This is a genomic window from Planktothrix tepida PCC 9214, assembly GCF_900009145.1.
Classification (GTDB): Bacteria; Cyanobacteriota; Cyanobacteriia; order Cyanobacteriales; family Microcoleaceae; genus Planktothrix; species Planktothrix tepida.
This window is the reverse complement of the sequence record NZ_LN889815.1, coordinates 230,685-288,355: the sequence shown is the minus strand read 5'-3', so window position 1 is coordinate 288,355 and position 57,671 is coordinate 230,685. Positions and strand designations below refer to the sequence as shown.

Here is a 57,671-nt window from a genome sequence, read left to right as displayed (position 1 = left end):
CGACTAATTTGATTGTAAAACAAATCAATAAAAATCGGTTTTCCGCCTCGTTCAGTTAATAATTCAACTCCTTTTTGATCAATATCACGAGGAACCGTTAACGGTAGAATTCCGGCTATCGTTTCAGTATCTAACGTCAAACGTCTTTCGCTTAACCATGAGCCACTGTGAAGCAACCATTTAAACGTAATGGGAAGACATTGCAACCAAATTTCCCAAGCAATATTACGTTCACGAATCACTTTAGCAGTTCCAAAACTATTAGAAAGAGCGTTGCAAGCTTGGTTTAATTCTTCAGCCGTATTTCTATATACTAAAAAGGCAACGGCTGTATTTAAAGGAATCGCCCCTTTATAAAGTCGATGTTGGGCATCAAAAGACTCTTCTTGCTTAATTTCAGCACCAATATCGCGTCCCTGTCCTTTCGTTACGGCTCTAATACTCGCAGTTTTTGCACCTTTTGCTTGTCGAGCTAAGTTGTCTTGAATTAACAAAGGATTTCCGACACTAATTTCAACCCAAGCTTCTGTATCATGGACAGAGGTTGAAGACATGATTTGCCACATCCATTTTAATTGTTGCCTTGTGTTTGTCCAACCCATCGGGGAATCATACATCGTCAATACACCACATTCTTTACCCTTCCCTGTTAAATAAACACGGTTGTTACTGCGACGATGCTCAGGACAAGAAGAACGACCTTGTATTCCTTCAATTAAAACGGTACAAATGTGTTTTTCTGTAGTTTTAATTTCGTTGAGATGATATCCAGTTGCCGTTTCTTCTAAACGAATCACTTGGGGAATAGAAGGAGCTTGACCTGGGTTTAATCGGTTCCAAAGCCACTGCCAAACTTCAACTGTATTCAAAGGATTAATGTCTAATCCAATCTTAGTATTTAAGAGAATTTCCCACCGCAGAAATCCTTCTTCAAAGGCACTGAGCAACAGCTTAGTATAAAACTGTTCTTTGTAGATTCTGGTGTTACCTGTTAAGGTTCCTAACAGTTGATCAACTAAAGATTTAACACCATTAATTGCTTTACCCAGGAAGTCTGTAGAAGTTGGTGTATTTCCATTAATTGTCCAAGTACAAAATGCAATTTGTTCCCAATTTTGTCGAGTTCCTTGATAAGTTAATTGTTGGATTCGGCGTTGCTCATTTCGGGTGAGTACAGACACTGCTTTAAGGTCAGTGGTATTGGCTAATTGTTCTAATTCTTGGCATCTGGACGTCTCATCGCTATAACAACCTGTACAAAAGGTGATTTTTTCGCCCCGAGGCAGTTCTCTCATGCCTTCTTCCAGGGATGTTGCAAATCCTGAGACTTCACTATTTAAAAGTAAGTCATGGAATCCTTGAGTCCGAAATGCAAAAACAAGTTGATAGTTAGACCCTTGATTAAGCAGTATTGCTGATGCTTGTCTACCATCTTTATTGATTTCAACTAAACAACAGATATCAGTTTCATTTTGAAAGGGCATAAATCTGTTATTTCCTCCAAATTGATTAGGGACAATTTTGGGTTTTAGTTTGATTTTGAGAGGGGAATGATTGCCTTTTTTGCCAATTCTGGAAGAACGCCTTGATGGTAAGGGAGAGATATAAAAGCTATCACCGTTGCACCATTCATCCCCAGGCGGTTTTCGGAATTGATCGGTAAACAAATGGGGTTGATTTCCAGTGAGGAGCCACCAGCTAACAATGAACCAAAATGAGACGGTGAAAAACCAACCAAGACCCAAGCTGAAAAATCCCATTGTTAGCAGATAAGAAATAATGGTTAGAAAGAACCAAGGGATAATTTGATTGGCGGGAATAAACCCAATACTCGGTTGTTTTCCCAGAATTTTGTTCACTCGGATAAAGTCTTTTTCTGGATCTCGTATTGTCATAGATGGCTCCTGATAATTACTGTAAAATCGTGAAGATTGTGCCAAGTTCTAAACTAGGATTGAATGCCGCAGGTGTGCCTGTTCCATTGCCCACGAATAGAAAAGTGACAACATCAATGGCAATGACAATGCCGAAGGCTAAAGCAATTTGAGTAACAATCGGACGCCAATCATTACCTTGTTGGGCTTGGTTATAAGCAAACAATGCAGCGGCGGCAACGAGTAGAAGAAACACACCTCGAATAGCATTAAAAATTAATGCGATGGTGGTTGCATCAACGGCAGTTCCTCCTCCAGCGGCTCCTGCTTCTGTTGCTAAATTCGTCATAAATTGTTCAAGACCGCTTAAGAAAATAGCTTGGGCTGGAGTTTGGAAGTTATTCAGTAAAGTTGTTACTGTAATAACAGCAACCGCTAAATGCCAAAATCGAATTTTACTGCCCAACCCTTTTTCAAGAATGGGGATAGTCTGCATGATTTTTTGCACCCCAAAGAAAATTAAGGCAGCACAACTAAAAACACTGATGAACAATGGCTGAATTAAACTTAAATAAACCGTGACAATCAGACAAATTGCAATGCAAAGTAAGTCAGCTTTATTCAGGTTGAATTTCCGCATGAATTTGTTGAAAGGATTTGCAGAGCGATGAAAAATGGGTTGAGTGGTTGAAGCAGAGGATTTGGAGTAAAAAGAGTTCTTGTACATAGTTTTGTTTTTCTCCTGTGTTCGGTTATTTAAACTTCTAATTCGTCGTTATTCAAAGACACATTTTTGGGTTTTGGAGCATGGAATGAGCGGTTGCGTTCGGGAGGAGTTTGTGAGGAAGATTGCGTTTTGCTAGGCTGTTCTGAGGAGTCGAGTAATTGCTCCATTTCAGCAATAGGAATACGACACTCTCGAATTTCCGGCGGTTTTCCTGAGACTAAAATTGCGTCAAATACAGCAGCATCATTTTGGCGTGGGTCAGTTCCAATTAATTGTTTTGACCCATTGGGCAGATCAAGGATTTCAAATTCGTATTTGATAGCCCCAGGTGTATTCTGACTTTCACGGGGTTCTCTCCAAGAAAATACGGGTTCAGTTTCTCCTTTAAATCGCTTGGGAAAGGCAGATTGGAAGGTTTCAACGAGGGCTTGGGCGGTTGCCAGTTTGTCGTATTCCGCTTCTGTTTGAGGCAATTTAAAGATGGCTTCCCGTTCCTCTGGGGTTAATTTGTCTTGATTTGCCCCAAATTTCCAGCGATCGCCTTCTTTTGTGCCTGAGAAGATATCCTGTCCATCACTGCCTATGACAGCAACTTGAATTTTGTGATGATCAGGAGTAACATACAGTGTGCCACCTTCATCAAAAGGAATTCCAGATTCAGGAGATTGTCCCGTCGCCAAGGCATAATTAACTAAGCAATCGGCGACGGCTTCACGTTGCTGTTGTACTTTTTTTTGAGTCACAATTTTGCTTAGAAGATCTTCAGGTTCGTCATCAATCGATGATTCGGAAGGAAAAGGAACAGAAGAATTTAGAGGGTTAGAAACAGGTTGAGTTGAGTTAAGTTCGCTATGGGATTGAGTGGAAACTTGAGGTTTTATGGTTTGCTCTAGTTCCTCTACAATTTCTTCTAACCGATCTAACCTTTTTGACAACTTTCCTAAATAATCTTGAATTTGGTCAAGTTGTTGGTCAAGGCTGACACTTTTATTAATTTCGAGTGGAGGAGACCTTTTATAATTCGGATCAATTTGGTTTCCGAGTTTATCAATTTTCTCTCCAATATCAACAGCTTTAATTTCAGTATCATCAATTAAGATGGGATCTTTTTGCTCGGAGGTGACTTGCTGTTTCTCTTCTTTAGAGCTAATTGGCTGGTTTTGGAAAGTTTTATTGGGTTTAACCTTTTGAGTTCGTTCAGACAGATTTTCAGTTCGTTCTGCTAAGGTTTCTAAATCAGCTATTACGTCAGTTTGTCGAGCGCGAATGCTAATTTCCTCCGTTCGTTCATTTAAAGTTTTAATTTGCTCCAGAATTTCCTCAAGTTTTTTAGCTTGATTGTTTTCCTTCGCTTGGGTAATTCCATCAATAAGTTCTTGAATGCTGTTAACTGCTAATAATCCCATTAAAGAAGTCGCTTGAAGGGTTAAACCTGTGACGGTTAGCCCATCAATTTCGCTGGATTTAGCATTAATGATTGAACCTTGATGTTGGCTTTCTTTAAGAAACGCTTCCAAAGACTCAAGCAGTGGATAGGGTTCTTCTGACTTTTCAGGTGTTTTTTGCTGAGTTTCAGGAGTTTTAATCAACTTTTGGGAAGTGCGATTTTTAGCGATTTCACCTAAAGCTCCCGTTTTCAAAGGAATATCATTATCCTCTGAGAGAAGTTCATCAATATCATCTTCCTCTAGGTTTTGTGGTTCTTGACGATTTCGATGAGAAGAACCTAATTTTGATGTAGCTTTCTGGGGTTTAGAGAGTTCTTCGCCTTCTTCTAAATCTGTTAAATCCTCATCAAAATCTTCTGAAAGGTCATCATCACCTAATTGATCATGAGCTTCTAAATCGATTAAATCGCTGACATGAGAAGGTGTGTAGAAATTGTTATTTTCTTTCGTATCAACTCCAGCCTGTTTGAGGTTCTTAACTAAATAGACACCACTGGTTCTTTGACTGGGATCTTTAGTTAAGTAGAAAACAAAGCCAGAAACTTCATCATGTTTTCCTTCAGTAACTAAATCTACACTAATACTGGCTTTTTGATTTCCCGATTCATTGAGTCGGTCAGGACGTTTATTGAAGGACTCAACAAAGTTTTTGAAATCTTCCCAATCTTCAACACCGCCTTCTTCTTGAATAGCATCAAGAGCAGTATCTAAAGTTTCTTGAATATGCTCTAGCCTTTTAACGTGCTTGGGATCTGTAGCAGTTAGAACAGACCAATCCCGTTTAGGTGGGGAAAACTTTTTAGGCTTAGTTGCTGATTTTGTAACCATTCATTAATCTCCATTTCAGTTAATTATTTTTGTTGGCTCTAATAGTTATTAATTGTCAGTAATAGTGCTTGAAATAAGGTTGTTTCTTTCGGTTTATATTTGATTCAGTCACAAGTTAGATCAATTGGCAGTTATTACTAGGAAAGCTATCATCCATTGGGTTGAGACACTAAGAGGATTAATTGACGCTACTGCTTCCCCCTGACGGCTGAAGACTAATATTTAATGCTTCTGTGGATAACTACTCTAATCACAGGTTGGCTAGGTGCGATGCCGATAGGTGATATTTGTCTGTCTATGCGATCGCATAGCCGCCACCTGTCAGTATCCTAATGCTAATCAACAACGACTCCGCGATCGCATAGCCGCCGCCTGTCGGCATCGCGTAGCCACCGCCTGCGTCTTGGCATCGCAATGCTAATCAACAACGACTACACTATCGCAAGCAACAAGGACAAAAACAATCAAAGGGTCAAAGCACTTTAGAAATTAATATTAGGGGTCGAGGGGGGCTTTACAACCCCCAACTCCCATTCAGAACCGTGCTTGCGACTTTCATCGCACACGGCTCCTAGTCTAATTGTCTGTTATCATCAGAACATCCGGTTTCTTTTGGGTTGTACGACCCATCGGTTGCCGTTTTAGTATCGTGACAATGGCGATGTAATAATTGCAGATTTTTATATTCATCTTTACCGCCTAGTGACGTGGGGATGATATGGTCGATCTCTGCAATATCTTCTGGGGTAAAATATTGTCCACAGAAATTGCATTTGCCTTTTTGCTTTTTGAGCAAAATTGCTACTCGTTTTGGGACATCATAAGATGTTCCTTTTCTTGTACTCCAATACATCCAGTTTCCGTCATACGGTGATGCTTCAGGTCTTACAGTTACATGACGAGTAATAGGTGTTTCTGCATGGGTAAGTAATCTGTAACCTTTTTGGGTTTCAAAATTCCATGTTCTATTACCGTTCTTTTTGAAATAATGTTTCAGATTTTTGTAACCTGCTTTACCACATCGGCTAACTGTCCATGCTCTTAATCTCAGCCATGTATTATGGTCTAAAAAGGAAAATGTTTCTTTGGAAACAGCTTTGGAATGGTAGTTACACCATCCTCTTATGACTGGATTTAGGCGTTTGATTAATGCGTATTGAGGTGCAGTTTTGTGGGTTTTAATCACTTCTTTCACTTTATCCGCGTGAGCTTTAATTGCCTTTTTACTAGGTTTAATTAGGGTTTTAAATCCTAATTGTTTGGTGTTTCCTCCTGTTGTACCACAATGGTGTTTACCAACTGGATATTGTCGGAAATTCCAACCTAGAAAATCGAATCCTGGTTGTACCTTTTCGTCTTTTACTTCGATTTCTCTCAGTGTGTGACAGATTCGGGTTTTAGTTGGTTTCAGTTCTAACCCGATGGGTTTTAACCATTCTTCGATAGCAATTTGGCACTGTTGTATGATTTCTAATTGTGGACTTATCACCACGAAATCATCGGCATATCTGATGACTTGAGCTTGAACGCGGTTATTCTTTTTAGGGAATTTGTGTTTAATTAACTCAATCATTCCATCCAGTGCGATGTTAGCAAGTAAAGGACTGATGACCCCCCCTTGCGGAGTGCCCGCCTCTGTTGCTTCAAATATGCCGTTATCCATCACTCCAGCTTTCAACCATTGTCTGATTTGGGCTTTTATTGTTGATGGACAATCAATTTTGGACAGTAGGTAATCATGATTAATCTGGTCAAAACACTTTGAGATGTCAGCATCTAGGATGTAATATTCACCTTTGCTGATGCTTTGGAAGATTCGTGACATCGCGTCATGGGCAGAGCGTCCGGGTCTAAACCCGTAACTTTCACCCTCGAATCTGGCTTCCCATTGAGGTTCTAATGCCAATTTAACCAAGGCTTGCCTGACTCTATCTTGTAGAGTTGGGATTCCTAAAGGACGTTTTTCTCCGTTAGGTTTGGGTATCCATTTTCTTCGGAGTGGTTTCGCCTTTTGGTATTTACTCAGGTTTTGAGCAAGTTCTAGTCGTTGCTTGGGTGTGATGGATTTAATGCCATCAACCCCGGCTGTTTTCTTGCCCTGATTATCTTGAGTAACCCTTCTGATTGCTAAGAGTTTGGCGTAATATGACTTAACTAGAAGTTTTTGGAGCTTTCGAGCTTTCGCATTTTGTCCCGATAATGATGCTTGGTAAATTCTCTTTTGCAGCTTAAATACTACCCGTTGGACTTTCGCCCAATTGATAGAATTCCATGCTTCCGTAGTCTTGGTTATACTCGTTTTCACCGTTTTTACTGCTAATTGAAACCTTACCTAACAACTAAACCGGAATCTATCAGCGTATCCTAAATATTACATCTAGGCTTTAGCTTCTGACTCCATCTCTGGCCCTCATAACATACGCTTTAGATTTGTAGCTACCTAACAGTATTCGACCACTGTAGGAGTATATGAGGGGTTTTAACGTTCCTTGAAAATGGGTTTATTGCCTTTAGAATCATCCTATCTGCCGGGGTACTTTTGGGAGTCTAAGTAAGTGTTATACGGAATTAACCTTACCTTTTATAGAGGGTTTGTTGAGCCCCCTACCTTTTCCCCTTGTTCTTTTGAACGCAGCGTAATCAAGTCAATTTCGCTACTTAATTTTTACGACAGTTCAAGCCGGATGTTTACTTTCGTTATTCTTGGGCAATTGGCTAGAGAAATTCTTAGATTTTGACTTAAATCCGTTTTCCCGTTACTCCCAGCTTCAGTGTTTTGATAATCAGTCTGACACTGTGGGAATTGCCGAATCTCTTTGGAATAGGCTACCGTACTTTATTATTCGGAAAGCCGCACCATTGACTCCGAGATTGACCTTCCTTTAAGGTCACATTTTCAAAGTTAAGATAGATTTAATTGGATTTACTATTGATTTAGCATCAATTACCAATTGTCTGAACCTATCTCCCTGCTTACGTTTCGGTGTTTAAACCTAAACTTTGGCAGGAACGTCTCGCACCAACAATCAAAATCATAACCTACTGGAATGAGTAGTTTTACTTACCGAATTAAGGTACGGAATTTTGACATGGCTTGCTGTTCCACAGGAGAGGAAACAGAAGGAAAAAGAAGGGAAAACAGTGCATTTTCTCCCTCTTCGTGATTTTGATTAAACGGCAAAATGTTACATAAGATACCAAATTTGTCGTAATACAACAGGCTACATCAGGAAATAACAGGGAAAATAGTGCATTTTTTCCCTACTTTTCCCTATTTTTTCCTCCCTGTTTTTAGGGGTTTTTTGGGCTTGTGTGGAAAGAAAGAGTCAATCTGTAGTTTTAATACTACAAATGTAACAAGAGCCAATGGAAAATTTTCCATTGACTCCTGTGCGATGATATGGAGAGTTACAATTATAAATCCCCAGACCTGCAATCATCGACTGGGAGTTGGCAGTATTCACAACAAAAATTAGCCCGTTCTTTCACAAGGTGGCGCAGTTAAGCTGGAATATAAGTCATGAATAAGATTGACCCGTTAGAAAGGGTAAATTGCCTGTTTTTAACAAAATCATCAAATGTTCAATGCGTTCATATTCATCGAGTTCCTGCTGTTCGACGGGAGTTAAATCTCCTCCTTGACGACGACTTAATAGGGTCAGTAACCGAGACTGCATTTCGGGTGTGGGACTAAATTGGGTAATTTGGGTGGGGGTAGGTTGACTACTGAGAAAATTCAAAATGTAGCGATAAACTTGAGCCGTTCGAGGAGGTTGAACTTTTTGACTACTTTTTCAGCAAACCCTATCTAAACTTTGTCACATACCCCGAAAGGTAGGATTATCCAGAACACCCTAATTTGTGATAAATGCTAAAATTCCTGCTCCTGTCCGTTCAATGCACCATTGTGCAAACCACATAAACTTGACATAATCATCTTGGAATTCATTCCAGGTTCCGTTCTTTTAAAGGGACACCATTTATAGAATAATAGTCTTTAAATAATTCACTGAAAAAGATAGAAAAAATTATATATAAAATTAATTTCAATCATCAGATATTAGATATTCAAAAAGGCTACGAGTATCTTGATAGTTTAAATAATCTTCATAACTTCCAACATCATTAAGAGAGTATCCATCATAAAAAAGTTGGCTTCTGTAAAACCAATGATTGCTCTCATAATGACGTCTTGATCGGGTAAATCTATAATCAACAGTATTTAACTGACGAGAATGACGAGAATAAAGAAAATTATTGTTTGAATCATCTAAATCAACCTGATAAATAGAATGTTCTTTATAGGAGTCTTGATTAAAATCGGAATCATTGTCAGCCAATGAGTTTTTTCCTAGATTTCTATCTATGAACTTAGATGAAATATCAACATCTTCTTGTTCAACAGGAACAACTTTAACCTCAACTAAATCACTAATATTTTCTGGGATAGCTTCAGCATAAATTTCATAACTTCCTCCAGAATCCGGGGAGGGGACGAAATAACCCTTGTGATCAATTGTTCCCCCTGTTGCATCCCATTCAATATAATTGGGTATTATGAAATCTCCCTGTTGATCAAATCCAGTAACTTTAAATTGAAACCCCTGGTTGGGTTTTAGTTCAACTTGTTCGGGCTGAATTTTTAACTTTCTTAAAACCGGAATAACGTTGACATTAACAGAATCACTAATTTGAGCAAAATTGATACAAGATTCGCCCACCCAATCTAATATGCGAACGCTCATTTTAATTGTCTGCTTGATCACCCATGCTTGGAAATCTACTTCAACATTAGAAATTTCTTCGGAATAATCTGAATCTGAATCAGAACCAAAGTTATCAAAAATATTATCAGTTTTAGCAGGTTTATTTTGAAGCTCAGTATCTAAATTACTAGAATTTAAAAGTTTTTGAATTGTATCACTCAGAGAAAATAACCGTTCGGCTAATTTAATACTACGAGCTAATAATTTTGTATAAATTCCAAAGGTTAATATTTTTGAGCGGATATCATAGGGAGATAAAGAAGAAACTTTAGCCGTTACTTTATAAAAGCCTTTATCATTATCATAGGCTGTAAATATACCCTTTTGATCAATTCTTTTTCCAGGAGCTTCCCAAAAAATATTTCCTGTTTCAATTTCATTTCCATATTGATCATACCCAATGGCTTTAAAAGTTATACTTTCATTAGGTTTTATAAAACTATCCTGATTGGGATAAATATTAATCTGTCTTAAAACAGGTAATAGATTAACCGTTGCGCTAGCTTCAATCGAGTTAACTTTAGCTGTTACTATGACTTGAGATTCTTCATAACCCCCCCTAAAAACTCCTTCTGAGTTAATTCGACCACCTGGGGTACATTTCCATTGAACATTTTCTACCCAAATCCAGTTCCCTACCTGATTTAACCCCATCACTTCAAAAGTTATCGGTTCATTCGGTTCTACAGAAATAGTGTTAGGCAAAATGATTAGATCAGTTAAGATGGAGGGAACAATAACTTTAGCCGTTGCACTAATTGTTTGACCCGGAATTGAAGCGGTAACGGTGTATTCCCCTTGACTATAAAACGAAACTGTATAATGTCCATCGTTGTTAATTTCACCCCCAGTTTGAGTCCAATTTACTTTTCCAACTGAAATAGGATTCCCTCTTTGATCTAAACCCTGAACTGTAAATTCATGGCGTTGGTTAGGAGACATTACTATAGATTTAGGCTCTATGCTCAAAGAGGTTAATTTTGGGCGTTCAATGACTTTTACTTGGACAGATTGACTAATTTTTTCGATTGTTGCACGAATAGTAACTGTTTCTTCAAAGTCACCTACAATGAACATCCCATTATTAGGAAGTTTTATATTGTTAGCAGTCCAAGTGACTTGTCCAATTTCAATGGGTTTGTTGTATTGATCAAAACCCTCAACGCTAAATTTTTGAGAGTCACCACAATATAGAATGGCTTCTGAAGGACTAATTTCTAAAGATGCAAGTTTAGGTTTTTCAAGGATTATAATTGATATTTTACAACTAACCTGGTCAACTTGCCCTTGAACAGTAAAGCTAGAACCCGGTATATTTCCGGCTTGAAATAGTCCGTCTTCAATTTCTCCACCTGTGGCAGTCCAAATGACTTTTTCAATTTCAATGGGTTTGTTGTATTGATCAAAACCTTGAACAGTAAATTGTTGATATTCTTCACAATATAGAGCTTGATAATCTGGACTAATTTTTAAATATTTTAGTTGAGGCTTTTCAAGGATTGTAATTGATATTTTGCAACTAACCTGGTCAGCTTGCGCTTGAACAGTAAAGCTAGAACCCGATATATTTCCGGCTTGAAATAGTCCGTTTTTAATTTCTCCACCTGTTGCAGTCCAAGTGGCTTGTCCAATTTCAATAGGTTTATTGTATTGATCAAAACCTTGAACAGTAAATTGTTGATGTTCTCCACAATATATAGATTTACAATCGGGACTAATTTTTAAATATTTTAGTTGAGGTTTTTCAAGGATTGTAATTGATGCCTTGCAACTAATAAGATTAACAGTTGCTTGAATATTAAAGTTAGAGCCTGAGCTATACCCCGCTTGAAATAGTCCGTCTTCAATCTCTCCACCTGTTGCAGTCCAAGTTATTTTTTCAATTTCAATGGGTTTATTATATTGGTCAAAACCTTGAACCTTAAATTCTTGATATTCACCACAATATAGAGTTTTATAAGCGGGACTAATTTTTAAAGATTTTAGTTTAGGAGAATCGCCTGTTAAGGGATATAAATATTTTCCTGTTTGTAAATCCCAGATTTTGATCCAATCTCGACCACCACTAACAAATCGCTTACTATTGGAGCTAACAGCAATAGAACTAATAAATCCAGAATGATCTATGATAGCGTTAGTTTGATTAGAGTTTTTGATATAAATACTTCCGGTTTGGCTTCCTATGACTTGAATATTCCCATTAGGGCTAATATCAAAACCAGTGAGGGTTTTAAATCTTTTTGAAATTGTTTTAACACAATTCAAAGTGTTGACATTGGATTTAAAGTTAGATTTATTTTTACTTTCTCCAAAGAAGAAACCTTGGGTTAAGAAAGGAATTGTTAAAGTTGTTCCTCCTGTAAATTTAGCTAAAATAGCTGATATGATCCATACAAGTATGTAGCCCAAAGGGATATTAAATTTTTCTGCTGAAGTATTTGGATCTTTTTCCCATATTTTAATGACGCCATCTCGACTGCCTGTAATTAAAGATTGATGCTCAGAACTGATAGCTACAGCTTTAACCCAATCTGAATGTCCTTCAAGAGTTCGTAATAATGATTGATTTGTCAAATCCCATAACTTTATTGTTTTATCTGTACTTCCACTCACTAAAACTTGGCTATCAGAACTAACTGCTAAAGAAGATACCCATCCCGTATGACCATTAAATGTGTGGATCAGTTTCTTGCTGTCTAAATCCCAGACTTTAATAGTTTTATCTGCACTTCCACTAATTAATTTTTTATTATCTGGGGTAATTTTTACCACATTAACCCAACTTTCATGCTCTGTAAAAGTATGTAAAATATTTTTGGTCTTTAAACTCCATATTTTAACGGTTTTGTCAATGCTACTACTAAACAAATATTGACCATCGGAACTAATAGCAACAGACAAAACCCAATGGGAATGAGCGTCAAGTGTATGAGCTAATTCTCCTGTGTTTAAATTCCAAATTCTAATTTTCTTCCAACTTCCACCAACGATAATTTTATGTTCTGAACTAATCGCTACGCAAGAAATTGTATCGTGAGCTAAAACATTAGGTGATTTCGGGTTAACACTTTCAGTCAAATAGGGATTATCACCATACAGTACCCAATAAGCTGATTGTTGAACTTGCTCCGATGAATCAGTTAATGCCTGTTGTGCAAGTAAATCTAAGCCTTGATCAAATTTCAGACATTCTGAAAGTGCTGTAAGTCGTTGTTTAAGATCAGAACTAGCGAATTTAGTCTGAATATCGTTGAAGTGTTGCTGCTGAAAATGTTCAGCCATTGTTCTCCTTTAATTTTGCACTAATTGATAGTTTTATTTAAGTGTTTTTGAGGTAAAATTATAATTTTTTACCCTCATAAGAAGTTACAACTCAATTTTGTAGTTGTTACCATTGTTTGCATTACTTGTATGATTTAATTTCTTGCTATAAAAGACATTAAAGCAATTTAATACATACAATTGCAAACAAGAAATATGTAATATGTAGCGGGAACTTATCTATTACTGTAAATCTTTAGGAATAATTAACCAAGAGTATTTTTACGGAAATTTAGAGAAAGTCAGATTTTAAAATATCAGTAAAACTACGCTATTGACTGATTATTCTACTTCCACACAGAATCCCGCCTTGTTTAGCCCTTTTCTCCAGTTCAGAGTGAAACCATAGAGGGAAACAAGGTTGAATATTGGAGGCGATCGCCCGAAGGTCGGATGGAGCATCTGTAACAAGAGCCAATGGAAAATTTTCCATTGACTCCTGTGCGCTCGCCTTAAGATCTCCAACCCTCTCGATTCAACTAAACCAGTTCTAATTCTTTCGGTTTTGATTCTGACGTAGACATGACAGTTGTTTGAGGTTGGGATAACGCTTTCTCTCGCGCCATAATCATGTCTTGGAAACGAGTTGCCGCTTTTTCTGTCAAGGGAATTTGAACCTCTCCGGTATGAACGTTGGCTTTAAACACGGTGCGCTTAGACTCGTTTCTGACAAAGCAATCCCCGTTGGGTTGCACATAAGCTGTCCATTGGTTGTCCCCAAACTTGAAGTGCTGGGTGCCATCGGGAGGAAGTTGCGCTTGTCGTTGTTGGTATGTGTCTGACACAACGCTAAACAGCAGATCTTGGAGAGAAAGCCGCCAGTGGTCAGTGTTAGCAGGCGTGGGACTGTACTTTCCGTTATTCCCTGTTATTTCTGGTTTTAAAGCGGGTTTTTGACTCCCATTGTTAACGATGGAAACAAAACGGTGAGAAGGTTCAGGGGAATCAATGGGTGGCAATTGGGTTTGAGGCAATTGAATTGATTCTGAATCAACCTTCAACATCAGCGATCTGCCAGTTTGATTCAGCGTTATCGTTGCTTCAAACGTGGTTCCAGGGGGCAACTTTGGACTATCGGGGGAGAAGGTTCCCAATTTTTTCCCGTCAAGTTGAATAATAGGAGTGCCTTGAAATCGGTAATATTTCTCGTGAGTAGGAGGTAAGTCTAGGGTTCCGACTTGCAGAGCCACAGTCCGGTCTTTCCATTTAGACTTGCAGAAATCTTCCTGGGAGTAGTCGTTATCAGGATGTTTGACATTAACAACTTCAATTTGGTTAACCTGATAATTAGACAACGCATGGCAAATTTCATCCATAAATAGTTTATAGACCAGCGCGCCTCGACCCGCTTTATCTTGAGATTCAATCCAGCGACAATCAACCGGAGGTACAATGAGCAATCGGGTTTCATTACCAGAGTAATTTGTAACTTTCAAAGCGTCAGGATCGATATGGTGATTAGAGTTATCTCCGTATTTAGCATCAAGTTTCGCCACCATGTTCTGGGGTAAATCTTTAAAGGCAAATTCAACTAAGGGTAATTCGTGATGAGCAGTGGCTTCGTATTCAATGCCTTTTCTATCCAGTGAATCTTTCCATTGGTTAGGAAGGTCAATACTACGGCCGTCTTGAGTTTTCACTTTCTTGAAAGGAACTTGCAGGACATAAACATCTTGTGGCAACGCTTCGTGGAGTAACTCATAGTCTTGTTGTAAGGAAAAAGTAATTTCTAGTTCCTCGGCTACCTTTTGACCGACTGTCCGGTGTTTGCTGAGGTTATCACAAGTGTGGGTGGCTTGGAACAGGGCATGAGCGGCTCTGGTTTTCCGTTCAGGGGTATCCCAAATTTCATCAATTTCAACCCGATAACTGTCATAAAGTTTGCCGATTTCCTCCTTTCGCATTTTAATATCATTGCCTGTGCGTTCGTAGATAATCGTTTTGTCTTCTTGAAAGCGTTGCACTAAATCTTTTGCCCACTGCAATTCGTTTTCTTCCCAATTAAGGTCATTTTCTGGGCTAGGACGATACTCAATTTCGTTGCCGATTAAAGTATCTTTGTAGGCGTAAGGAACGTGCAATTGACTGCCTTCTTTTTCGTATTCAATCCCTGCTGCATCTAGCTGTTTACGATGTTCTTTTGAGACAATAAGATAAGCGGGAATTGGGGGAAGAATATGTTGAAATTCATCTCGGTTTCGGCAAACAAGCCGCGTTTGTTCCCAATACGGGTTCACCGCTTCCTTAGCTAAAATATAAACAGCATTAGGAAAATCGGCGGGCAGGGGAAATTGTTTATAAAGTCGGTCATCTCCTTTATACTGGAAAAAGTAAGTACAGCTTTTGTGTTTTTCGCACCATTCATCAACTTTTTCTAGTAAAGTATCGGGGTTTAAACCTGTTTTCGCTTTGACTTCTTTGGCATCTTTACCCCGTAAGGAATTTTTCTGGTAATCAACTTCGTATTGTTCCATAATACTCAAAGCTGAGATGAACCGCTTTTGCTGTTTAAGAAATAGCTTTTCATCTTCTCCAGAGTTCGGAAGTGCAGCCGCAACTTTACCAATGGCTAAAGCCACAAGTCCGACTTCATTTTGAGAACTGGCTACACCAATTTGTTCGAGGGTGGTGAATTTGCGATCGCCTGCTTTCACTTTACCTTCTAAAACTTCAAGGTCATCTTCTCGATATCGAGCTTGGGTATAAGGAACTTTCTCAGCTTGAATCACTTCCCCAAAGTCAAATAATCCCTCTTGTGCAGGTAAGATTTGTTGAGCAATATGGGGAATTTTTCTCGATTCAATTCCAAAGGGTTCATCTCCATCAAAATCCCCTTGGTGGAATTTTTCTAAATCTTTAGGATTAAACCAAATTACCCCTTTAATTTTTGCCATAATCGTGCGAATTTCTTCAGGAACAGTTTCAAGGTTTTTGGCATGGATATTTTGGTATTTTCTCAAACCATCTTTATTGAGAATGGGAAATCGTCCTTGAATACAGTCTCCTTCTTCGAGATGATTAGCACAAACAATGCCTCTGGGTAAATCTTCACAAGGTAAAGCCATTGCTGAAGTCATCGCTAAAGCGCCTCTAGTGGCTAGATTTCGCCATTTAGAGGCTAACCAGCGTTGAGCCATATTCGTAAATTCAGGACTTCCAATCATTAATCCCAATTTATCGGCTTTTAGCATCTGAATATCTTGTCTTTCCCGCTTTTGCTCTTCAGAATTATCTTCATGATCAACGGTGATTTCATCATCACAATTTCTAGGAAGTTTATCCTGTTGTTCTTGAAGTTTTCTTTCGTTCAAACGAGCTAGAAAAGCTTCACGTCGGTCATGATCTTCAATCATCGCTTGGCGCAATTTCATTGGATCACGTTGCAAGGTTGCGAGTCGTTGAGCTTCAGCTTTAGCGGCGGGTACTAAGTCTTGTCTTTGAGCTTCTTCATCGAACCAAACTCCGGTAGATTGCCAACTGGTTTGAGTGATGCCAATTTGACTGTTTTTTCGATTCCCCAGGATGGCTTTCGGTAACTCATAATCGCCACAAGGAATCAGGTCTTTGAGTTGTTTTTTGTTGATGCCTTTAATGCTAGAACGATCTAAAATAAGTTGGGGTTGATTGCCTTCGGAATCAGTTAATGAGTGAAGTAAATGATCATCAGGACGGAGGGTTCCTTTTGCTAAAAAGCTCACTTCAGGTGTGGATTCCGAATTTTCTGCATTCCAACTCCGTAGCCAAGCAAAACGAAATTGACTGGCTCGATTTTTCTCCCCTCCGATGCTTTTCAGTAATTCAGAACTGATAACACCGTGACAATCTCCAGTTCGATATTGTGCATATTGGGGGTCGGTGAAATCAACAATTTTTACTCGTAAATTTGTATCACAGTTTGACACACCGGACATACAAGTGCTAACGAGAAGAGAACCGTAGCGACAGGCCGTATCTTTTTCGGTTATGAATAAGTCTCCTATCTTTTTAGCTAGGGTTTCATCACCGAAGTAATAACTGTTTCCAGATTGAAAGATCATGCGTCGTTTGATGCTATCTTCTGGATCATGAATACTGGGGCGGAGTTGGCGAGGATCTGGATTGGATTTATCAAGTTTGACAATCATTAATGATGTTAGTTCCTCTGGTTCAAACATTGCTTGCAGAATTGAGTGTCGCAGGATTTCTGGGTTATTATAAAATTGTCCTACATTGCGTCCTTTGGCATCTGTATAAGCAGCATCAAAGACAGGAATTTTGAGTCCTTCTTCGGTAACAGTTGTAGTGACCATAAGTTGATTTCTCCTAATCGTTGAAGGGTTAGAGTTGGAATTGTTGGAAAGGTATGATGGGGCTATCTAAGCGTTAACAGGTTTAAACTGGGTCAGGTGTTAACCGTTGGTAGTGTTTTTGAGGGGGTTGAAATGGGACTTAAGGTTGATGCGATGCCTTGGCAGGCGGCTACGCCATCGCTAGTTGGGTTCTGTTTGAAGAGGAAGATCAATACCCGTTCGTGCGTCCCAGTAGCACTGCGACGGATTTGATAGACAGGCTGGGTAGAGCGATTGCACAATGGGAGAATATGGACTTCGATGAGCGAATTTAGGCTGACCATACATATATAGATATGGTTTAAGTTGAGGATTTTTTCTATGAGCGGTGGTAGCCGCTCTTTAAGTCCGAAAGTATATACAAAAAATATTTATAGGAAAAGTTAGGATTAGGCATGGTTAATAATGAAACAACAAGCGCGAATGTAACAGCCTCCGAACTCAGCCTGCTCTCTCAGTTAGATGAGTTAAGGAGTGCTTGGCAGGAAACTCATCCTAAGCAAGCAAAGGGTGGTTTAGAGGCTTTGAGCGGATTCGATCACCAATTCCTGTTGACACTACTGAAAATAGTTCGTAAATGGAAAGAAGCTTCTGAAGCCGAGCGGCAAGACCGGAATACAGCCCATAAAATTCTCGCAGAAGCCATTTCAGACATTACTGAAGCAGGTAAATTCGTCACTATAACACAAGTCAAAAAAACTCTTTCAGGCAAGGCGATTCGTGAAGCGCTTGCAGAACTTTGGGAAATTTTTAATCTTGCTTCTGAACTTACACCAGAGTTGGTAGAACACTTACGGTTCAAAATCTCTGGAAAGTTTGAGGATAATAGGAATCCTAATAAAGTTATTAAAGAATGGAACCCTACATTAAGACAAGATCAAGCACAAAGGCTTGATACATTCAAAACTTGTGTCAGTTATGAGCTTGTTTCCGACCCAAGATTAGACTTAACGGCAGAGTTAGAAAATCTTTCACGGGATGAAGATACGGAGACAACTATTGGGCGATGGTTAGGCTACTATCTTCTTCAACTTGGTTCAGGCTTATCTCCTGAGCGTATAAGCGCTCTTATATGGTGGGAACTCATAAATGATAAAAGCTTGGAAGCGTTCCGAGCAACACAGGCAAGATTATTCAGCCGATCGGACTATCAACTTGGTGCTGTTCGACATACACTTGGTGGCAGTCTGTCTCTACCTAGAACAGATTTACTCTCAGAGTTACGAGCATCTGTAATCACGAAGCGGATCACCCTTCTCATCGGTTCATCTGGATCTGGAAAATCAGCACTTTGCAAGCTGGCTATGCAAACAAGCTTTCAAGATTATACGTGCTTGTTTCTCCATCCATCTGATATTATTGCCTTCACAGAAACCTCAGACTCTACATCTAGCAGAGATACAAGACGTATTGATGAACTCTTAACAGCTCAAGTAATTGAAAAGCCGATCATCATCATAGATGATCTGAGTGATGTCAATGAGCAAAGCTTTGATTGTGTACTTAACCTTCTTCAAAATGCTTTGGTTAGGGAAACATCTGATGTGCGCTTTGTTCTAGTGGCCCATTTAGATGCTGAACGCCGAGTTCGTGACAAAATTGCTGCTCGACTTGGCGCAGAACTTTCTATTGATGTTGTTAAGTTACCACAACTACCTATTAACGATCTTCAGTCATCGAATACTTTACCAGGCGACGTTGCGAGCCTTGTTCAACGCGCTGATGAGTTTGGCCCTGCTTTAAACCTTAAGCTTCTTGACTGGCTGATTAGTAGCGTTCAACGGGATAATATCAATAATATTTCATCCTTCAAAAATGACTTAGACCTACTCGCTTGGTTCTGGCGCTCTCATGTGGGGGATAGCCACGAAGCTAGTGAAGAAGGTCGTGTCTTAATTAAAACAGCCATTTCATTAGCCGATAAATTTACTCCCGATCTGTCTCTTTATGACTCTGGGATTGAATCCAAAACCCTATATATTCTGGTGCGACGAGACTGTCTTCGAGTTGTAGAAGAAAAAGTAGCTGTCACACACCGTTTTGTAGGAGATTGTGCAAGGTTTCGCTACCTTCTGGGGAAACGTCGTGAGCTAGAAGCTAGTGAGCTTGCTGCGAAGTCGGGAAATCCTCTCTGGTCGCAGCCTTTGCGCTGGTTTGCTTTGTATCTTGCGATGGAATCAGAAGAGACTGAAACATGGCAGGAATTGCTTCAAGAAGCAAAGAAAGGTAATTATTTACAGCTTATTGACTTGCTTCTCGATGGCGCGATCTTGAGCAAAAAGCCAAGCTCAGTTCTGCAAGGCTGTTCCGGCGAACACCTTCCTTTTTTCATCCAGCGTCTCATCTCTCGCCTTCTAGCGATCGCAACTGAGCCGACGCCTGATTACTTCGGAGTGTTGCGATCAATGTCGGCAAGCGAAAGACTTATGTCACACGAACGTACAATTGGAACTCCAAAAGTATATTTGTGGGAACCTGTTTGGCGTTGGCTTTTAGCGCAGAATCAAGAAGCTTTGATAGAAAACTCTAAGTTAATTTTTAAAGCAGCAAAAGCCTGCGTTAACTGGGGTATTGCAGAAATATTCCCACTGCGGGTTCAGATTGCAGAACTAATTATTGATTTGGCTCATAGGGTATTGCTACCCGATCCTGACCAAGAAAAATGGTACTCGTTACATGATTCCTCATCAGCAGAAGTTAACGATCAGTTTCGCAAGTTTATGGTCAGCCAAGGTGGCATATATCTCTGTGCCGTTATTTGTATCAATCCACAACTTGGTGCTGAATTACTTTTAGCTCTAACTATCTCACCGCCTTATTATCGCTATGAGTTTGAGAGATCCTCTAATCTGTTAGATGACAATCTTGGAACAGAAGGATATTATGAGATTGATGTCTGTACATTCAAGTTTTTACCACTTCTTTATCTCCTTGAAATCAATGAGCCTTTTGCGGTTGATGTTATTGCAACCCTTTGTAATGTAGCCACAGATTACTGGCATGAGCATCACTGGGCAAAAAATCAACTGGAAGGTATGCAGAAGACTGATACTGATGGCATAACTCTGCTTGTTGGTGAAAATAGAAAACACTTCAAAGGCGGTCGTCATGCTCTATATTGGCACCGCCAGTCAAATATTGTTGCTTGTTTCTTAATGACGCTAGAGGGATGGCTCTATAGTCGTCCGACTAAAGCAGCACTCGAAAATTCTATATCAATTATTTTTGAGCGTGCTGACACTGTTGCAATGATCGGGGTACTCATTTCGCTGGCAAAATGCGATTCTACCCTTTTGAAAGGTTCCTTACTACCTCTACTGTCGTCATTACAACTTTTAATATGGTTAGAGTTTGACCAGATTGGTGAAGGACAGAATTGGGCATTCGATTTCGATTCTTTTAGAGCTAAAACAAAACTATCGCAAGAAGAATATCAAGAGTTACTTGGATTTCATCTGCTATCTCACCGAAAAATTCCCCTTTTAGACATAATACTCCGAATGTGGTTAAAGGAAGACATTCCTTCTAATACAAAATCTCAAATTTGGGAAGACTGGGATAATAATCAGCTTAATTTGATTCCAGAGGTTAGCCAGCATCGTGCATTAAAAATCCGAGCTTTGTTTGAACACAATAACTGCCTGTTAGAAGAGGATGAATATGGAAATCAAAACTTTCGCTTCGTGGATGCTCTAGCTGAAGATACTGAAGTTGATGCTAAATCAGAAGAGGATGAGCATGAAACTCAAAGTTTTCCCTTCGTTGGCACTCTGCCTGAAGATACTGAAGTTGATGCTAAATCTAAATCTATGCTTTGGAATCTTCAGCATTTTCAAATTGTAATGATGTGCCGAAAAATTTTAGATGGAGAGTTGCAAAAGACACCGGAACTACATAGGGATTTTATTACTCTTCTAATAAGTGAAGAACAGCTTACTTCTTTACAAGAACGCTTGGAAAAAAAAGCTTTCCTGGATACAGCTTGGGCAATGATTGCTGTTGTCCTAGAGCCTCCTAGCAATGAGATGAACCAAGATTCGGATAACTATATTACTCATTATCCTAGTGATTTTTCTAATCTACCGATAAGTTTAGATATTTCAAACCGTTGTCAAAATTACATAGGTGCTGAAGCTTTTATTGCTCATGCAGCCCCTAAGTTACTGCGAAGATGCGAATCTGAAACCTTACTTCGAGCATCTGCTTTCCGTTGCCTTATTGGTGTGTGTAACTGCAATACATCTGCTTTTATGCGATCATGGATAAGAGAATATGGGCTAGATCATACACTCACCCAAGAAATAATAAACGTAACTTTTTGGATAGCTCGCCTAATTGCACTAACTCATATAATTTCATACAATCAAGCAATTTTGGAACAAGATACTCATCTAGTTCCACTAATTACACCTCCTGAGATCATAGATCGAATAATACGTTTAAGTAATGGAGAGCATCCTGAAATCCAGGAAGCTTGGTCTAACTTGCAATCCCAGTTTGTAACAAAAACAACCCCTGAATTATCTATCATTGATGCTTTTAAATGGACTCCAGAACTACTAATTCTGTGTCTCGAAATAGTATTTCCACGATTAAAATATGAATCGTGTAATTTCAACAATTGCTTTGATTGGAATTTTTTAACAGCCGTATTAATACCTATATTAGAAATCCAACTAGACAACACACAGATTCAGGATTTTATAACTGCCTTGTGCCATAAAGTGCTTTTTACTTTGATTTGCCAGAGAGAAGTTGTCTATTTATATTACAAAAATTATCAAAGAGAAAATGGATCTAGTCCTGTACATACACGACTATATCAGGATCAGTATCAACTCTTAAACACGGTAATAGAATCTAATCCTACAGAAGTTGCTGCACGAATAAATATACTTATTGAGGCTTTAAAATCTATAGGACTGGTAGATTGCATTGTTTTAAATGATGTTGTACATATTTTAAGTCACTGTATTGTTAAATGGAGTTCTTCCAATATAATTGACAACTCATTTAGAAGTCACATAGCTTCTACAGTTGGAGAATATCTTTTTAAACTTAAAAATCAAGAAGATTCAAATCTACGATTTCTCGGTAAAACCAGGGATATCTGGGAAAAATTGATTGATCTACTGTGGAAGTGGTCACAAAATAATATTGAGAAAGCAACTCAAGCAGACCAATGGCTTGTGAACTTTTTCAGTCGCTTCCATGATGTATTACTTCCTGATCGGGTGTTGAGAATAAAATTGTATCGTATTGGCAAATCAACAGACTATAAACAGTTCCGCCGATTACTTTTTACAACGCTCGTTCAAAACCAGGATCACTTACCTAGTAGAAGAAATGACGAAAGTAAACTTTTAGTTCAAGTTCTTGCTGAATTGTGGGATTCAGATCGCAAATGGATTATCGACAGACAAGCTCGGCTTCAAGATTTGAAAACGATACTTGAGCAATTACAGGAAATTGATGCAGTAGGTGCAAGAAGGTTAGCAGATCAAATAGCGGATTCCCTAGTTTAGCGAAGATAACCGATGATCGCCCCTGAAACGACTAAAATAGAATCATAGAATTACAGACTAAGGCTAATTGTTCTATGCCCGAAATCGTCGAAATTCCCCTGGAACTGACTCGCTTTCAACTGTCGCCCGCCGTTCAAGCCCGTTTGCAATTTGTCTTAGATCGTCAGGATGAAGGTTACACCCTATCTCAATCAGAACGACAGGAAGCTGAAGGACTGGTTGAATTGATGGAATTTTTATCATTGCTACAGTTACGTTCAACACGGGTGAGCCAGTAATCATTAATGACAAAGATTCTAACTATTCTCCATTGAGGGGTGATTCAAGGAGCCAGTTATAGTAAAGCAAAATACCCTAATAACAAACGATGGATGAAAATGTAGCTGCCACCAAAATCTAAAAATTTAAGATAAAATATCGATAAACCCTAAGCGTAACGAACAATGACTCCAGCCAGCTATCAACTTTCCCTGAACTTTGAGCAAGTTTTAACCTTGGTCAAACAACTACCATATCCAGAAAAATTGCTGTTAAGCCAAGAACTTGAAAAAGAAGTATTAAACAGCCAATTAACAGCCCTTTTAGAGTCTTTCAAAACCGATGAACTTTCTTTAGAAACTATTACCGAAGAAGTTGAAGCAGTTAGAAGCGAAATTTATGCCAGAAAACCAGCCTCTTAAAGTAATTATAGACACGAATCTTTGGATTAGCTTCTTGATTGGTAAAGAATTAGCCAATCTCCAAGAATTAATCGTCAATAAAACGCTCCAAGTTGTCTTTTGCAACCAACTCCTAGAGGAAATTAATCTAGTAACTCAAAGACCAAAACTCCAAAAATATTTTCCAGTAGCGAAAGTCCAAGAATTGCTGGAATTGTTGAATATTATTGGTTTATCTATAGAAATAACCTCAGAAGTTTCTATTTGTAGAGATGCTAAAGATAATTATTTATTAGCTTTAGCTAAAGATAGTCAAGCTGATTTTTTAATTACAGGAGATAGAGATTTATTAAGTTTGGTAAATTTTGAGGGGACAGAAATTTTAACTTACAAAGATTTTTTACAAAAAATATGACAAATCTATTCGTCATTTTCGGCTAAGATATCCTGTAAAATTTCTGGCGTTAGCCCTCGCGCTTGTGCTTTACCCGAAATTTCTGCCATAACTTCAGTTAAAGTTTTATTTTGTAAATTTCCTCTCAAAAACAATTGAACAATGTAGCTCAACTTTTTCTGAGTCTCAGAACTAGCCCCTTCAAACGCTGTCTTAATATCTTCATCAACTTGAATCGTAATGCTTGCCATAGTCCTTATAAGTCTTCAAAATTAGGTGGTTCGCGTAAAAGTTCTCTAGCGATAGTCGGAATTTCAAAATCGCCAAAATGGGCAAAACGTCGCTCGATAGCCAAGGCAAGATTTAAGGGTTCGAGAGTTTTTTTTGTCAAGACAGCGCGGAGGATTTCTTTAGCTTCTTCTTCCAGAGAACGCCCATAATATTCGGCTCGCTTTTGGAGGCGATTTTTCAGATCATCATCAAAGTTTTGAATCGTGATATTGTTCATAGTAGATTCAATTGTTAAAGCTACATTTTTTTGAAGTTTAATATTAGGTTAGCATGGTGTTGTTTCACTTACGATAGATTTCAACACAGCCCATACCGACTGCTGGGTAATATAAAGCGATCGCCCCGTCCCACTCTCCAAATCAAAATAAGTCGCAAACCGCTTGAGATTACCCGCAGCCATCCGGTACAGGTAATCCGCCGCCTCAGCCGCCACCCGGACATTTACGCTCTCGCTCTGCAAGTTTAGCATTGCCATCTCAGCACAAGATAGGTTATTTGTCAACTCTTCAGGCTTCGGTTTCAAAAGGTCAGGAGCCTGGATCATCGGAGACGGCAACCTCGCACATCCGAGTCCCCCAAAATGATAGAACTCCGGGTCAGTTTCCAAAGAACTGCCCAGCAAGATTTGTCCGGCTGTGGCATGATTTCCGCAATCCAAATACCACACACGAGGGATTTCAGAGTGGCTGTAGTATTGGTTTAACTCAAGCGCCTGGTTAATAGCCGCTCTTCCGGCAGCCGTGTCCACGCATCCGACCAAGATGGTCAGCTTGTCGTAAGCTCTTCGGATCAGCTTGGGGTCAAATTCCTGTACGAAAGCCGTCGTGTCCACTTCCCAAGCTATAGAGTATCGCAACGCTAGAGCCTGCGCCTTGGGTAGCCCGATTTCCTTGTCACAAAACGCCTGCCTGCTGATGTTGGCTTCTTCAACTATATCGGGATCTGCGATCGCCAATTGCACCTTCTTCCCCGACTTGCCCAAACTCCGTGCCAGTCGGGCAATATGGTAAGACAGCCAAGAACCCGTTCCTCCGGCTCCAATTAACCAAAAATCAATTGAATCAGTTTGTCTGATGATTAGTGGCGAAGCTTCTAAATAATCATAATTAAACATTAGCTAAATCTCCTAGTTTAATTTACAATTGCATCCGTTTATCAAACAAAAACGGTAGGGCAGAATTCGAGTAAAATTTACAAATTGATTGCTCTTTTTTTTCCTCTGTGACATCCGTAATAAAACTCGGTGATTCAATCATTAATTATTGTTGAGACTAATTTTGTAATGGTTTGGTGGGTACTGATTAAATCTTTAACCGGATAAGATGAACGGTTAACGGCTTTTTCGAGTTGCTGACGAACATCATTAGGTTTCGCCTTAGATTTACCATTACTTAAATGCTCATTGAAGGAACTTGAGATGAATAATTCCCAAGCATTTGTAATGGTATTTGGCGAAGCGATAGGCGGTTTATGATCTCCCCAACAGATGCGTCCGCAGGATTGATAAGACTGTGAATAAACGTTAGGTAACGGAACATGAAAAGCTTCTACATTGGGATTAAATTTTGAGCCTTTAATTGCCCAAATCCAGTAATCTGATTTTAAACCTAAGAACACTAATGCAGGTAAAGGAATAAATAACTTTGATTCCAATACATTAATTTCATGTTTTTGTGGGGAAATGAATTTAATTGTCCATTCTCCACGACTACCTGTTCCCCAACGTACTATTCCTAATTCTGGGTTCATCCAACCCGAATCAATTGGTGTATTTGCAAAAGCAGTTCTTAGCGTTGCTGGAGACAAACATTTGTACTTAGAACCATTTTCGGATTGATAATGGAAAATGTAAGTCTCACCCTCCAGAAAAAGAAGTTCAGCTTGAATTGCAGATAATTGCCGAGGGGTAACTGCCAGAATTTCCTGAATTATTTCAGATCCAATGTCAGATTCCATAATGCTAAAATGTGTGAAAAATTAGTGCTTGGGTCAGCTTCAATCCATTCAATTAATTCGTAAGCTTGATTGAGGAGTTGAGTCGCTTGATTCCATTGATGAGTGAGAAATTTAACTTCTTCAAGCTTCCAAGGTCTTAATTCAATATTACGACTCCAATAACTTTCAGAACAAGCAATCTGATCTAACCAAATATTATCGGTTTCTAAGTCAAGGAGTGCTAATGCAATGGGGAAAGCATTAATAGGAGATGTCGCCCGAAAAGCTAATTTTTTGAGAAGTTTAAGGTTGATTTTTTCAGGATGAGTAATGTCTTTTAAGCTATATCCAAACGTGCATTTATACCAAGATTCTCCTTGAGTACCTTCAACAGTTTCCAACCACCATCGACCTGACTTTGAGAGGGGAAGAAGGAGTTGCCATCCTGTTCGCAAAGCTTCAATTCCTTCTTCTTCATCTTGCCAATCTATTCCTTTAGGAGAGACCGGAATTTGATACAGCCGTTCTTCATAAGCAGTCTCGATAATCAAGTCATCAATGGGAAATAAATGTTCGTTTACCAGTGAAATAAACTCCAACTCTTTTGGACTATGACCGTTATTTTCAGAGTAAATTTCAGATTGGCTTTTTTCCCATTCAATAGGAAACAATTCTTGGTAAAGATTTAGAAGCTGATAGGTGTTCAGTTTAGACCATAAATAGTCAATTGCTGATTCAATATCAATGATGGGTTGGCATTGGCGTAACAGTTGCAGAGCTAATTTAGCGTTCCAAATTATAGCCATCTTAAAACCCTGTTGGAATAGCTGTAGCAACAGATTGACTATTAAACAGCCGTTCTTTCGTTTGTTCAACTGCTTTTATATCATCTGTTGCTTGGGAAATTGCTAACTCAATCGTTTTTACCATTTCTTTCATTGTGGTACTATCGAGTTCTCCTGCAAGCTCTAATCGTTGAAGCTTTCGGCACATAGAAAGGGCTGGATTGACTTCCTCTGGAGCATTAATCAGAAATTCTAGGGGACTAATTTTCATTGTTATTTTCATCCTTTAGAACCATTCCGTTTAGCAATGGTAATCAGTTCCCCTGGCTTTCTGATAATGTCTGTATTAGCACAATCTGGGTAGTAAGTTGTTAACAATTTACGAAGTTCCTGATCATCATTGGCTATTTCTTCATCAACAGGATGCTGTTGTCCTTCAAAGGAAATTAGCACTTTCTTTTTTGAAGTCATTGGGTTCTCCTAAAGTTAGGTAAGGGGTTCAATTTTAGAATAAACTTAGTTGAGTTCCAGTAGCTTTGGGTTGCGTTGAAGTTTCTGATTTAACCGTTTTACTGGTTTCATTTGTAGGTTGATTGGGATTAGAAGTTGCTTTCTTTTGGGTGCGAATATTAGCCATTTGTCGTCGTGCTTGGCGATTTGGAAAATCAGCAACAAGTTCCTTGAATAATGTTTGAACAGGAGGAGGTAATTCTCCCAATGCTGAGGCTCTAATTTTTTCACCAATAGGAAAGTCGCCGTGACTGCTGGCTGAAATAATCACAATTCGCCCATCTGAATGACCATCATCAGGTTTAAATGTTAGATGTAGTTCGATAGTACATTGTTCAAAATTGTAAGGTTCTTCCTGTTGCTGAGATTGTGCATCATTAAGTTCTTCTGGTTCAGTTACAGTATTTTCTTCATCTTCCTCTGCTAAACTTTCATCATCAATTAAATCTGAATCAGTAGCAGAATTAGAGGGTTTTATAGCCACTTCATTTTGGATATTATCTGAAGAAAGTAGAGCTAAATAAGGTTTGTTAGCTTGCCAGCGATCGCGATCAAATAACAAGCCAACTTTTTGAAATCTTTCTTCTATTGTTTCTTCCTCTTCGGATTGAAGAGTATATTCAATTAGCTCCTCACTCGTTACTGATAAATTAGCAGAAGCAACGGCACGTTGTGGGCTTAACCATTTCATTTTTGCGCTTATTGGTTAATTATCACCCTATTGATGGGCGTTAGCCCCTCTTTACAGAAAAGATAGAACATAAAAAAATAACAGATAGCTCTATTATTATAAAAGCCATCTGTTGTTAGTGAAGCACAATTATTTGTGATTTTTGGATAGTTTAAATCAAACCATTATGCTTTTATTCCTTGATTAGACTTCTCAGTATTTTTTTTAGAAAATGTCTTTCCCTTTCGCTTGGTTTTGGGTATTGATATTGAATCAGAATTTCGGGTAGTTGAGGAATTGCTACGATTAGAAATAACTTCAGTTGTACCCGTTAGATTAGAAGGGACTAGGGCGTATTCTACTCTAAGTTTCCGTTCAATACGAGTGCCATCAACGGGAATACCTTGTTTCCAATCTTCAATGATTTTACGTTTGTTGGGCGCAACAACAAGCTTTTCTGTACGATACTCGCTGGGTAAGTCAGAAGGATCGATTAAGACTTCACAACTTGGGGGATTTTCTTTTAGTTGGATGTGACGCGATCGCCCAACAATATTGGTAGAAACAACCCCCATTTGGTGAATATAGAGTAAGGTTTTATCAAGGTTACTACGCCACCGCTCTAGTCGTTCAATTGCCTGATTATGCAGTGTAACTAAATGTTTTAAACGAGCTTTAATGGCACAAATTTCAGCATCTAATTGATCGGCTAATTCAGCGTGAGTATCAACAGCCGTTTCTTGGTCTGTTTGATTGTCCCAAATTGCTTTAACAATCGCCTCCTCTTGTTCAGGAGTTTCAGCCATTTCCAATTGAGTCCACAGTTCAACCGCTTGGATTGAATATCGGGCTAACAAATTTTTAGCTAAGTACATAAATTACCACTTTCCACAACAATGAAAATACTCATCAAACGTTTCAAATTGGACAAAAATCGCTAAAGTTCCTGGTGTGAGTTCATTATTATCAGGTTCACAACTTTCTAAAAAAGGTTCCAAAGCGAATGAATCATCACAGAAATTAGTGATTACAACACCAGGATAATTTGGAACCTCATCGATTTTGGGGCTATTAGGAGTGTTTTCCATTTCGGTTAGAAGCCCTTAAGGACTCAACTTTTTTCAAAGCAGGAACTCGTTGTTTCCGAGAGGAAGTTTTTTCTCTATAAACTTCTGAGTAACTCTCTTCATCATCCTCAAGATCAGAGTTATCGAAATCCGTTTGATTATCCTCCTGTTCTTCATCTAATTCTAAGGGATTGGAGTTTCTTGTATCTTCTGATGTTAGGGAAGCAGCCAATGGTAGAGTTGGCATAGCAATGATATCATAGCCTAACTCTAAAATTAAAGATTGCAGAACGCTTTCTATTTGCTGTTGAGATAACCCAGGAGTCGTTCTCTTAAGTTCTTGCTGTTTGATTAACATCCAGATTTGAAGTGTTTCTTCTGGGCTTGTTGTTTTCAATGAGGTTTTAATTTTTCGGGCTAGTTTTTCTCGTGTAGATTTCAAAGGATCAGGAGTTGTTCTTTGGGTACTATGGGTTGGATTGGTAAACATAATTAATAACTCGGAAAATGTTATTTTCACCTCTGGGCTTGGGCGTTAGCCCATTAATCATTTATTAAAATCAACAGGAAGTTTAGTTTTATTTAACTCTCAAGGATGATTAAATTATGGGCTAATAAGTTATAGGGTAGGAATTGATTCAACTATAAAGCCTATAACTTTTATTAAATTTAGAAATTCTTAATGTCATGAATTCAGTTAGAGGTTTTTATCCGGTTATTCTGATTCCTGATTCAATTCGCTATTTCTGCATTAATCACGCAATACCAGTATTCAATAGCAGTCCTAATTCAGTGACAGAATTTTCTTCTGAAGTGCAATTACCCCCCAAAAAACAGCATATTTATTCTAATTCTTATTTATATTGGATCATTATAATTTGGGTCGTGAGTGTTGGAATAGTCCTGTTAGTTAATCAACTATTCAACATGGGCATTCTAGCTTTTTGGTTATCGCTGATATGTGCGTCAGTAAGTGCAGTAACAGCTTGTTATTATCTGCGATTTATTAATTTTAAATTGTGCCAGCAATATCAGCCTAAACTTACTAAAAATCAGCAAAAAATATCTAACTCTAAAAGTAATTTATTACACCGTTTACAGCACCAAAATCAGAAGATTGAACAATATAATAATTTGTTAGAAGACCGTTCTAAGAAGCTTTTATTTTTATTGAGTAAAATTGTTCAGCCTCCATCTAATCAAGGGAATACAGGAGTACAGCAAGGAGTCAGTGAAAAGCAATTTTTTATTTACTTATGTCGTTATTTCTCTGGCGTTTATGATTTTTGCATGGGTGTTGAGTTTCCTATACCTAATACCTCTTTCTGTTACACGGCTGATTTTATTCTAATTCATCAAGCAACAGGTTTAGCGATAGATATTGAAATTGACGAACCTTATGATGGAAAAACAGGAAAGCCTCATCATTGCATAGATCAGAATAAAGATCAGCAACGCAATCGATTTTTTTTAGAACGAAATTGGGTTGTGATTCGGTTTTCTGAGTATCAGGTTGTTAAATGTCCAGAGGGATGTTGTAAAGCGATCGCTCAAGTTATTTTTCAAATTACAGGTGATTATAGCGGTTTAATTAAACTACAAAGTATCAAAGATTTGCTCCCTCATAAACAATGGAAGAATAAAGAAGCTGTTTATATGGCTAAGACAAAGTTTCGTCAGTCTTATTTAAAAACTAATTTTCTACTGTAGATATAATTTTATTTAATTAAAACGAGGAAGAACATCATCCAGGCGAAGTTGCAAACTTTTGAACAGAGGAGAAATAATCGGTTCACCGAGACGAAATTGTTGCTGGGTGTAATCTTCGTCAATCAGTTGACAAACCGTAACAGTTGGTTGTTTGGGTTTACCAATAAAAGCAACGCCACCTAAACCCCGATAATCTACAATCCAATATTCAGGAATTCCCAAAAGAGCATATTCTTCAACTTTTCGGGCATAATCTGTTTCCCAGTTTGTACTCACAACTTCTACCACTAATTTAATAGATCGTCCTAGCGTAATAACAGGTTCTCTTTCCCATAAGGGTTCACTAGAAAGTGCTGTTTCATCTAAAACCACAATATCAGGACGACGGGCGGTTGCGACATCGGTAAAAGGACGAATTAAACAAGTTCGGGGAATAAACCAAGGGAGTTTTTCTGTTGTAATAGCAATACCGATTTGAGTGGCTAGTTTACCACTGACAGTCTCGTGAGAGCCGGTTGGTTCCATTTCAACTAATTCTCCATCAGCAAGTTCATAGCGGGGATTATCACCATATTGAGCTAGGAAGGTTTCAAATGTTAAAAGTGTTTCTAGGGTATAAGCCATTGTAAAACTCCTATAGAAAATTATCAGTTATCAGGTATCAGTTCATTAGGCTAATAATTGAAACTGATAGCTGTTAACTGATTAATTAAGGGTACAATCCCAAATTGTCAGTCCTCGTCGTTTGAGTTCTGCAACAATTAAGGGATACTGTTCTAAATTCGGGTTACTTTTGACAATTGCTATTGCCATTTCACGGGCTAAATTCAGTAAGTCTTCATCATCCAGTATATTCGCTAGCGCAAATTCTGAAATTCCTGACTGGCGATAGCCCATAACTACTCCTGGCCCCCGTAGTCGCAAATCCATCTCTGAGATGAAGAACCCATCAGTAGACTTTTCTAAGACTTGAAGCCGCGCTTTGGCTTGTGCGGTTTGGCTGGTATTCAGCAGCCAACAATAGGAACAATGGGAACCTCGACCCACACGACCTCTTAACTGATGCAGTTGAGCTAAACCAAAGCGCTCGGCATGGTCGATTAAGATAACGGTAGCATTGGGAACGTCTACCCCAACTTCCACAACCGTAGTAGAAACCAAAATTTGGGTTGTGTTGTCACTAAACGCCCTAAGAGCTTCATCTTTCTCGGCGGATGTCATGCGACCGTGCAGCAATCCAACCCTAAATTCAGGGAAAATTTGGGTTGATAGTCGCTGATATTCTGCAACAGCCGCTCTTAAATCTAGCTTGTCTGATTCTTCCACTAAAGGCAGAATGATGTAGGCTTGGCGACCTTGAAGTACCTGATGACGGATGAAATTATAAGCGGGAGTACCTTGGTTAATCACTTTGGTTTGGATTTTCTGTCGCCCAGGAGGTAATTCGTCAATCTGGCTGACATCCAAGTCGCCGTGCAACGTTAGTGCTAAAGTACGAGGAATCGGAGTGGCAGTCATTGTCAGAACGTGAGGTTTATTGCCTTTGTTTAGTAAATCTTGTCGCTGCTGTACTCCAAATCGATGTTGTTCATCAATGACGACCAAACCGAGTTTGTTAAAGTTCACTTTCTCTTGCAGCAAGGCGTGAGTTCCCACTAATAAAGAAAGTTCGCCTGTCTCCAGTTGAGCGTGGATTTCTCTGCGCTTGGCAACTTTAGCAGAACCCGTCAGCAATTGCACAGAAACACCCAAGGGTTCAAACCAGGTGACAATTTTCCTGTAATGTTGTTCAGCAAGCACTTCTGTAGGAGCCATCAATGCGGTTTGATAGCCGGACTGAATCGCAACTAGAATCGCAGCAACCGCAACAACGGTTTTCCCTGAACCCACATCCCCTTGTACCAATCGATTCATCGGGGTTTTGGAAGTCATATCGTTGAGAATCTCATTGATAACCCGACGTTGAGCTTGGGTGAGGGGAAAGGGAAGTAGGGAGTAAAACTGTTTGAGTAGTGGGCCAGTAGGAGTAATCTCAGTTACAGCCGAATTTGCCAACCATCGATGGCGGCGCAGAAGAAAGGAAAGTTGGAGATAGAAAAACTCATCAAATGTTAGGCGACGACGGGCCGCTTCGAGTTGAGGTTCATTGGGGGGTTGGTGAATGAAAGCGATCGCTTGTTGCAATTCTATTAAACCCTGTTTCTGTCGGAGATCTTGAGGTAGAGGGTCAATGAGTTGTTGGACAGTTTCTAAAGCTGAGGATACCGCCTCTTGAATAATTTCATGACTGACTCCTTTCGTTAATGGATAAATTGGGATAATTGAGTTTTTCGTATCTCTGGCTTCATCAAGGTCAATTAATCGAATTTCAGGAGAAGTTAAAACTTTGCCGTAATAACAATCCGGTTTAACAACTCCTGATACAGCAACAATGCTTTGATGAATATAGATTGAGTTTTGCTCGTTTCTCCACTGCTGAGATTGATAATAGGGGTGGTTAAAAAAACGTTTACAGGCAATGTTACAATAACCGTATTCAAAGCCCACGTCTTTCAAGCGTGGGATGTAGAATACCCGCCTTTAGGCGGAGTGAAGGCTAGTGAGAGTTTTGGTTAGCAATATACTTTTTGATAGTTTCACTAGAAACAGAACCAGCCGTCCCACAATAATAGCTTCGACTCCACAAAGAAGGTAGTTTAAGTAAATGAGGAAATTCTTTTCTTAATATTCTTGATGATGCCCCTTTGATTCTGAACATAATTTGATGTGGAGCAATCAAAGGGTGACAACTAATAAATAAATGCACATGATCAGGCATTATCTCCAGAGCTAGGACATCACATTCTAGCTCTTTTGCTTTTTGGTAGATAATTTCCTCTAATCTTCTGCTCACTCCGTTAACCAACACCCTTTTCCTCCTTTTTGGGCAAAAGACAAAATGATAGTTGATCAGACTAACTGATGTGTTTTTTCTTCTATATTGATTTTCTGTCATTGTCGATACACACGATTCATCAACCTTATGTTATCATGGATGACATGACAAAAATAACTCGGACGATTAAATTGAAATTCGTGGATCTCAACCGTTGTAAAGCTCAGGTGTTTGAGCAAATGACGGCAGAAAACACACGGGTTGCCAACAAGCTGTTGTCATTGCCGATTAAAGAACGGCGTAAAATGACAACAGCTAAAATTATGTCCGAGTTAAAATCTGCCCTTGTTAACCAAGTAATCCGACATACCACATCACCCACAGGTCGTAAAACCAAACAATATAAAGTTCTTCCTGTGGAAGTTAACAACCAAAACTGGAAGTTAACCCTAAAAGGGAATACTTATTCAATTAGTTTTCCAACCCTTAAAGGTGAAAAAAGAATTCCCATTGAAGTTGCATCTCCCCATTGGCAACCTGTTTTAGACGGATTGTTAGAGGGAACAATTCAAGGGGGTTCTTTTAAATTAATTAAACATCGAAATAAGTGGTATGCCTATCTGTCAATTACTGAGGATGTTCCAGAAGTTAAGACGGAGAAAAGATTAGGATGTGACCGAGGACAGAATAATTTAGCGGTAGTTGCACCTAAACAGGGTTTTGGTAAGTTCTTTAATGGTCAAAGCGTTAAGCATCGGAGACGTTATTTTCAACAACGAAGAAAACAACTTCAAGAAGCTAAAAAGTTTCGAGCATTAAAGAAATGGGACAAAAAAGAACGACGATGGATGGATGCAATCAATCATACAATCAGCCGTCGAATTGTTCGTTTTGCCGAATACCATAATGCTGATGTTGTTATTGAGGATTTAGAAGGATGTCGAAGCACAATGAAACAGAGCCAAAAATCTCGTTCTGATTCCGGTGAATCTCGACATAATTGGTCTTATTATTCTTTGGAACAGAAACTTAATTATAAGTTGGCTCTTAAAGGATTGAAATTAATTAAAAGACCTGCGCCATACACTTCCAAATCCTGTTCAACCTGTGGTTTTATTGGTAAAAGAAATCGACATGATTTCAATTGCCCTAATGGTCACTACCATAACTCTGATTTGAATGCTGCGAAAAACCTAGCTCAATGGGACGGTTTTTCTTGTCAGTTAGACCTACAGAGAGATGCTTCTGTAATGGATTCATCCGGTTTAACTGATGGGGTGCTTGGCACACCCCTGAACTCGGTGAATACAGTCAAACAAGAGTATATTCAACTGTCTCTGCTTGACTGGACTAGATACGAGAATCCCACCCCTTTAGCGTAGCGCAGGGGTGGGAGTGTCAACAACAGTTAATAGTCTTTAGTAACTCTTACGGTATAGCTTCACCTAGCCGCGTTTCTATAAAGGCATGACTGTAAAGATAGTTTTGAATTTCAGTTTTGATGGCATTGGGCAACAGACACATCACAGCACCTAATAACTTACAAAGGGTTGGGACAGAAGCCATCGCTAAAATACGCCTGAATGTCCTTCGGCCATAACTTTGCGCCCAAGTGACGACTTCAACAACCACATCCGATGGCGTAATTTCTCCATTTTCGAGAGATTGGACAACGAGGGGGAGATAAGTTTCAGCAATCCATCGGGCATCATCGGGCAGATCAGAAAGTTGACTTTTGCTATTAATACCTTCTAGTAACAAAAGTAAACTTTTTTTCAGGAGCCTGAACCCTATATTCAATCGGTCTTTTAGATTCTTAGTGATTCCACTTTTAGTAATTCCCAGTTTGACTGCGATTTCGTCAATCGTGGCGACGGTGCCGCTTTGAATGGAATGCCACAGTGCTTCAATAATTCCCCGTTCGGTTTGAGCACCTTTAGAAGCCGCTTGAGGGGCATAATCATCAATCTTTTCAACGGTGACGGTTGCGCCGGGGAAGGCTAACCGAATTTGGCTGATGGTATGGTTATCGAAGTCTGCAACTAAGTAACTGTGAAGTTGTTCGGACGGTCGCAGGTGGGCGCGAAGTCGGCTAACGTCTTGAATGAGTTCTGAGGCGATTTTGCGGTTGACCCATTTGCCATATTGCCCGATTAATTTTTCAGGACAGTTAACCCATCCTCCTAAAATGTGATATTCAGCCCCAATTCCCCCTAAATTAGGGACAGGTCTACCAATACTAATCAGGCTTTGAGTATTGAGGAACTGGTTTGAACCCCTGGTATCCCGATGCCAGTACCCCAATTTCAAATCATCCACTAAGTCTTGATAATGCTCAATGGCGGATTTATGATCAATTAATCCGATATTGTGACCTTGTTCTTTGTGAATTTTTGCGATCGCTTCAATACCAATTCTGATCCGTCGCTGTTGGGTTTCTCGTCGCTGCTTTCCGCAATTTCCTAAGCCTTTAATTAGATGAATATGTAAGTTGGGTGTGCAACGTTGAACCTCTCTTACTTCTAAAATTTCATTCGGATTAATTCCTAAACTGAAGGCGTAATCTTCTTTAGATTGAGTCGCATCTAAGGCAATCGAAAATCCTGCATTTTTAATAATATTACGATGGCGTTTAGCTAATTTAGTGATCATTAATTTGCCATTATTAATCCTCAAATTAATTCTTTTATTCCCTGTTATGCAATCAATTAAAATAGGTAGCCAAGCCGGAATGATATTCGCTTTAATTGCAGCTTGCTTTTGTTGAGGGGTTTCAAGAGAATTAAGATATTTTTCATAATTTTCAAACATTTTATAACATTCTTTCTTTAAATCATTGAGGGAAGGGGCAATCCAATTGGTTCCGCTAATTTTAATTGCAGTAACTTCCCCATCAATGATTTCATAATCCCAGATGGGAGTACCCCAAACATTATCTGCTTTCAACCAATCATCCGCATAAAGTTCCCAGATTGTTTGGTTTAACTCATCAATAGATGGCATTAATTCCATCACTTGATGATGATAAATACCCCACTTATATTTTTCTTGATCAACTTCTTCTAATGCTTGATAAACTGCGATTAAAAGAGGACGTAATGCCTTAAAAATGCGTTCATCCTCTCGAAGTTGCAATTTAGATGCTGTTTTGATAATCTCATCAACTTTAATAGTGATTTGATGAGCATTTTTGATGTTTTTATCCGATTCTTCAATAATTAAAATATCATTTTGTGAAGGCGTTGGAATCGAATTAATATCGGCTCGAATTAACGGTTCATAGCTTAAAGTATCCCTGCGATTGAGTAGAAAAGGACAGCCCTGACTGAGTAGTGGGCAAGATTGACAAATCGGTGAGTCTTTCCCTCCAAAAACAGGTAATCCAAGTTCAGAAACCGTTAAAAAGGTGTCATTTTCAGGACAATTAGACGGAATAGTAACGGTTCCATTTTTTTGATCTAAACTTGTAGCGCGAATGATGTAAGGCTTGCCTAATGGAGTACGCCGACTGAAATCATAAACTAAACCATTATGGCGGGATTCGAGGTCAATATAATTGCCTTCAATGGTGGCATTGGTGGGGTTTCGATGGTCAGGAGATAAGTAGAAAATGCGAGTTTTATTCTCTGTTTGATGAGGTTCAATTCCAAAGGTTTCTAAGTTAATTAATCCAGCATCATGAGATTTACCATGTCCAGCAGGAGTTGAATCTTTAAGATACTTATATCCTCTTTCATACGCTTCTTGATAAAAAGTTAATCGTTCTCCTTGTTGAATAATAAATTGAGGATGTCCTAATTGTTGCCATTCCTCAACCATTGGGAGTTGTCCTGGGATATAAGGTACAGAAGTTAGAAGCTGAGGTTTCCAAAGAACAATTGCTGTTGATGGAGGAGTTGGAGTTGGAGCAGTTTTTGGAATTGAACTAGCTGCAAATTCTGTAGTTTGATTACGTTTTTTACGCTTACGGAGATGGTGGCTATAAAACTGTTTTAGGGTTTGGGTTAATTCCTGTTGGAGTTGTGGAAACTTGAACTGTTCAAACCATTCTGTTTGAGAGAGAGTTAAAGAATTAGAATCTCCAGCTTCCGTAATTCCTGCCCAACTTTTAAAGGAAATAAGGGTAGCTTGATTAAAGGTATCAATATCAATTTCATCAATATCTAACCCTTGAGATTTAGGTTGGTTTCCTTGACCCCAATCTCTAATTTCAAGGGTATATCCTAATCGTTTGATAAACTGATTAAGTTCTCGATATTGCCTCAAAACTTGGGGATTGAGGAGAGAACCAGTATCAGGATTTAAGATAATTCTTTCTGGTTGAATTTCTGCAAGGATGGCTTTTAATTGTTCAGGGGAATGATGCCAATTGACTCCCCCCGCACCGACTACGGTTAAGTGATGTCGTCGTGAAGCAATTAAGGGTTTTAGGGTTCCTTCAATAATGTCTAAGTTTCTGGAACAACTTGGATAGAACTGTAACGGCAGTTCTCCGTTTTTTAGATGAGGCTGAATCAGGTGTTTATATTTGCCATCTTCTCGATTATCAGATGCCAGTTGAAACCCAATAATTAACCCACTAAAACTGAATAAAGGAATGAGGAATCCATCATTTTTAATTTGTAAGGTTAGTCCATCGACACTGATACCTGGAAAATTAGGATTAACAGGAATCATTAAATGTTGATAGCGAGTAACAGATTTAAAGCCAATTGCTTCAATATCCGCATCTGTTAACCCGCGATTGAGTAAAGAGTGACGGTGACGGGTACTTAATCCCAGTTGTTTGAGGAGTTTTCGAGCTTCTTTGTCTCGTTGTTTATCGGTTAAAGCGGTTGCTTGGCGCTGCCTCTGCTGTTGTTTCCGTTCTTCTCGTTGCTGTTTCCATTGTTCTCGTTGTTGTTGGCGCTCTTGTTCACTTTGCGAGGTAGAAGCGACGACCAGGGAACCCATGCCGCCTTTGAGTTCCTTTTTCCAAACCCAGCCAGAGGGGACATTATTTTTATCGGTTCGCAGACAGAGGACAGCGACATCGGACAAAATCTGACATCCGTGATCTTTTCCACAGACGGGACAGGGATTAAGGCGATTGACGTAATAACCTTTAGCCATTAGCCTTCACCTCCGGTTGTTGTATTGAGGGAGGTGAGTGCTTTATCCCGTTGATGAATTGGACAGGGATAATTTTTTGTGGAGTTTTGTTGCGGTTTTGAGGTGTTAGGGTATATAATCATAGTTAAGGTTTTTTAATGCACCCTTCTTGGGTGATGAATGTCCCACACCTTTGCCTTCGGTTAACTTGCTGGAAAAGCGTCGAAACTGATACAGCTTGTTATATATGGGTTTTAGGTTGGGTTTTTTTCTAAACAAAAATTGTTTTAACAATGACCGTGTAGCTGTTGTACCAGTTACACGGTTTTGTTTTGATCACAGAATCGACCCAGCCGATTGACCATACAACTACCGAACGGTCGTGAGTTAGACTTTCCGGTTGATGCCTTAAATAGGTCAAGAATGACATTAAGTTCAGATGAAACCCTAGTAGAACTGGCCATAAGCTTTGACAAGTAGTGAATTCTTTTTACCAATATACTATAAATCTTTGAAAGCGGACACAATTTCTGCCATCAATGAGAACTTTTGCTATTTTTAAAAATTTTCCAGCAATATTTTTAGATAAAAATATGTTTTTAATGTACTCTATCTAAAAGAAGATTTTTGATTATCTCCTCTGAGATATCCCTGTATTTTAAACTAAGTTTAAAATAAAAAAATAATCCTAAAATAGAAAAAATTTATTAAAATTCCAAATAGTTTATATTTTATTAGCTTAAGTTAATACCCTGAGTCCATTGCTCTAATTCTTGCTGTACTAGATTTTGAGTTTGATCGATTTCAGGTAATAATTTTTCTATTTCTCGGTCTAAATTGATTAAAATTTGGTTCCAGCCTCTAATACCTGGATTAATTCGTTGAGCTTGGGGTAAAGCCTCAATAATTTCTTGAGAGAGTTTTTCTCCAAATTTATCCCCTTTCAAGCCCACGACTATAGTGGGAATATCTATTAAAAAATCTGTGGGTAATGAAGATACAGTATCAAGGCTTAAGTATAACGTTGGTCTAATATTAAAATCCGGGTCTAAAGCGATCGCAGACAAGGTTTCTATCGGATTACTGGTAATAATAACTCGTTCAATATTATGTTGAGTCGCTATCCAGAAAATACCTGTTTCGTTATCCTCAGTCTTGGCCAACGGCATTTTCACATCAGAGTTAATGGAAAATTTTCCATTGGACTCTAAAGTACAAGTTCCCTTGTCCTCTCCAGCCAATGTGCGGAGGGTAAATACAGCACGGTTGTGTTCATCTGCATTAATCCATCCCTTGTGGTGTAACAAATCTATCAATTCAGAAGGTAAACTGGTATTTTCTATCAATCTTTCTCGTAAAAGTTGCCAAGGTGATGTTAAACTGTGTTGATAATTTTCTAAAGTTTCAGTAGGTTGAATTGTTTCAGTAAGTTGAATTGAAGGATCATCGATAGAGTCTGATTGTATTAAGTTAAAGTTGCTATTATCGAGATCCTCTACAGGTTGATTGACTGGATTCTCATCAGTCCAATTTGATAAAACTAAATTATCTAGGTCAGTTTTTGAATTAAATAAGTCATTAAAAGATGTATCATTTAACTCAACAAATTGAGAATCTTGGTTATTATCAGAACCACTAAAAAGTTCTTCAATTTCTTCTGAATTTAAGTTAGAATAATAACTAACTCCTCGATATTTTTGAAGTCCTTTGAAGGTGTAAGCTTTCCCTAAATGAGTGCCACTAAAAGCAACATCACCTAACTTATAACTAATCCCTAATTCTTTCGTAGGTGTCGGTTTGATTCTAACACTAATTCCTTGCTGCGTGAGTCGGTCAACCAAAACCGTCATTTCAGGTTGGTCAACAGTAGCTTGATCCAGAACGGTTTGTAGTTGTTCGCGTATGCTAGTTTCTCCAGTTCTAGCTAATTGCCTACATTCGCCTGTTGTAGGAGAACGACGTTCTTTTTCCCAACTGCGAACAGTGGGTGTTAACCCGTATTTTTCTTCTAATTGTTCAATTAATTTCTCGCTGCGTCGATAGTTCCAACTATCCGAGACGCAAGTTCCTTTACTATTTAATTTAATCCGACTTGCTGCAATATGAATATGATCATGCTCACAATCTGTATGGCGAAAGATTGCAAATTGATTTTGATCAAATCCCATTCCTTTGAGGTAATCTAAACCAATTTCCAACCATTTAGCATCCGATAAAGCTTCACTCTTTGGAATACTTAAAGCTGCATGATAAACAGGTTTTTGCACTCGATTGTTCAAATGGAGAAAAGAGCGAAACTCCACAGCTAATTCTTGTGGTGTTTTTCCCATCATATTGCTTCCAATCAAAGAAGCACCTTCTTTAGAAAAAAGGTAATTGAGCAGTTTGGTGAAATTTTTCCCGATGATTTGTTTACCAATCATTTGTTCAAATAATATATGTAATGGATAAAGTTTAGTAGCTCAAGGAAACTACTTAAGAGCTTATTTATTCCTATTGTCACTAGCTTTTCAACTGTTGATTTAGGATTTTTGGTTTCAGGTGGCTAAAGTTAGTCATGTTTAGCTTATTGGCTTTTAAGAGGGAAAACGCTCTATCTTACGGTTATCCTTTCCTAACTCGTAAATCAGCCAATGGGTTGATTTATTTTTTTCGGTTGCAACTTAATAGCTGGCTCAACAAATCTGTGAAGTCTTCAAATTCTTTAAAATTTCAGCCAATCGAAACTCTCTACTGATTTAAGGCATCTAAGCGATCCAAAACTTCTAAACCCTGTGCCACATCGCCCTGCATTGCCAAAGCTTGAAATCGTGTCTGAGCATCAAACTCAGCGATCGCTAACGTTGATAATTCTTCCATAAGCTTATTGATACTGATGCCGCGAGATTGAGCTAAAGCTTTCAGGCGGAAGTATTTGTCATCAGGTAAACGAATCGTTAAAGTTGCCATATTGTAATTACTCCTTTTCTACTTCTTGGCACTTAGTGCTTTTGTGGTTTGTATGGACGCTTAATCCCGCAGCAGTCCAACGTTTGGGAAAATTCTACGCCATAAGTTCTATTTTGCAGGTTTTGGGATTCGGACAATGGGTTGAGGGAGAGAGAGGGAGCAAAAGGGATAACAAGTAGTAAGGATGCTCGTAATGTCCTTTCAATCTACTTGTGTGGAAAATTTTTGATATGACTAAAACCTCTACAAATCTCACAGAGCCTGATATTACAGTGGCATTTGATTATGGAGGGTCGCTCACCAAGATTATCTTTGCGGGACAAGACCGACAAGTTCGGCTTCTGTACATGGAACCGGAAGTAGTATCTGTTCCACGAGAATCAATTTTGGGTTATGCCAGAGACCAGTTAGGGTCAGCCGATCCTCAAAACACCGCTTGGGTTGCGTTCAGGAATGATTACAGAGCCGTTGGCTATTTGGCTAAACAAAGGTTTCATGCGAATGCGGGGCTATCGGAACTCAAGTATGAGCGGGCTTTACATAAAACTTTGGCGGCTTTATGGGTGATTAAGGAAAAACAAAAACTACCTGGGAATTTTACAGTGGCGATCGCCGCGTTGTTACCCCCTGGAGAATATGAAGATCGAAGTCGGTTTGAGCGGGTACTGCGCGAAGCATTAGCAGATTATCAAACTCCGACGGGTCGCATGAGTGTGGAGTTATTGGTATTTAATTGCAAACCTGAAGGGGGTGGCATTTATTTAATGCACAACAAGAAAGTGGGTTCTGGAATTAAAGAACGGGTTTGTGCGATCGCCATGATTGGCTACCGCAACGCGAGTCTGCTAGTTGCTCAACGGGGAGATGTAGCCCCTGGAAAAATGAGTGATTTGGGCTTTATTCGGATGGTCGAGAAAGTCTTGGTTAAAACATCGGGACAAACTGCGGAGCGATTAACCCCAGCAATTGTTACAGCAGGAAGTGAATTTAAGGCGGCACCTTTAATGCGATTAGCCCGCAGCACGTCTCGAGAAGGACGGGCGGAGGAAGTGCAGCAAATGCTCCTGGCTATCAAGGAAGCTCGTCCTGAATATGTCCGAAGTTTAACCAGTTGGTTAGATGAAAATTTACCCCCAGATTGTGATGAGTTGGTGTTTTGTGGAGGAACGGCGACTTATTTCAAAAAAGAGTTAAACGAATACTATGATCGTCTCCCGATTATTTGGAATGCGGATATTTCTATTCCAGTTGCTTTAGATAAAAAAGGACTGGGCGATCGCCTCAGTGACGTTTATGGAATGTTTGTCTATTTTAGAACGGTTTTAAAGAAACAGTTCAATTCTAAATCTTATCAATCGCTTGAGTCTTTATCAGAAGGTTCCGAGAAGCAGGAGGTTAAGGCTCATGGCTAACCCAGAAAAAATAGATTTTGTTTGGCGATATCAACCCTTAAAAAATACGGCTGATGCCGTGTTACTTACTTACATTAAACAGAATGAAATTTTACCAGTTAGAGAAGTGATTCTCCAGTCATTGCGAGCTTACTGGCTACCATTAGCTTATCAACAAACAGGGGAATTTGATCCAGTTTTGTTGGAACAACTCTTTAGAAAAGCTGTGTATGCCTTGGAGAAACACGCTTTGTATTTGTGTGACCAAGTGGGTATTGATTATTCTTCCAATTTCCCAAATTTTTACCGAGAAGATGGAATCAAAGCGACTTGGGATTCTAGTTCGGTTCACCCTAATCTAACAACTGAGAATTTATTAGAGTTAGTAGGAGGCGATGAGTTTAATGATTCGGGCTTTTCATGATTAGAAGCTAAAAAAGTAAGGCGTTGATTAGGAGTAAAACCCATTTTTATTTCTAGAACATCAAGTAATGGAGTAGCAAAATGGCAGGTCGGAGTAGAAGAACAAAATCTCAACTAGAACAGGTAGATTCTACAACTGAACAAGCTGAAGCATTAGGAGAAGTATCAATGACAGTAACGTTAAAATCCCCAAGTCATTTAGGCGAAAATGGATTAGAAACGGTTGAGAAACACGCTACTAGAATTCATTTGATTGATGGAGAAAAAGGCGGTGTGGGTAAGAGTTTGTTTGCAAGGGTTTTAATTCAGTATTTTATGGATAAGAAATATCCGTTTTTAGCCGTAGATGCGGACAGGTCTAACCCCGATGTCTCTCGAATTTACGAAAGTGTTTGTCGCGAAGCTTTATTTAGTGAAGATGAGAAGAAATTTTATGAAGCGGACAAAATTTTTGAGTGGGCTTTTGACAATAGTATTATAGTCAATTTACCGGCTCAGGTTTATCCGGTGGTGACGAGTTGGATTGAAAAAAATAACTTAATTGAGTTAGGCAAACAGTCCAAAATTACATTTTGTAAGTGGTTTGTTTGTACAGGAGGTTATGATAGCGTGCAGTTATTTTTGAAATCAGTGCAACATTTTGACAAAAAAATAGCTCATGTTTTAGTTCGTAATTTTGGGTTAGAGGATGATTGGAGTTCTGTAGAAGAGATGGAAGAAGTCCAAAATGCGATTAAAAAGTATGATGTTAAAGTTATTGATTTCCCTAAACTTTATTCACGAGAAAGAAATGCCATTGATGCGGGGGGAATTACGTTTGAATTAGCTCGAAATAGTCAAGAATTTGGGGTATTGGGACGGCAACGAATTAAATCGTTTATGTTGTCAGCTTACGAGGCGTTTGAAACGACGGGGATGTTACCGTGAGTTATGGTGCTGTTGATACTAAATCTTTACTGGATATTGCCCTAGAAGGTCAATCCGAGGAATATCGGCGTAAGGTTTTGGAGTTGGCTTTTAAGGGGAAAATTGAGCCAACTGACCCCATATTTTTGATTTTATTAGCAACGGGGCGATTGGAAGTATTGATTCAAGAAAGCCCGAAACCAGAAGATTTTGAGTTAGCATTTGAGCGTTGGGTAGGGCGGATTAATAAGACACTAGCAACTTACGAACGAGTAGCCGTTGAGAAGCAAGAGGGGCAAATTGCTGAGGCGGTGAATTCTCTGGTACGTCAGACGGAATTAACAAAAATAGTCACTTCTGCTCGTTCATTGATGGTAGCGGCGGGTATCTTATTGACGACGTTGGGTGTCGGTGCTTTGATGGGATGGATGGGTGTGCTGTGGTCGCAAGGAGGGTTTGCGCCGGGGGAAGCGGTTCATCTGACTCAGGAACAGGCGGAGGCTTTGCGGTGGGCGACTAGCGCTGAGGGGAAGTTTGCTCGGAATTTGATGAGGTGGAATTCGGATAGTTTGACTGATTTAGAATGTAAAAAGGATGTTGAGCGTTTGGGGGTGACTTTGGAAGTTGCGGGGAGGCCAGCGACTTCAGGGTTTTGTACGATTTGGGTGGAGTCTGTGGAAAAGCGTAGGTTTAGGAATTAAGTGTTTGCGGTTTTATGCACTATAATGGCGTGTTAGGCTGAACACAACTGTGACATTTTAAACAATTAGATGAATATTATGATTATGCGTCACACGTCTTACACAGTTCTAAATCGGCTCTGTTACCCTTCTTAAGTTCTTTTCTGTAACGCACAAAAATCTCATTCTCCCATATTTCTTTTATTGGTGTTGTTTTTACATCGCCAATCTCAATTTGCCCGAAATAGTCATTACAACATAATACAACCTTACCCTCATAGGTTACGCATAACTGAGAAAATGGTCTAAAACAAAATTTTTTTAATGGAAGCTTGCTAGTCGTATTAACTAAGCCAGCTCTGTTATTGATCTTCGATGTATCAAAAATATGAACACCAAAATGTTTTTTCTCTTCATTATCCAAAGACTCTAACACTTTTTTAATATTCTGATTGATTTTTCCATCATATTGAGATATATTTACATAGTCTAATCCTTCTTTTCTTAAGAGAGTCCATAATTCAATATTTATGAAATCTCCGTTAGTATTTAAGTATATATAAGAAGAAGAAAGTTTTTGTCTTACGTATCTAATAAATTTAGGCAATCTGTTATCAAGTAAGGGTTCGTTATACTGATTAAATGTTACTCGACCAACAAACTTTATTTCTGCCATTTGATCTATAATTTTATAAAAAATTTCTTCGTCAATAAATCCGTTTTTACGTTGATTTTTAGAATTAGGACACCAATCACATTTTCTATTGCATGCTTCATTGATCTCAATTGCTAAAGTTGTTATTGGGGGTGTACCACAGTTTGTCAACAAAAACAGGTCAAACAGCTTACGGATAGCCTTTTTAAGCCATTTAATTTTTATCAGCTTAACCTTGAATTCTCTAAAGAAAGTCATGTGATAGCTTTTGATTAAATTATATATCATATCGCCTCTTTTCCGTTTTGGAGGTTTTTATCTAAATGTTAAGCTTTTTTATATACAAAAAAATCGGCTAGTGAGCCAGTTTTTGTGTCACCGATGAATGGATACTTATTTGGTATATACTTTATAAGCTTCCATTCTGGTTTTACATTAAAAACAAATTCACTAAAATTACGATGCTTAATATGATTAGCTTGTTCTTCTAAATTTATCTCAGTGTTGGACGAATAGATTATAACATACTTTTTAGATGACTCAAACAGCCTATCTATATAAGTAAAAAATACATAATCTTCAACAAGATGATATATGACATCTAGGGACAAAGTGAGATCAGACTGCTCATCAGTATATTCGCTCATCAATCTAAAAATCTTTGTAGCATCATTGGCAAACAAACTTTTACATGTAAGTATTGCTTGTAAACTTATATCAAATCCTATATAAAATGGATACTTTGCTAGCTTTAACTGATTTCCATCTCCACATCCATATTCAATTACTTGTTCTATACTGTTTTGCACAACAAACTCATTTATAATCTCTGCCTTGAATTCAGCAAGCTTACCATAAGAACCATTTCCTGAACTTCTTCCAGAATCATATCTATTTATCCAGTAATTTTCAGATCCAATAAATGTTTCTGAAGAGTTATATTTGTACAACATTGATTGCATTACCTTCCAAACAGGACTTAACATTTTTAAGTAATTCTTCACCAAGCTTCCACAAGCTTTCTTCTGTTCTAAACCCAATATGTGGAGTAACAACTACATTATCTAAGCAAGCCAACTCATTTATTGAATAATTAGTTTTATTATCTATTGGTTCCTCTGCAAAAACATCTAGTGCTGCTCCAGCTATTAAATTACTTTTTAAAGCTTCAAAAAGAAAATCTTGATCGATTATACCACCTCGTGAAGTGTTTATCAAATATGCTTTTTTTTTCATCAAGGATATGAGCTTTGCATTAAAGAAATGATGTGTTTTATAATTTAGTGGAATATGCAAACTAATAACATCAGCATTACTTACTAAACTTTCTATTTCCGAGAATGGGGTTTCTTTAGTTACATAACTTACGTTCAAGCCTAAAGATAAAGCAATTTTTCCAACTCTGGTTCCGACATTTCCTTTTCCAATTAAACATATAGTTCTTCCTTTTAATTCCATGCCTGTATAGAGGTTTTTTCGCCAATAGCCATTTCGTATATCAAGATTTGCTTCAACAATTTTGCGAATTATAGAAAACAGTAGTCCTATAGTATGCTCGGCTGTAGCATCACTACAATACGTAGGGCAGTTAATAACCTTTACTTTATAACTAGAAGCTAGCTCTAAGTTTACATTATCATACCCAACATTTGAAGTAATCAAATACTTGAGATTTACTGCATTTTCTAAAAATACTTTTGATACTTTAACTCTATTAACAATTGCAATAGTTGCACACGCCACTCTATCAACTATCTGGCTATCATTTGGTAAGTCTTCATAGAAGACTGTATTTGCACAAGACTGCAATACTAATTTGTGTTGAGGAAGTATATTAAGTCTATCTACACAGACTACACTATTTTCTTTGTTAGAAATAATCATTTAATAGAGACACTCCTAAAGTTTATCTTTTTTATATAAAATAAATTTATGCTTGGTAGGCACACTACTTAAATCATCGATTACATGAATTCTCTGTAACCATTTATCAAAATCCTGCTAGTAAGACCATAAATTATACCTCTTGTATCAAGCTTAATTTCATATGAGATATTACAAACAGAAAAACCAGCCAAATGTAACATAAAAATGTTATTTGTTTGCGATCCCGATTTGCTCTTATAAGATAAGAGTTCGCAATTGCTCTTAAATATTTTTTAGATGGCTTTTTGTGCATATTTAGTTTTTTTTCTGCTTTCATTGAAACTAAAGCAAAGTAATACGCTAAGAGAGTTTTGTTTGAAGTAATAGTCTTATTACTATGGTTTTTTCTATAAACTGAGTAGTATCCTGGTTGATATACAATAGTTGCGCCATCTATTAATATAGATAATATAAAATCTCTGTTCTGTCCAGCTTTTAGATTTTCATCCCATCCTTCTTCACAATTAATGGCACTTTTTCTAATAAGATATGCCTGACAAGGCATACAACCATAGCATAGAACAGTCTCAAGGTAATCCTCGTGAAATCCAGTAGCACCAAGAAGATCAACTGGGGATAATTTTACTTCTCCATTACTTAAGTGAATTTGGTAATAGACATCTCCATATATTACATCTGCACACGTTTCTTCCAGAACCTTGATTTGCCTCTCTATTTTTTCTAATAATAAAAAGTCATCTGCATCTAACAGTTGAATAAAGTCACCTTGAGATAATGCTAACCCTCTATTCCTTGCGTGGTTCGCCCCCTTATTAACACCTGTTTCCCATACTATTTTATCTTTGTATTTCTTAATAATATCTAAAGATTTGTCTGTTGAGCCATCATCAATAACAACTATTTCAATATTTGAATAGGTCTGATTAAGGCAGCTTTCGATAGCTTCTTCAATCCATGTTTCTGCATTGAAGCAAGGTATAATTACAGATACAAGTTTCTTGGTCATATGATTTAGATCTATTTAATATTGTTAAGCGTTTTCCAGCCCATATCAATGTAACGTCGGCATATTTCATCTCTAATACGAAAATGCTCTGAATCATTTAGAAAGGATGCATTTTCATCTGTACCATAACCATAGTCTCGCTCAGGTACATTGCTCCAAAGTTCCTTATCTTGCTCTGGATGTGGTGGCACAAATGAGCTTATACCACCATGCTTTTGTGCAAGATACGAAAACATAATGTCTTCGCCATTATTCCATGTTATGGGTTCTTCGTACCACAAATACTTAGCCCAATCTTGCCTAAAAAACCATGTGTGACCTACTAAATCTACCTTTTCATTATTTGGTGAGTGTACTCCATTCCATCCTATTTTCAGGTTGGGACGATAAGCTTTAGCTTTAAGTATGACTCCAGTCCCTCCAAGTATTCCGTTAAAACTATTAATACTATTTAAGCAATTTTCAAACCATTTATTGCCCGGTATAATGTCGTCATCAAAGACAGCAACAAATGGAGTTTTTACAATTAGTGATATCAAGAATCTTCCATGAAACTTAGTATTGTAGCTGCATATATAAGTTTTTATGTCACTTGATTTAGGCAACTCCTGATTTAATTCACTTTTGTTATACCAAATATGTATATCACTGTACTTTATTTGTACTGTTTGGTTAATTAAGGCATTAATTTGTCTCTCTAGATTTTTATTTCTTTTGTAGACATTTAAAATTACACTAATCATAAGCTTTTTTTATTTATGCTTGGGATAAGCATATTGATTGTTGGGCCGAATACATTTAGCAAATTTTGGCTAAAGCCGCTTTAGGATACAACATCAAGAAAGCATTGTTAGTTGTCTCCCTTGAATGATCGAGGATAAATCGAAACGGTCTGCCTCCACAACTATCCTGATAGCCTATATAGGTACAGAAGAACCTAAAAGAAGGGTGCTTTTCCTGATTATACTAAGCAAAGTGATGCTTATACAAGTAGTGTGAAGTGTAGCTATTCCCTAGAGAATCGCTTTCCTCATCTATTACCCATTAATAGTCTTTGCTGCGTTACCTTTACCTTATAGCATCAGGAGCGATTACCTATGGTACATTACGCTAACGCACTTATTTTTTGGGTGCAACTTCAGTCAATCAACCGGCTGTTTTGATAAAACTTCAACAATCTTCCCAGCTAAAGCATTACCCAATTCCCTCGGTTCCAGTTTATGTAATCCACCCCCATAAACGCGACCCTCACTCATTAGGGCCTCATCGGAAATACGATCAAGTACCTCCCACACCTGTTTCACCAATTCTGGCTTCTCTAAAAGCACTTTAGCAAGAACGGGTTTAGGATAGAGCATCAAATAAACATTGGTAGCTGTCGCCCTTGAATGATTGAGGATAAATCGAAAAGGTCTACCTCTACCAGTATTCTGACGACCCATATAAGTACATAGAAATGGAGAAGGAGGACGCTTTTCTTGAGAATACCAGGGAGAGCGATGCTTGCAGAGATAGCGATCGCAAATACCCTGCTCTACCCCCATCTGCAAATATTCCCAAAGTTTAGGATACTTAGCTTTCACTTCATCTGGGGACAACTCGCACGAGAGCAGAAAAAGCTGACGATCAAGAATTGGATTTCCTAAATCATCGGCTTTAACTTCATCCACTGGTAACAGTCGAGGGCTGGGCAAAACGGGCTTAAGAAATTCCATCGGCAATTGATATGCAGAAATTTGTTTTGGTTTCAACACAAAAAAATCATTTGCTCCTGTCGCCAACCCTCGTTTGATGGTGAATAAATCCTTCAGCCTCAAAGACTGCTCCTGAGAAATCACCCGCTCCGACATCAACCCGAACTTAGTCCACTTAGTTGCACCGCGTAGCGATTCTACCGACATCATTACGGACATCTTCGGTTCTGTCAAACTTCCCCCATAGGTAAATTCAACAGCATGGTTAACTGGTGGCAAAGCTTTCTTAAACCAAACAACTGCGGACGATACCAACGCATCCTCAAATTGTACGTCCACCGGATCGAAACAATGAATTCGCAGTAAACTAACGCAGTTGAGCAGATAATCTTTAATGGGCTGTCCGTAATTCACATCCATAAATCCGGTCGGAATCAGCCATCCTGCTAACCCATCAGTTGTTATCCAAGCATCTGAAAGACACAAAAAATAACAGTAAAGACTAGCCAACTGACTAAGTTTTATTCCCGCTATCTGTTCTGTTACCCGTTGCAACCGCAGCTTTTCAACTCGACTCAAATGATGATGTCGGGTGTACGGAGGATTGCAAATCAGCAAATTAGCTTTAATCTCGTCAGAATTGGGTGGTACAGCCTTGGTAAAATCTGCAATATTTAGCTGAAGTGGCTTATCACACCAAAGTTTGATCGCTTCATTTCCATAGTGAGGGTCAATTTCGTATGCGATCGCTTCTACAATTTGCGATAGGGGAAATTGCTGCAATAATGCGGAGTAAAATGCTCCCGTCCCAAAAGCTGGGTCAAGAAAACGAATTTGCGGGTCAGATGGTAATAACGTTTTAGCATATTTCAAAATATCTACTGCCAGGGCTGTAGGCGTGGAAAATTGGCCCAACTTATTTCGGTCTGTTTGGGTTTTCGCACTATCGAGTTGCAACTGTCGCAATACCCGAATTGATTCTGTTGTAGTTAAGTTCATATCCCAAACAATACCAAGTCTTCTATTCGATGTTCCCATACCCAGTCAATTCCTTCAGCAGCTTCATAACCCAAATAACCACTATCGAAATAACCGCAAAGAAACAGAATAAAGCGAACATTATTACCATAGTTATTGCGTAATTGAGCCATTTTGACTGCTTCTTCTTTCCGTCGCTTATTGGGATTAGTATAGTCTCCAGCAGATTTTGCTTCAATTAAAAGCGGTAGCTGGCTGGGGCTAGACTGAATGGGTTGAATTACGATATCAATTGGAATATTAATTTGTTTAGTACCTCCTTGCAAAAGGATGGGAATATTGAGCCGAAACGAAAAAGTTCCTGGCTGCATTCTCTCGAAACTTAATCGGGTTCCTCCCCCAATATACGAGTAGCCGCGCTGCTCTAGCCATTGTCTAATCGTAGCTAACTGTCTGCGCTCCTGAGCGTTGCGAATAATTGGGTCAGAAATAGTACCACAGAGACGATCTGCAACAATGATCGCTGCTCTATTAACTTCTGTATCCGTTGGTTGCCGTTCTGTATTCAACCATGAAAAGATGTCTTTGTCTGCAAGTCGCGCAATGATTTTACCAATTTTTCTCAGTTCATTATCCAAAGTTTCCCTGTCTATCCTAGGTGGAATTCGCTGTTTTTCTTCCATATTCTTGACTAGGTTGGATGATACTCCAGCTAAACCTATCAGGCGATCTCGTGCAATAGGCGGTGCTGTTGCCATGCGAAGGATAGGAAGGACAGACGGATACTGTTGCAATATAGCAGGCGTAATATTCGTAAGATTCTCTGTCCACATTAAAGCCGATTCGACTTGTTTAGTTGTGGCAATGCGAGTATCGCGGTAAGCTTGAGGAGCAAACTGCATAAACCAATGATTGTAGAAGTCTACTGACTGGGCTATATCCGGTTTCCACAAATGGGGTTTATCTGCATTAACTGGCACTCTATCATCTCCGACTTCAAGACCCATCTCAATTCTTAAAGATAGCTGAATCACCTCAGTTGGTTTTATCTAATAAACAGCCTCTTATCAGTAGTGATGTTTACACACATAGCGATCGCTATTTCCCCTTAAACCTGCTTAATTATCCGTCGCTTCGGCTGAGAGAATGGTGGCTTGAGGACAATAATTCCTCTTGAGTAACTGGTGTTCTTCTAAGCGTATCTAAAGGAACAAGAAACTCACCTTTTTGAATTTGGATATCCAGCGCATCAATTACAAATCTTACATCCATAAAGCTAGCATCTTCATAGTCGTTATCTTCATAACGTTTAATTTGTTCTTCTGTCAACCCAGCTAAATCTGCTAATTCTTTCTGACTTAGTTTGGCTGCCATTCTAGCTCTAATCAAGATTTGAGGTAAATAATCAATATCATCAAGTGTTAATACTATCGGCGTGTGGCTATCATGGGATGTTAGCCTGTCATATTCAGCAATTTCTGCTTGCAATTTCTCTAAATGACATTGTAATGTCTCTCGGTTCATTTTCCATCGCTCATGGTCATTCTTTTTGCTATCTTCATCCTTTTCTATTGCGGCTATAGATTTTTCAAACTTCTCTAACCATTCTTGACTAACTTGGTACTCTAATTCATTTTTAATCATCATTCCCACCTCATTAAATCTATGGCGATAATACCTTTAACATTTCCCCTTCTGTCACTCTGAAAAAATTCAAAAGANGAGTATATTCAACTGTCTCTGCTTGACTGGACTAGATACGAGAATCCCACCCCTTTAGCGTAGCGCAGGGGTGGGAGTGTCAATTCCATAATTACCTACAGGTTGCTGTGATGGGAAGATTTCTCCCCTATATTTAGCTTTCTGTCCAGCACGGTCATAATGATTCAGTAATCGAGGAGCGTTAATTCTGAGATAATAGAGCTAATTCACTAAACCAGCTCGCAAAGCTCGGACAGCAGCTTGGGTGCGATCATCACACGCTAACTTATTCAAAATATTACGGACATGAGTTTTCACAGTTCCCATTGATATAAATAATTGCTCGGCAATTTCTTCATTGCCATACCCTTCGACAATCAGTTCAATAATTTCATTTTCTCGTCGGGTTAGTGGATTAGATTGTAATAACTCGTTATCCTCTGGTTTTAACCCATGAATCGATACGGTCGGAATAGCACTAGAACCAACAACTTCTTTAAACGGATTATTAAGTCGAGCTAAAACAATTCGTGCAATAGACGGGTCAATCCAGTTCGCTCCTCGGTGAGTTTCCAGTATTGCTTCTAGCAGTTTTTCAAATTTCAGATCTTTCATACAGTAAGAATCTGCTCCGGCTGCAAACGCGGCTAAAATGGATTCTTCTTGATCTTGCGAGGTTAAAATTAAAACTTTAGGTTGGCTGATTGAGGGATTAAGCTGACGGGTTTGCACATACTCCTTAAACCGTTTAGTTAATTCAATGCCATCAACTAATCCAGGTAATCCTAAATCAATAATGGCAACATCGGGTAGCGTTTTCTCCAATAGTGTGATTCCTTGTAATCCATTACTAGCTTCCGCGATAAACTTGATTTCTTCACAATCCTCCAACGCTGCTTTAATTCCCACACGAGTTAAGTGATGATCTTCAATTAACACAATACTCACTCGATTCATAAGTTTCTCCATTAATACTAATTTGAGATTAAAAGCACATTTGGAGGGTTAATCTTTAACGTTAGTAATTTTGGTTCCGAGGGAGACACAACGTAAAAATACTTCCAACCCCCAGTTGTGAGGTCACTTCTAAACAACCCGAATGGGCTTTTGCAATACGCTGAGACAGATGTAACCCTAAACCACTTCCGGCTCCTTTCTGATTTCCAGTGCGAAAGCGTTCAAAGATTGCATTTTGCTCTGATTCTGTGATTCCGGGGCCTGTATCTTCTACGTGAATCGAAACGCTCTGAGCTTTGTACTCAACAGTGATCTTGACTTGACCGCGCTCGGTAAACTTAATCGCATTACTCACTAAATTAGTCAAAACTCGGCGCAGTTCTAAGCGATCGCCTTGAATCCGAAAAAACTGTTGTTGGGTTTCAAAAATTAAGCGTAAGTTTTTGCTGACCGCAAGTGCCTCTTGCTCTTTAACCACTTCCTTAATGAGTTTATAAAGATCAAAAGTTGTGATAGCCATTGGTTTGCAACCCGCTTCAAATCGATGCACTTCTAGGAGGGTATTGACGAGGGTAATTAGGTTGTCATTGCTAACCGCGATGGTCTGGAGAGCCTCTTTTACTGGGGGGGATAAGGTGCCAAATTTCCCTTGCCCTAGTAAAGTCAGCATTTGTTGGGCAGCAATTAGAGGGTTACGCAAATCATGGGTTAGGCGAGAAACAAAATCTTCACGGGCTAAAGCCATCTCTCGCATTGAATCGAGGCTATGTTTGAGACGGAGCAAGTTGCGGACACGGGCGAGTAATTCGTTAACTTGAATGGGTTTCCACAGAAAATCATCGGCTCCCAATTCTAATCCATTGGTAGAAGGAATGGAGGGATCTGGCGCGAGAAGGACAATGGGAATGAAGGGCAATTGAGGGGTAGAACGAATTTTGTAAGTGACTTCATAGCCGTCTGCATCTGGCATCATCACGTCCCATAGAATTAAATCGGGAGGGTGGGCGTTGATAGAGGCGATCGCTTCTTTTCCATATGAACTGGTGTTAACAGAATATCCTTCCTCGGTTAAAATGGTTTCCAAAATCAATAAGGTATCCGTTTCCTGATCGGCTGCCAAAATTTGGCTGGGTCTATCTTTCATGAATTGAATCTCCTTTCGGCTAACCCTCCCCAACTGACAAGGGAGTCTGTATTATCCATGGCCTGAATTTCTTGAATGATAGATAAAATCGGTTGGGAATTTTTTAATTGTTTGGCAGCGTTTAGTTTTTGCTCTTTTGTAACCCGGAGTAAGTAGTTTTTTAATCGCACATAGCACCATCCCAGGCGCACACCCAGTGCATAGATTTGCTCGCTTTTGCTGGAATTCACAGATTTTAGCAAGATTGGAGCTAAGGATCGAGAGTCAGGAGCCGGAATGGTTCGTCTACTTTTTTTCCCATCTTGATAACCTTGCCAAAATTCCAGAGATTGAGATGAAGGTTGGATACGAAGCCGATAGTGTTCTGCCATTGAAATTAGCCACTCTAAATCTTGTTTTCTTAAAGTAGAAAGTGCATCATTGGGCGGGTAGTTGCTCCAGAGGTCAATTAAACTTTTTAGCTTTTTCTGAAATCGAGTGAAATGCTCAATGGCAGCTTGGGAAGAAGTTGTCCCTGAAAGCAGCTTGGGTTTGAGGATCTTAATTGATGCCATAATTGGTCGCTTCCTTTATATCGAAGTTACTCAGAAGGAAAAGGTAGGTTGAAGTTGCTTTTTCTATCTAAGATCCTAAATTAGCAATGGCATAGATTAAGAAAGTTCTACCTTAAAGCTGATTTATTAAAAAAGTTGGGGGTTTAAAAAAAAGCCGTTAATCTAGGAACCGATCATCCGGTTTCGTGCCTATCTTTTGTTTCCGCTTTTTAAATAGAAACCATAAAAATAAATAATGCCCCATTGATTCTGGAGCATTTTTAAAAGAATATTAAATTTCCCTCAGTTTATATCTAACGATAGTTGTTGATTCCAATTTCTTTTCTTAGCTAGATAACAGGGATTCTAAGTCTACTAAAAGTTTTTGGAGACGCTTTTGCTTTTTCGGATCGCTCCAAGCTTTTGACTTATTGACTTGTGTGAGTGCGACTTTAATTCGAGTTTGAAGAGAATCTTCGGGGGGTGCGGATTGAGATTCTGATTTGAGCGCGGAAATTTGAGCTTTGATTTGAGTTAAAGACAAATTTTCTGCAATTGCTGTTTCCAGTAAAGTAACTCGTGCCTGTTCATCTTTGACTTTAGCGATCGCACGAGCTTTAGTATATTCAATTTTGCCTTCTCGTAAACTTGCTAAAACTTCTTCAGGAAGCTTCAACAGAGGCAGCCGATTACTAATAAAAGACTCCCAAGACATCTTGCCTAAGTCTTGAAAAAGTTGGGCGACAACTTCAGATTCAGGTTGAATGATAACGTTATCATTATCTCGAAGTGTTTGATTTTGCATTCGATATAGAAGGCGTTCAGCTTCCTGTATAGAACAATCTAGTCGATTAGCGAGTAGCCCTAAAATCCCTTCTGTTTCTTCAACGGGGTTAAGATCTTCTCGTTGCAGGTTTTCAACCAAAGCAATTTGTAAAGCTTGTTGTTCTGTCAGTTCTTTAATGATGACAGGAACTTCTTTCAACCCCACTTCTTTCGCCGCTCTTAAGCGTCTTTCTCCGGCAACTAACTCATACTTTCCATTCGATAAAGGGCGAACTAATAGCGGTTGAAGAATTCCATCAATTTTGACAGACTCAACTAAGCACTGCATCGCTTGAGGATCAAAATAGCGGCGGGGTTGAGTAGCTGGAAGCTGAATAGCATCAAAAGGAACTGAACTGTTAGGTAGACTTTCAGCTTCGTCATCGCCGAACAAGACCGTTAAGTTTGCTTTTCCTTTGTAAGGCTGATTACTTTTATTTGGCATTGAGTTTCTCCATCTTGGCAGCTAAACGATCTAATATTTTAACCACTCCATTTCTAGCGTCATAGACAGCTAGGGGAACCTGCTGTTCAGAAGCATCAACAAAAGCAGTTAAGCGAGGAATCGGCTCATAAACTGTTGCCACGGTGGAAAATTGTTCTTGAATCGCGTTTAAAGTGCGTTTATCCTGGGAGTTGGTGGCAGCATAGCGAGAGGGAACAAATCCAGCAATCTGCAAAGAGCGATTTCCTTTTTTTCGGACTCTGGCGACCGTTTGCAAAAGTAGGTTGGTTCCTTCAAACGCTTTGTAATGAGTTTCAATGGGGACTAAAACATGGGTGGCAGCGACAAGGCTAATGTAGCTTAATAATCCTAAGCTAGGCGGACAGTCAATCAAAATAAAATCATAGTTTTCTCGAATGGGTTCTAGGGCATCTTTGAGACGAACTTCTCGAAAGTCCATATTCACCAATTGGATTTCTGCCACACTGAGATTAATATTGGTAGGGGCTAGATCCATGCGATGAACTTCTTTTTGGATGAAGAGAGGTTCTTCATTCACAATGGCATCAAATACCGTTTTTTCCAAGCTCTGAGGGTCAAAGCCCATAAATAAGGTTAAAGAAGCTTGCGGATCGAGATCAATCAGCAAAATTCTATTCCCTCGTTGAGCTAGGTGGTAGCCTAAGTTGAGCG

50 protein-coding genes (2 of these 50 cut by a window edge) are annotated in these 57,671 nt (G+C 38.8%); 11 read left to right on the top strand and 39 right to left on the bottom strand.

What is annotated here, in order from left to right; genetic code table 11:
• The 3 genes in view from PL9214_RS27960 to PL9214_RS27950 are tightly spaced (at most 29 nt apart) and all read right to left on the bottom strand, a layout consistent with a single transcriptional unit that may run on beyond the window.
• On the bottom strand, nucleotides 1-1,895 hold the 5' portion of the coding sequence (locus tag PL9214_RS27960) for a putative type IV secretion/conjugal transfer ATPase (RefSeq protein WP_072722576.1). The gene continues 1,336 nt to the left of window position 1, outside the view; only the first 1,895 of its 3,231 coding nucleotides appear in the window; it begins with the start codon at nucleotides 1,893-1,895; the stop codon falls past the left edge of the window.
• Between the two features lie 16 nt (nucleotides 1,896-1,911).
• Nucleotides 1,912-2,601 carry a hypothetical protein gene (locus PL9214_RS27955; RefSeq protein WP_072722575.1) on the bottom strand — a complete coding sequence of 230 codons (690 nt, stop codon included), beginning with the start codon at nucleotides 2,599-2,601 and terminating at the stop codon, nucleotides 1,912-1,914.
• 29 nt (nucleotides 2,602-2,630) lie between these two features.
• The gene (locus tag PL9214_RS27950; RefSeq protein ID WP_072722574.1) at nucleotides 2,631-4,877 is read right to left on the bottom strand and encodes a hypothetical protein; all 2,247 of its coding nucleotides are present in this window, start codon (nucleotides 4,875-4,877) and stop codon (nucleotides 2,631-2,633) included.
• 280 nt (nucleotides 4,878-5,157) lie between these two features.
• Between PL9214_RS27950 and PL9214_RS31665 the strand changes: the two genes are divergently transcribed.
• Complete coding sequence (locus tag PL9214_RS31665) at nucleotides 5,158-5,298, top strand: hypothetical protein (RefSeq protein WP_186440483.1); 141 nt, start codon at nucleotides 5,158-5,160, stop codon at nucleotides 5,296-5,298.
• 150 nt (nucleotides 5,299-5,448) lie between these two features.
• Here PL9214_RS31665 and ltrA read toward each other — a convergent pair whose 3' ends face one another.
• The 5 genes from ltrA to PL9214_RS27930 all read right to left on the bottom strand — a co-directional run bounded on the left by ltrA (nucleotide 5,449) and on the right by PL9214_RS27930 (nucleotide 17,253).
• On the bottom strand, nucleotides 5,449-7,182 hold the full coding sequence (gene ltrA / locus PL9214_RS27945; RefSeq protein WP_072718497.1) for a group II intron reverse transcriptase/maturase: 1,734 nt from the start codon (nucleotides 7,180-7,182) through the stop codon (nucleotides 5,449-5,451).
• Between the two features lie 1,213 nt (nucleotides 7,183-8,395).
• Nucleotides 8,396-8,617, bottom strand: coding sequence for a flagellar basal body-associated FliL family protein (locus PL9214_RS27940; RefSeq protein ID WP_245824386.1), 222 nt, complete (start codon nucleotides 8,615-8,617; stop codon nucleotides 8,396-8,398).
• Between the two features lie 306 nt (nucleotides 8,618-8,923).
• Nucleotides 8,924-12,925, bottom strand: a complete 4,002-nt coding sequence (locus PL9214_RS27935; protein WP_072722573.1) for a beta-propeller domain-containing protein — start codon at nucleotides 12,923-12,925, stop codon at nucleotides 8,924-8,926.
• A gap of 310 nt (nucleotides 12,926-13,235) precedes the next feature.
• Nucleotides 13,236-13,397 carry a hypothetical protein gene (locus PL9214_RS31660; protein ID WP_186440482.1) on the bottom strand — a complete coding sequence of 54 codons (162 nt, stop codon included), beginning with the start codon at nucleotides 13,395-13,397 and terminating at the stop codon, nucleotides 13,236-13,238.
• 46 nt (nucleotides 13,398-13,443) lie between these two features.
• Nucleotides 13,444-17,253: a hypothetical protein gene (locus PL9214_RS27930; protein ID WP_072722572.1), complete on the bottom strand. Its 3,810-nt coding sequence runs from the start codon at nucleotides 17,251-17,253 to the stop codon at nucleotides 13,444-13,446.
• A 434-nt stretch (nucleotides 17,254-17,687) separates the two neighbouring features.
• Between PL9214_RS27930 and PL9214_RS27925 the strand changes: the two genes are divergently transcribed.
• The 4 genes from PL9214_RS27925 (at nucleotide 17,688) to PL9214_RS27910 (ending at nucleotide 23,891) form a co-directional block, all read left to right on the top strand.
• Nucleotides 17,688-22,817, top strand: a complete 5,130-nt coding sequence (locus PL9214_RS27925) for an ATP-binding protein (protein ID WP_072722571.1) — start codon at nucleotides 17,688-17,690, stop codon at nucleotides 22,815-22,817.
• Nucleotides 22,818-22,891: 74 nt separating this feature from the next.
• A complete protein-coding gene (locus tag PL9214_RS27920) occupies nucleotides 22,892-23,095 on the top strand; it encodes a hypothetical protein (protein WP_072722570.1) in 204 nt (67 codons plus the stop codon).
• A 165-nt stretch (nucleotides 23,096-23,260) separates the two neighbouring features.
• A complete protein-coding gene (gene vap15, locus PL9214_RS27915; protein WP_072722569.1) occupies nucleotides 23,261-23,497 on the top strand; it encodes a type II toxin-antitoxin system VapB15 family antitoxin in 237 nt (78 codons plus the stop codon).
• Entirely contained in the window at nucleotides 23,451-23,891 is a 441-nt protein-coding gene (locus PL9214_RS27910; protein ID WP_222425305.1) for a putative toxin-antitoxin system toxin component, PIN family, read from the top strand. Before vap15 ends, PL9214_RS27910 begins: the two co-directional genes overlap by 47 nt.
• A 5-nt stretch (nucleotides 23,892-23,896) precedes the next feature.
• Here the strand turns inward: PL9214_RS27910 and PL9214_RS27905 are convergent, their stop codons facing one another.
• The 11 genes from PL9214_RS27905 to PL9214_RS27855 all read right to left on the bottom strand — a co-directional run bounded on the left by PL9214_RS27905 (nucleotide 23,897) and on the right by PL9214_RS27855 (nucleotide 29,618).
• The gene (locus tag PL9214_RS27905) at nucleotides 23,897-24,121 is read right to left on the bottom strand and encodes a hypothetical protein (protein WP_072722567.1); all 225 of its coding nucleotides are present in this window, start codon (nucleotides 24,119-24,121) and stop codon (nucleotides 23,897-23,899) included.
• Nucleotides 24,122-24,126: 5 nt separating this feature from the next.
• Entirely contained in the window at nucleotides 24,127-24,378 is a 252-nt protein-coding gene (locus PL9214_RS27900) for a FitA-like ribbon-helix-helix domain-containing protein (protein ID WP_072722566.1), read from the bottom strand.
• 48 nt (nucleotides 24,379-24,426) lie between these two features.
• A complete protein-coding gene (locus PL9214_RS27895) occupies nucleotides 24,427-25,275 on the bottom strand; it encodes a ThiF family adenylyltransferase (RefSeq protein WP_072722565.1) in 849 nt (282 codons plus the stop codon).
• Nucleotides 25,276-25,409: 134 nt separating this feature from the next.
• Nucleotides 25,410-26,117, bottom strand: coding sequence for a hypothetical protein (locus tag PL9214_RS27890; RefSeq protein ID WP_072722564.1), 708 nt, complete (start codon nucleotides 26,115-26,117; stop codon nucleotides 25,410-25,412).
• Complete coding sequence (locus PL9214_RS27885) at nucleotides 26,090-26,902, bottom strand: hypothetical protein (RefSeq protein ID WP_072722563.1); 813 nt, start codon at nucleotides 26,900-26,902, stop codon at nucleotides 26,090-26,092. Before PL9214_RS27885 ends, PL9214_RS27890 begins: the two co-directional genes overlap by 28 nt.
• Before the next feature lies 1 nt (nucleotide 26,903).
• Nucleotides 26,904-27,152, bottom strand: coding sequence for a hypothetical protein (locus PL9214_RS27880; protein WP_072722562.1), 249 nt, complete (start codon nucleotides 27,150-27,152; stop codon nucleotides 26,904-26,906).
• 8 nt (nucleotides 27,153-27,160) lie between these two features.
• Nucleotides 27,161-27,352 carry a hypothetical protein gene (locus tag PL9214_RS27875; RefSeq protein WP_072722561.1) on the bottom strand — a complete coding sequence of 64 codons (192 nt, stop codon included), beginning with the start codon at nucleotides 27,350-27,352 and terminating at the stop codon, nucleotides 27,161-27,163.
• Between the two features lie 34 nt (nucleotides 27,353-27,386).
• Nucleotides 27,387-28,082, bottom strand: coding sequence for a hypothetical protein (locus PL9214_RS27870; RefSeq protein ID WP_072722560.1), 696 nt, complete (start codon nucleotides 28,080-28,082; stop codon nucleotides 27,387-27,389).
• A gap of 164 nt (nucleotides 28,083-28,246) precedes the next feature.
• Nucleotides 28,247-28,936 carry a siphovirus Gp157 family protein gene (locus tag PL9214_RS27865; RefSeq protein ID WP_072722559.1) on the bottom strand — a complete coding sequence of 230 codons (690 nt, stop codon included), beginning with the start codon at nucleotides 28,934-28,936 and terminating at the stop codon, nucleotides 28,247-28,249.
• 3 nt (nucleotides 28,937-28,939) lie between these two features.
• The gene (locus PL9214_RS27860) at nucleotides 28,940-29,149 is read right to left on the bottom strand and encodes a hypothetical protein (RefSeq protein ID WP_072722558.1); all 210 of its coding nucleotides are present in this window, start codon (nucleotides 29,147-29,149) and stop codon (nucleotides 28,940-28,942) included.
• Nucleotides 29,133-29,618 carry a hypothetical protein gene (locus tag PL9214_RS27855; protein ID WP_072722557.1) on the bottom strand — a complete coding sequence of 162 codons (486 nt, stop codon included), beginning with the start codon at nucleotides 29,616-29,618 and terminating at the stop codon, nucleotides 29,133-29,135. Before PL9214_RS27855 ends, PL9214_RS27860 begins: the two co-directional genes overlap by 17 nt.
• A gap of 197 nt (nucleotides 29,619-29,815) precedes the next feature.
• Here PL9214_RS27855 and PL9214_RS27850 point away from each other — a divergent pair, with 197 nt between their 5' ends.
• A complete protein-coding gene (locus PL9214_RS27850) occupies nucleotides 29,816-30,838 on the top strand; it encodes a putative endonuclease domain-containing protein (RefSeq protein WP_072722556.1) in 1,023 nt (340 codons plus the stop codon).
• Between the two features lie 12 nt (nucleotides 30,839-30,850).
• On the opposite strand, the gene PL9214_RS27845 is transcribed toward PL9214_RS27850, so the two are convergent.
• From PL9214_RS27845 to tnpA, 3 genes are all read right to left on the bottom strand, one after another.
• Complete coding sequence (locus PL9214_RS27845) at nucleotides 30,851-31,462, bottom strand: Uma2 family endonuclease (protein ID WP_072722555.1); 612 nt, start codon at nucleotides 31,460-31,462, stop codon at nucleotides 30,851-30,853.
• 81 nt (nucleotides 31,463-31,543) lie between these two features.
• Nucleotides 31,544-33,385: an ATP-dependent DNA helicase RecG gene (gene recG / locus PL9214_RS27840; protein ID WP_367400257.1), complete on the bottom strand. Its 1,842-nt coding sequence runs from the start codon at nucleotides 33,383-33,385 to the stop codon at nucleotides 31,544-31,546.
• A 49-nt stretch (nucleotides 33,386-33,434) separates the two neighbouring features.
• Nucleotides 33,435-33,833 (bottom strand): IS200/IS605 family transposase, encoded by a 399-nt coding sequence (tnpA, locus tag PL9214_RS27835; protein WP_072717176.1) that lies wholly within the window; start codon nucleotides 33,831-33,833, stop codon nucleotides 33,435-33,437.
• A 35-nt stretch (nucleotides 33,834-33,868) separates the two neighbouring features.
• Between tnpA and PL9214_RS27830 the strand changes: the two genes are divergently transcribed.
• Nucleotides 33,869-35,095, top strand: coding sequence for an RNA-guided endonuclease InsQ/TnpB family protein (locus tag PL9214_RS27830; protein WP_222425192.1), 1,227 nt, complete (start codon nucleotides 33,869-33,871; stop codon nucleotides 35,093-35,095).
• A gap of 46 nt (nucleotides 35,096-35,141) precedes the next feature.
• Here PL9214_RS27830 and PL9214_RS27825 read toward each other — a convergent pair whose 3' ends face one another.
• The 4 genes from PL9214_RS27825 to PL9214_RS27815 all read right to left on the bottom strand — a co-directional run bounded on the left by PL9214_RS27825 (nucleotide 35,142) and on the right by PL9214_RS27815 (nucleotide 41,753).
• Nucleotides 35,142-38,825, bottom strand: a complete 3,684-nt coding sequence (locus tag PL9214_RS27825) for a hypothetical protein (protein WP_072722554.1) — start codon at nucleotides 38,823-38,825, stop codon at nucleotides 35,142-35,144.
• Nucleotides 38,825-38,947 (bottom strand): hypothetical protein, encoded by a 123-nt coding sequence (locus PL9214_RS32870; protein WP_281250378.1) that lies wholly within the window; start codon nucleotides 38,945-38,947, stop codon nucleotides 38,825-38,827. Before PL9214_RS32870 ends, PL9214_RS27825 begins: the two co-directional genes overlap by 1 nt.
• Before the next feature lie 591 nt (nucleotides 38,948-39,538).
• The gene (locus PL9214_RS27820) at nucleotides 39,539-41,227 is read right to left on the bottom strand and encodes a relaxase/mobilization nuclease domain-containing protein (protein ID WP_072722553.1); all 1,689 of its coding nucleotides are present in this window, start codon (nucleotides 41,225-41,227) and stop codon (nucleotides 39,539-39,541) included.
• Between the two features lie 307 nt (nucleotides 41,228-41,534).
• Nucleotides 41,535-41,753, bottom strand: a complete 219-nt coding sequence (locus PL9214_RS27815) for a CopG family transcriptional regulator (protein ID WP_072722552.1) — start codon at nucleotides 41,751-41,753, stop codon at nucleotides 41,535-41,537.
• A 230-nt stretch (nucleotides 41,754-41,983) separates the two neighbouring features.
• Here PL9214_RS27815 and PL9214_RS27810 point away from each other — a divergent pair, with 230 nt between their 5' ends.
• The 4 genes from PL9214_RS27810 (at nucleotide 41,984) to PL9214_RS27795 (ending at nucleotide 45,174) form a co-directional block, all read left to right on the top strand.
• A complete protein-coding gene (locus PL9214_RS27810; protein ID WP_072722551.1) occupies nucleotides 41,984-43,165 on the top strand; it encodes a ParM/StbA family protein in 1,182 nt (393 codons plus the stop codon).
• Entirely contained in the window at nucleotides 43,158-43,568 is a 411-nt protein-coding gene (locus tag PL9214_RS27805; protein WP_072722550.1) for a hypothetical protein, read from the top strand. The genes PL9214_RS27810 and PL9214_RS27805 overlap by 8 nt, the downstream gene beginning before the upstream one ends.
• An 80-nt stretch (nucleotides 43,569-43,648) precedes the next feature.
• Nucleotides 43,649-44,494 (top strand): P-loop NTPase family protein, encoded by an 846-nt coding sequence (locus PL9214_RS27800; RefSeq protein WP_139295186.1) that lies wholly within the window; start codon nucleotides 43,649-43,651, stop codon nucleotides 44,492-44,494.
• Entirely contained in the window at nucleotides 44,491-45,174 is a 684-nt protein-coding gene (locus tag PL9214_RS27795) for a DUF6753 family protein (RefSeq protein WP_072722549.1), read from the top strand. The genes PL9214_RS27800 and PL9214_RS27795 overlap by 4 nt, the downstream gene beginning before the upstream one ends.
• Before the next feature lie 82 nt (nucleotides 45,175-45,256).
• Here the strand turns inward: PL9214_RS27795 and PL9214_RS27790 are convergent, their stop codons facing one another.
• The 13 genes from PL9214_RS27790 to PL9214_RS27730 all read right to left on the bottom strand — a co-directional run.
• A complete protein-coding gene (locus tag PL9214_RS27790; RefSeq protein WP_072722548.1) occupies nucleotides 45,257-46,096 on the bottom strand; it encodes a radical SAM/SPASM domain-containing protein in 840 nt (279 codons plus the stop codon).
• A gap of 38 nt (nucleotides 46,097-46,134) precedes the next feature.
• Entirely contained in the window at nucleotides 46,135-46,770 is a 636-nt protein-coding gene (locus tag PL9214_RS27785; protein ID WP_139295185.1) for a class I SAM-dependent methyltransferase, read from the bottom strand.
• Nucleotides 46,745-47,692, bottom strand: coding sequence for a 2-hydroxyacid dehydrogenase (locus tag PL9214_RS27780; RefSeq protein ID WP_083580227.1), 948 nt, complete (start codon nucleotides 47,690-47,692; stop codon nucleotides 46,745-46,747). The genes PL9214_RS27785 and PL9214_RS27780 overlap by 26 nt, the downstream gene beginning before the upstream one ends.
• A 133-nt stretch (nucleotides 47,693-47,825) precedes the next feature.
• A complete protein-coding gene (locus tag PL9214_RS27775; protein ID WP_072722546.1) occupies nucleotides 47,826-48,701 on the bottom strand; it encodes a glycosyltransferase family 2 protein in 876 nt (291 codons plus the stop codon).
• An 11-nt stretch (nucleotides 48,702-48,712) separates the two neighbouring features.
• Complete coding sequence (locus PL9214_RS27770; RefSeq protein WP_072722545.1) at nucleotides 48,713-49,444, bottom strand: hypothetical protein; 732 nt, start codon at nucleotides 49,442-49,444, stop codon at nucleotides 48,713-48,715.
• 399 nt (nucleotides 49,445-49,843) lie between these two features.
• On the bottom strand, nucleotides 49,844-51,394 hold the full coding sequence (locus PL9214_RS27765) for an Eco57I restriction-modification methylase domain-containing protein (protein WP_072722544.1): 1,551 nt from the start codon (nucleotides 51,392-51,394) through the stop codon (nucleotides 49,844-49,846).
• Nucleotides 51,391-52,407 carry a XamI family restriction endonuclease gene (locus PL9214_RS27760; protein ID WP_245824385.1) on the bottom strand — a complete coding sequence of 339 codons (1,017 nt, stop codon included), beginning with the start codon at nucleotides 52,405-52,407 and terminating at the stop codon, nucleotides 51,391-51,393. Before PL9214_RS27760 ends, PL9214_RS27765 begins: the two co-directional genes overlap by 4 nt.
• An 88-nt stretch (nucleotides 52,408-52,495) precedes the next feature.
• Nucleotides 52,496-53,020, bottom strand: coding sequence for a helix-turn-helix domain-containing protein (locus PL9214_RS27755; RefSeq protein WP_245824384.1), 525 nt, complete (start codon nucleotides 53,018-53,020; stop codon nucleotides 52,496-52,498).
• Between the two features lie 276 nt (nucleotides 53,021-53,296).
• Nucleotides 53,297-54,031: a LuxR C-terminal-related transcriptional regulator gene (locus PL9214_RS27750; protein ID WP_072722542.1), complete on the bottom strand. Its 735-nt coding sequence runs from the start codon at nucleotides 54,029-54,031 to the stop codon at nucleotides 53,297-53,299.
• Between the two features lie 61 nt (nucleotides 54,032-54,092).
• Nucleotides 54,093-55,175 (bottom strand): ATP-binding response regulator, encoded by a 1,083-nt coding sequence (locus PL9214_RS27745; RefSeq protein ID WP_072722541.1) that lies wholly within the window; start codon nucleotides 55,173-55,175, stop codon nucleotides 54,093-54,095.
• Nucleotides 55,172-55,729, bottom strand: coding sequence for a hypothetical protein (locus tag PL9214_RS27740; RefSeq protein WP_072722540.1), 558 nt, complete (start codon nucleotides 55,727-55,729; stop codon nucleotides 55,172-55,174). Before PL9214_RS27740 ends, PL9214_RS27745 begins: the two co-directional genes overlap by 4 nt.
• A 325-nt stretch (nucleotides 55,730-56,054) precedes the next feature.
• Nucleotides 56,055-56,978, bottom strand: a complete 924-nt coding sequence (locus tag PL9214_RS27735; protein WP_072722539.1) for a ParB/RepB/Spo0J family partition protein — start codon at nucleotides 56,976-56,978, stop codon at nucleotides 56,055-56,057.
• A protein-coding gene (locus PL9214_RS27730; RefSeq protein WP_072722538.1) for a ParA family protein crosses the window boundary here: on the bottom strand, nucleotides 56,968-57,671 show its 3' portion. 64 nt of this gene lie beyond the right edge of the window; 704 of the gene's 768 nt are visible here — the last part of the coding sequence; the start codon falls outside the window, past its right edge; it ends in the stop codon at nucleotides 56,968-56,970. Before PL9214_RS27730 ends, PL9214_RS27735 begins: the two co-directional genes overlap by 11 nt.

Bases quoted from the DNA above. Each gene is read 5' to 3' on its own strand.
- PL9214_RS27955 (WP_072722575.1), bottom strand. From the start codon at position 2,601: ATGTACAAGAACTCTTTTTACTCCAAATCCTCTGCTTCAACCACTCAA.
- PL9214_RS27950 (WP_072722574.1), bottom strand. From the start codon at position 4,877: ATGGTTACAAAATCAGCAACTAAGCCTAAAAAGTTTTCCCCACCTAAA.
- PL9214_RS27935 (WP_072722573.1), bottom strand. From the start codon at position 12,925: ATGGCTGAACATTTTCAGCAGCAACACTTCAACGATATTCAGACTAAA.
- PL9214_RS31660 (WP_186440482.1), bottom strand. From the start codon at position 13,397: ATGGAAAATTTTCCATTGGCTCTTGTTACAGATGCTCCATCCGACCTT.
- PL9214_RS27930 (WP_072722572.1), bottom strand. From the start codon at position 17,253: ATGGTCACTACAACTGTTACCGAAGAAGGACTCAAAATTCCTGTCTTT.
- PL9214_RS27925 (WP_072722571.1), top strand. From the start codon at position 17,688: ATGGTTAATAATGAAACAACAAGCGCGAATGTAACAGCCTCCGAACTC.
- PL9214_RS27920 (WP_072722570.1), top strand. From the start codon at position 22,892: ATGCCCGAAATCGTCGAAATTCCCCTGGAACTGACTCGCTTTCAACTG.
- vap15 (WP_072722569.1), top strand. From the start codon at position 23,261: ATGACTCCAGCCAGCTATCAACTTTCCCTGAACTTTGAGCAAGTTTTA.
- PL9214_RS27905 (WP_072722567.1), bottom strand. From the start codon at position 24,121: ATGGCAAGCATTACGATTCAAGTTGATGAAGATATTAAGACAGCGTTT.
- PL9214_RS27900 (WP_072722566.1), bottom strand. From the start codon at position 24,378: ATGAACAATATCACGATTCAAAACTTTGATGATGATCTGAAAAATCGC.
- PL9214_RS27895 (WP_072722565.1), bottom strand. From the start codon at position 25,275: ATGTTTAATTATGATTATTTAGAAGCTTCGCCACTAATCATCAGACAA.
- PL9214_RS27890 (WP_072722564.1), bottom strand. From the start codon at position 26,117: ATGGAATCTGACATTGGATCTGAAATAATTCAGGAAATTCTGGCAGTT.
- PL9214_RS27885 (WP_072722563.1), bottom strand. From the start codon at position 26,902: ATGGCTATAATTTGGAACGCTAAATTAGCTCTGCAACTGTTACGCCAA.
- PL9214_RS27880 (WP_072722562.1), bottom strand. From the start codon at position 27,152: ATGAAAATTAGTCCCCTAGAATTTCTGATTAATGCTCCAGAGGAAGTC.
- PL9214_RS27875 (WP_072722561.1), bottom strand. From the start codon at position 27,352: ATGACTTCAAAAAAGAAAGTGCTAATTTCCTTTGAAGGACAACAGCAT.
- PL9214_RS27870 (WP_072722560.1), bottom strand. From the start codon at position 28,082: ATGAAATGGTTAAGCCCACAACGTGCCGTTGCTTCTGCTAATTTATCA.
- PL9214_RS27865 (WP_072722559.1), bottom strand. From the start codon at position 28,936: ATGTACTTAGCTAAAAATTTGTTAGCCCGATATTCAATCCAAGCGGTT.
- PL9214_RS27860 (WP_072722558.1), bottom strand. From the start codon at position 29,149: ATGGAAAACACTCCTAATAGCCCCAAAATCGATGAGGTTCCAAATTAT.
- PL9214_RS27855 (WP_072722557.1), bottom strand. From the start codon at position 29,618: ATGTTTACCAATCCAACCCATAGTACCCAAAGAACAACTCCTGATCCT.
- PL9214_RS27850 (WP_072722556.1), top strand. From the start codon at position 29,816: ATGAATTCAGTTAGAGGTTTTTATCCGGTTATTCTGATTCCTGATTCA.
- PL9214_RS27845 (WP_072722555.1), bottom strand. From the start codon at position 31,462: ATGGCTTATACCCTAGAAACACTTTTAACATTTGAAACCTTCCTAGCT.
- tnpA (WP_072717176.1), bottom strand. From the start codon at position 33,833: ATGACAGAAAATCAATATAGAAGAAAAAACACATCAGTTAGTCTGATC.
- PL9214_RS27830 (WP_222425192.1), top strand. From the start codon at position 33,869: ATGGATGACATGACAAAAATAACTCGGACGATTAAATTGAAATTCGTG.
- PL9214_RS27825 (WP_072722554.1), bottom strand. From the start codon at position 38,825: ATGGCTAAAGGTTATTACGTCAATCGCCTTAATCCCTGTCCCGTCTGT.
- PL9214_RS32870 (WP_281250378.1), bottom strand. From the start codon at position 38,947: ATGATTATATACCCTAACACCTCAAAACCGCAACAAAACTCCACAAAA.
- PL9214_RS27820 (WP_072722553.1), bottom strand. From the start codon at position 41,227: ATGATTGGTAAACAAATCATCGGGAAAAATTTCACCAAACTGCTCAAT.
- PL9214_RS27815 (WP_072722552.1), bottom strand. From the start codon at position 41,753: ATGGCAACTTTAACGATTCGTTTACCTGATGACAAATACTTCCGCCTG.
- PL9214_RS27810 (WP_072722551.1), top strand. From the start codon at position 41,984: ATGACTAAAACCTCTACAAATCTCACAGAGCCTGATATTACAGTGGCA.
- PL9214_RS27805 (WP_072722550.1), top strand. From the start codon at position 43,158: ATGGCTAACCCAGAAAAAATAGATTTTGTTTGGCGATATCAACCCTTA.
- PL9214_RS27800 (WP_139295186.1), top strand. From the start codon at position 43,649: ATGGCAGGTCGGAGTAGAAGAACAAAATCTCAACTAGAACAGGTAGAT.
- PL9214_RS27790 (WP_072722548.1), bottom strand. From the start codon at position 46,096: ATGATATATAATTTAATCAAAAGCTATCACATGACTTTCTTTAGAGAA.
- PL9214_RS27785 (WP_139295185.1), bottom strand. From the start codon at position 46,770: ATGCAATCAATGTTGTACAAATATAACTCTTCAGAAACATTTATTGGA.
- PL9214_RS27780 (WP_083580227.1), bottom strand. From the start codon at position 47,692: ATGATTATTTCTAACAAAGAAAATAGTGTAGTCTGTGTAGATAGACTT.
- PL9214_RS27775 (WP_072722546.1), bottom strand. From the start codon at position 48,701: ATGACCAAGAAACTTGTATCTGTAATTATACCTTGCTTCAATGCAGAA.
- PL9214_RS27770 (WP_072722545.1), bottom strand. From the start codon at position 49,444: ATGATTAGTGTAATTTTAAATGTCTACAAAAGAAATAAAAATCTAGAG.
- PL9214_RS27765 (WP_072722544.1), bottom strand. From the start codon at position 51,394: ATGAACTTAACTACAACAGAATCAATTCGGGTATTGCGACAGTTGCAA.
- PL9214_RS27755 (WP_245824384.1), bottom strand. From the start codon at position 53,020: ATGATGATTAAAAATGAATTAGAGTACCAAGTTAGTCAAGAATGGTTA.
- PL9214_RS27750 (WP_072722542.1), bottom strand. From the start codon at position 54,031: ATGAATCGAGTGAGTATTGTGTTAATTGAAGATCATCACTTAACTCGT.
- PL9214_RS27745 (WP_072722541.1), bottom strand. From the start codon at position 55,175: ATGAAAGATAGACCCAGCCAAATTTTGGCAGCCGATCAGGAAACGGAT.
- PL9214_RS27740 (WP_072722540.1), bottom strand. From the start codon at position 55,729: ATGGCATCAATTAAGATCCTCAAACCCAAGCTGCTTTCAGGGACAACT.
- PL9214_RS27735 (WP_072722539.1), bottom strand. From the start codon at position 56,978: ATGCCAAATAAAAGTAATCAGCCTTACAAAGGAAAAGCAAACTTAACG.